The sequence below is a fragment of the Pigmentiphaga litoralis genome, assembly GCF_013408655.1.
Lineage (GTDB): Bacteria > Pseudomonadota > Gammaproteobacteria > Burkholderiales > Burkholderiaceae_B > Pigmentiphaga > Pigmentiphaga litoralis_A.
Window position 1 is genome coordinate 57,548 of the sequence record NZ_JACCBP010000004.1, and the last position, 43,567, is coordinate 101,114.

Here is a 43,567-nt window from a genome sequence, read left to right on the forward strand (position 1 = left end):
CTTTCGTTCATAATTTCACCTATGCCCGACATGACACCATCACGCACCGCGCGCGCCGCATGCCAGCCATCCTTTGGGTTAGCAGATGCACGCATTGTAGCCAGCGCCGCGCGCCTGGCCCCCAATACCCCTGACGCCACCCGTGCTGCTCCGGCCGCGCGCTGGCTGGTCCGGGGCGTGGTCGTTGCGGGGCTGACCGTGCTGGCCGCCTGCGGCCAGAAAGGCCCGCTGTTCATTCCCGATGACGCCGGCAAGCCCATTCCGCCGACCACGTCCGCCACCTATCCGAGCTCGTCGACCGCGACCCGCACCACGTCGCAGAACCGCGCCACCTTCCCTACCCTGCCCTGATTCCGCCATGACCGATACCCGAGTCCCTGCCGCGGGCGCGCAAGCGACCCCTGTCGGCAGCCCCTATTTCGCCTACCGCGACGGCGTGCTGCACGCCGAAAGCGTGTCGGTGGCCGACCTGGCGGAACGCCTGGGCACGCCGCTGTACATCTACTCGCGCGCGGCGCTGCATGCCGCCTACGGTGCCTATCGCGATGCGATCGGCAGCCACGACGTGCTGGTCTGCTACGGCATGAAGGCCAATTCGAACCTGGCCGTGCTGCGCGAATTCGCAAAGATGGGCGCGGGCTTCGATATCGTGTCGGCTGGCGAACTGCAACGCGTGCTGGCGGTGGGCGGCGACCCGTCCAAGGTCGTGTTTTCGGGGGTGGGCAAGCAGGCGTCGGAAATGCGCCTGGCGCTGGAAGTCGGCGTCAAGTGCTTCAACGTCGAGTCGATTCCCGAACTGCACCGGCTGTCGGCCGTGGCCGCATCGATGGGCAAACGCGCGCCGGTGTCGCTGCGGGTGAATCCCGACGTGGACCCCAAGACCCATCCGTACATTTCCACCGGGCTGAAAGAAAACAAGTTCGGCATTGCCATCGAGCAGGCGCTGGACGCCTACCGCAATGCCGCCAGCCTGCCGGGCATCAAGGTGGTAGGGCTGGATTGCCATATCGGGTCGCAGATCACCGAAGCGTCACCTTTCCTGGACGCCCTCGACAAGCTGCTGGACCTGCTGGACCTGCTGGCCGCGCATGACATCCACATCGACCACCTGGACCTGGGCGGTGGCCTGGGCATCCGGTATTCGGACGAGACCCTGCTGTCCCCCACGACCCTGCTGAACGCCGTGTTCGAACGCCTGCTGGCGCGCGGCTACGGCGACCGCCAGATCGTGCTGGAACCGGGCCGGTCGCTGGCCGGCAACGCGGGCATTCTGGTGACGCGCGTGGAATACCTCAAGCACACGGATTCCAAGCTGTTCCTGATCGTGGACGCGGCCATGAACGACCTGGTGCGCCCGACCCTGTACGACGCGTATCACGGCGTGCTGCCCGTTGTGCCGCGGACCGACGTGGTCACGCGCAATTACGACGTGGTCGGCCCGATCTGCGAAAGCGGCGACTGGCTGGCCCGCAACCGCGACCTGGCCGTGGCCGAAGGCGACCTGCTGGCGTTCGAGTCGGCTGGCGCCTATGGCATGGTGATGGCCAGCAACTACAACACGCGCCCGCGCGCCGCCGAAGTGATGGTGGATGGCGCCAACTTCCACGTGGTGCGGTCGCGGGAAACCGTGGCGCAGCTGCTGGCGCTGGAATCGACGCTGGGGTAAGGACCCCGGACGGCATCGCGGCGCCCGGGAAGGCGCCGCGAAGGTCGATCTGGCAGGGTCCGCGTGGAGTCCACGCATCGGCGCGGGGCCCCGCAAGTCCCAGGCTCCGGTCTGCTACCGCTTGCGCCCTTTCCACCACCGCTGCACGCGCCAGGCCATCAGCACCGCAAACACCGCGGTGTAGATGCCCACCGTGGCAAAGTCGTTCTTGCCGGCTTTCTGCCACCAGTAGTGCAGCAGCCCCAGCGTGACGATCAGGTAGATCAGCTTGTGCAGGGTCTGCCACTTGCGCCCCAGCCGGCGCATCCATCCCTTGGTCGACGTGACCGCCAGCGGGATCAGCAACAGAAACGCCGCAAAACCCACCGTAATGAACGGGCGCTTGATCACGTCCTGCACGATCGCGATCACGTTGAACCACTGGTCCCACCATACATAGGTGGTCAGGTGCAGGCACACGTAAAAGAACGCGAACAGCCCGCACATGCGCCGCACCTGCAGCAGCATGGGCTGCTTGATCCAGCTGCGCAGCGGCGAGATCAACAGGGTGATCAGCAAGGTCACCAGCGTCCAGGTGCCCGACGACCGGGTCAGGAATTCCACCGGATTGGCCGTCAGATCGTTGGTCACGCCCAGGTAGACCCATCGCGCCAAGGGGTACAGGAACGCGATGAACAGCAGGATCTTGAAGGTCCGCAGCGGGATGCCGAAGACCTTGGGCGTGGCGGCCGTGCGGGGGGCGCCTGCGGCAGCCGCCCCGCGGCGCGCGGTGGCGGGTGCTGCCGCGGCGGCGGTGGCTGCAGACGACGCTGCGGGGGATGGCGAGACGGGCGGCATGGCGTCGGCGCTCAGTAGTTCTTCTTCAGGTCCATGCCGGCGTACAGCGATGCGACCTGATCGGCGTAGCCATTGAACGGCAGCGTCTTGCGCTTGGGCGAAAACAGGCCGTCTTCACCAATTCGGCGTTCGGTGGCCTGGCTCCAGCGCGGATGCGGCACGTCGGGGTTCACGTTGGCGTAGAAACCGTATTCGGACGACGCCGCCTTGATCCAGCTCGTGACCGGCTGCTTTTCAACGAACCGGATCTTGACCAGCGACTTGCCGGACTTGAAGCCGTACTTCCAGGGCGCCACGATACGCACCGGCGCGCCGTTCTGGTTGGGCAGCGTTTCGCCATACACGCCAAAGGTGAGCAAGGCGAGCGGATGCATGGCTTCATCCATCCGCAAGGCTTCGACATAGGGCCATTCCAGCACGCGCGAACGCAGGCCGGGCATGGTTTCGGGCTGCGTCGCCGTGACGAATTCCACGAACTTGGCGTTGCCGGTCGGCTCGACCCGCTTGATCAGTTCGCTCAGCGAAAAGCCCACCCACGGAATCACCATGGACCAGCCTTCGACACAGCGCAGGCGATACACCCGTTCTTCCATCGGCGCCATCTTGCGCAGATCGTCCAGGCCGATGGTCATGGGCTTCTTGACCTCGCCTTCGATCGCGACCGTCCAGGGCTTGGTCTTGAAGCGGCCGGCGTTATCGGCCGGATCGCCCTTGTCGGTGCCGAATTCGTAGAAGTTGTTGTAGGTCGTGACGTCCTTGACCGGGGTCAGCTTGTCCATCACGACGAATTGCGGATTGCGGGTCGCGACCAGCTTTTCACCCGTGGTGGTCTGGGCAAAAGCCTGGCGATTGGTCCAGCCGGCCAGGCCCATGGCCGCGGCGGCGGCGCCGGCCTGCAGCATGAGACGGCGGCGATCCTGGTAGACGGACTGCGCGGTGATCTCGGAGGGAGCAATGTCCCCGGGTCTACGTATCAACATGGCAACTCCTGGCGATGGACGGGGCGTTCCCCGCCCAAGGTGAAGACTCAGAGTACCTGAGGCATGGGAGCTATTGTCGGGCGGCATCGCGCAGCCATGTATCAACTTTTTATAAACACGGGACAGCGGGGGGCACCGGGCCGTGCGGCGCCGGCGGGCTCGCCTTCTTGCCAGGCCCGCCGGCTTGCCGGGTCCTGCCTTCCGGTAGGGTCCTGCCTTCCCGGAAGCTCGTCTTCCTCGGCGGATCTTGCCGTCTTATGTCGCCAGCGCCGCCTTCACCGACTGCGCGAGCGGCGTGGTCGGGTGGCCGATCAACGCCGACAGCACGCGGCTGTCATCGAACAGGGCGCCCTGGGAAGCGGCAACGTCCCACGACGCTAGGACTGCGGCAAAGCCTTCGGGCACGCCGGCCTTGGTCAGGGCCGCGGCATAGTCGGCTTCCGGAATGCTCTGGTAGCCGATGGATTTGCCGGACTGCGACGAAATTTCCGCAGCCAGTTCGGCCAGCGTATAGGCGGTGTCACCGGCCAGTTCATAGGTCTTGCCTTCATGACCCTGCCCGGTCAGCACCGCCACGGCCGCGTCGGCGTAGTCCGCACGTGATGCCGACGCAATGCGCCCGTCGGCCGCGCTGCTGTATAGCGTGCCCAGCCCCAGCGCCGACCCGACCGCGCCCATGTAGTTCTCGGTGTACCAGCCATTGCGCAGGATCGTGTGGGTCAGGCCTGATGCCTGCAGTGCTTTTTCGGTGTCGACGTGTTCCGGGGCCAGGCTGAGTGTGGACGTGTCGGCGTGCAGCAGGCTGGTGTAGACGACGCGGCGCACACCGGCCTTTTTTGCGGCGTTGATCACGTTGGTGTGCTGCGCGACGCGTTGCCCGATTTCGCTGCTGGAAATTAGCAACAGGGTGTCGACGCCGGCCAGCGCGGCTTCCAGTGCGTCGGGCTGGGTGTAGTCGGCGGCCCGGGCTTCGACACCCAGGGTGCCTGCGCGATGCACGTCGCGCACCAGGGCAACGATCTCGTTGGCCGGAACGCGTTGCTTGAGTCGGTCGATAACAAGGCGGCCCAGTTCGCCGGTGGCGCCCGTAACGGCAATGGTCATGATGTGTCCTTGGCTGAAGTCGGTTGGGTTAGAGGCCCGACTATAGGCCGTTCACTTACGATTCGTAAGTACGCACGCAAAGGTAAGTGTAGAATGGCGTGGCCGGCAATGTGCCCTGCCCCTGCTGTGGTCCCCTGTCCTTGCTGTGGTCCCCTTGTCCTTGGAATCAAGCCTGTCATGACGTCGTCGACCCAACTTCCCGTGGAAAGTACGCCTGCCAGCCTGGCGGCCCCGCCTGCCCTGTCGCTGTCCGACAAGATGCAACGCGGCGACGTGATGGCGGCGGAGTGCCCGTCGCGTCAGGTGCTGCAGCACCTGACCAGCCGGTGGGGCGTGCTGGTGCTGATCACGCTGCTGCAGGGCACGCAGCGCTTCAGCCAGTTGCGGCGCAAGATAGGCGGGATCAACGAACGGATGCTGGCGCAGACGCTGCAATGGCTGGAAGCCGACGCGATGGTGCATCGGCGGTCGTTTAATACCGTTCCGCCCCATGTGGAGTACACGTTGACGCCCCTGGGGGCCGAGGCGGCGGAAAAGGTGCGCGACCTGGTGGACTGGCTGGAAACGCATATGCCGGACATTGCGGAGGCCGGTCAGGCCGGGCGGCCGTCGGGCGCGTCCGATAAGGCGGCTTGACCCCGGAACGCTGGAACGCAGTCTGGTCCGACGCCTGAAACGAAAAAACCCCGCCTGCCCAGGCGGGGTTTTTCGTTCTGGCCCGACGCAGTCCGGGACAGAGGGTGGCGGCCCTTACAGCTCGCCGTACGAATGCAGGCCCGACAGGAACATGTTCACGCCCAGGAACGCGAAGCCTGTGACCAACAGACCCACCAGCGCCCAGTACGCGGCGCCGTCGCCCCGCAGGCCTTTCATCATGCGCATATGGAGCCAGGCGGCGTAATTGAGCCAGACGATCAGCGCCCACGTTTCTTTGGGGTCCCACTGCCAGTAGGCGCCCCAGGCGTCGGCCGCCCACAGCGCGCCCAGGATGGTCGCCACGGTAAAGAAGGCAAAGCCGACGGCAATGGCCTTGTACATGATGTCGTCAAGGATCTCGAGCGCGGGCAGCCGTTCGGCAATCCGGCGGCGGCCCAGCAGGATGCCGCCCACGATCAGCGCCACCACCGCGGCATAGACCATCCAGTACGCCGGCATGCCGCTCTGGCGAAACACCATCGGTTCCAGGCCCAGCAGCACCCCCAGCAGGAACAGTGGCGACAGCTTGACCCACGACGTGGTCTGCCCATGCGACTTGACCAGGTAGGCGAACGCCACCATGGCCGCCAACGAGAACGTGCCATACCCAATGAAGTTGGCAGGCACATGCAGCTTCATCCACCAGCTTTGCAGGGCGGGCACCAGCGGCTGGATTTCCTGCGCGCCGCGATCAAACGTGTACCAGAGCAGGAAAGCCACGGCCGACGAGATCACCAGCAGCACAAAACCACCCAGGCTGCGGGTTTCGTATTTCTGTTCGTAGTACAGGTAGAACAGCGCCGTGATCAGCGAGAACAGCACGAACACTTCGTACAGGTTGCTGACCGGAATGTGGCCGATGTCGGGGCTGAGCAGATAGCTTTCGTGCCAGCGCACCAGCAGGCCGGTCAGGCCGGCAAACACGGCCGACCAGCTGAGCGCGGTGCCCAGCCAGGCGCCCGTGGCGCTGCGGCCGACCAGGCCGATCCAGTAACAGGCGGTGGCCAGCACAAACAGCGTGCACATCCACAAAATCGCCGATTGCGAGGACAGCAGGTATTTCAGGAAGAAGGCCTGATCGCCCCGCGCCAGGTCACCGCCATAGGCCATGACCGCCAGGCCGCCGCTGATCGTCACGGCGATCATCAGCGAGCGCAGGGGCCGCCACAACCAGCCCAGCCAGGCCAGCACGATCACGCCGCCGCCCAGGATCAGCTTGTCGTAATAGTTCATGATGCCGCCGGTGTGGCGGTACGCAAACACGGCGCCGGCCACCAGCAGCAACGCAAAGACCGCGTCCGTCCAGTCGACGCGGCGCGAACCGGCGTCGACCGGCGGCTTGCGCAGGGGGCCGTTGGCCGCGCGGGAAGAAGTCAGTTCCATCAGCTACCACCTTTGGTGTCATGCCCTTGCACGGTCGGGTTGCCGGCCGGTTGCCTGTCTTGCAGCACGTCGGCCAGATCCGCTTTGAGCACGTCATATTCCCGGTTGAAATCGAGGGTGCGGCGTTGCGAGGTCATCGCCATCCGCGTATCCGAACCCGCGCCGCCCGACGGGGCCGGCTTGATCCACAGCCACACCCGCCGTTCGCGAATGTAGAACATTGAAAACACGCCCAGCACCAGCAGCAGGCAGCCCAGGTAAACGGCCGTCTTGCCCGGCGTTCGGCTGACCTGGAACACACTGGCCTGCACGTGGTTGAAGCTGGACAGGCTGAGCAGCACCGGCGCGGGATACAGGAACATGTCCGACAGCGCCGCAACCGACATCTGCGTCCAGGCCGACGCCTGCTCGACTTCCGGACCGGTGCGGGGCAAGGGCGCCAGGCCCAGGCGTTCACGCGCCACATTGCGCAGTTCGGCCATCGCACCGCCCAGCAGTTTTACCACTACATCCGCCGCGCGTTGCTGTTCCGCAGCCGGCACGTTGCCTTCCAGGAAGCGCGCAATGGCCTGCAAGCCGCCCGTGGCAAAGGTGTCCAGCGCGCGCTGCGCGGATTCGCGCAGTTGCTGCGTCAGAGCTTCGCCGCCCGAGCCGGCGGCAAGGCGGTTGCTGTCGGCGAACCGGCGGGCGGCCAGTTCGCGGGCGGCCGGGTCCTGCAGTGCGGCGCGCAGGCCCAGGAATTCTGCCATGGTGGACTTGGCGTCGGCCGGGATCCGCACATAGCGGAATTCGTCTTCGGGATTGGCCCGCATGCCGTTCAGGAACACCGGTGTGCCTTCCACATCCACCGGCAGCATGTAGTTGTTGAACTCATAGGCCTGGCCGCTGGCGTCGCGCAGCTTGTATTGCACGCTGGGGCCGACGTTGCGAAAGTCCTTGTCGTGCCCGACCTTGGCCGCGCTGCCCGCCACCGACGCGACATGCTCGCGCAAGGCCTGCGGCGCCGGCGTGCCGACTTGCGACGCAAAGTTTTCGACGTTGATGGGACGAAAGCCGCTGAATTCGACGGTCAGGTCTTTCAGGTCCTGGGTGTTGGCCCCACCGCCCTGTGCGCTGGCGGGCACCAGCGAAGCCGTTCCGCCGACCTTGCCTTCGACCGGGAAGGCATAGTTGTCCGCCCCGCGCAGCGCGTGGCCGACCAGGCTGAGCGTACTGCCGCCATCATCGAAACTGGACTGATAGACCGTCACGCCCTTGTAGCGCAGCGGCTCGTTCACCTCGATCTTGGCCGGAAATTTGTCGCCGGTTTCGCCATCGGTGACTTCGACTTCGCTGGCGAACAGGCGCGGCATGCCGGTCGAGTAGTACTCGACAATGAATTTCTTGAGTTCGATCGTGAACGGCAGCGGCTGCACCATGGCCCCGTCGCCCACCAGCACGATCGCATTGCGGCTTTGCCCGCCTTCGGGGATCAGCACGTTGGCGCGAAAGCTGGGATTGTCGATGCTCAGGCGGCCGCTGGGCGGCACGTCGGCAATCGCCATGTTGTCGTGCAGCGGCGCCTTGCTGCCCAGCCACACCTGCAGGCGCACCGGCATTTCGCTGTCCAGCAGCCCGCCAATACAGATGATGACGATGGCGGCGTGCGCAAAGATATAGCCCAGCCGGTTGCCCGTGCCGGTCTTGGCCGCGATCAGGGTGGCATCGCCGTCCTGGCGCAGGCGCAGCTTGTAGCCGCGGCGTTTGAGCAGCGCGGCCGACGCTTCGACCGCCTCATCGACCGGCACCGCGCCATCGACATGGGCGCGGTGATGGAAGGAATTGAAGCTGGACTCGCGCATGTGTTCGCGATACGTGCGCATTTCCTTGATCATCTTGGGCGCATTGCGCACCAGGCACAGGCTGGTCGATACGACCAGAAAGCCCATGATCAACAGGAACCACCACGCGTTATAGACGTGATAGAGCGAGAACGTGTCGAACACCTGGTACCAGAAGGGCCCGAACTGGTTCACGTAATTGTTCGACGGCTGGTTCTGGACCAGCACGGTGCCGACCACGCTGGCCACACAGATGAAGGACAGCAGGCTGACCGCGAAGCGCATGGAGCCCAGCAGTTCCACGACGTCGTCCCGATAGCGGGCGGCTCCCGTGGTGCGTTGGACCGGTGTTGAAGCATTCATGGAATCGAAAACCTTGCCGTGGCGGCACGGATGGGCGGACACATCGCCCGCTGCGGCAGGGTCGCCGCGCTAGAACGATAACAGGCGAAGCCCGGGGGACGTGCGGATGGGCGGGCCTGGCGTGACAAGGGGCGGATCGCTCCGCCCCTTGTCAAAGACCGAGGGTCCGCCCGGCAGTTCCGGCCCGGATCAGCGCAGACCGGCGATGTAGTCGGCCACCGCCTTGATTTCGGCGTCGGACATGCGCGATGCCACGCCGGTCATGGCCACGTTGTTGTGACGGGCGCCACTGCGGAACGCCACCAGTTGCGCTTCGGTGTATTCGGCGAACTGGCCGGCGATGCGCGGATACTGCGCGGGCATGCCGGCGCCGTTGGCCGCGTGGCACGACGCGCAGGCCGGAATGTTCTTGGACGCCACGCCGCCGCGGTAGATGCGCTGGCCCAGTTCGACCGTGTCCTTGTTCTTGGCGGTGGCCGGCTTGAGCGTCTGGGCGCCGATGTAGGCCGACACGTTGCGCATGTCTTCATCGGTCAGGGGGGCCGCCATCGCGTTCATGACCGCGCTGGGCCGCTCGGGCGTCTTGGCGCCTTCCTTGACCTTGAAGTTCACCAGCTGCTTGTACAGGTAATCGGGGTGCTGCCCGGCCAGCTTGGGATTGGCCGCGCCGGCGCTGTTGCCGCCCGGACCGTGACAGCTCGCACAGGCCACGATGTTGCGGGCGGCGTCGCCGTTCGCGTAGAGCTGTTCGCCCTTGGCCGGATCGATCTTGGGACGGGCCGGCGCCGCGGCGGGCGCGTCGGCGGCAACGGACGGCGACAGGGCCGTGGCACCAAACATCAGACCGCTCGTGATGAGCATCAGGGACAGCACACGCTTCATGGAAAACCTCGACGACCTAAATTCCCGCGACCCAAAATCCCGCGAGTCGATACTCGCGAGTCAGATTCCTGAACTGCCGGGCCACTCCGCCGCCGGCGTGCAGCGACTCCGTGCCCGGTATTGCCTGTCTGTCGACTGTCTATTGACGGTCGATTGCCTGTAGTGCGCTGCTGCTGCCGCCGGATGTCTGGCATCCGGTCGTTGGCACAGATGTCTCACATCCGTTCTTGTAAACCGTTGCCTGGGGTGTGTTCAACCCTGATCCGACTTCCTGACCGGTTGATCCTTTCCCCCACGCAAACCTTTATTCGCCTTGCTCAATGCTTTTGCGTTCCCCGTTCCCGATAGTCGGCGCCATGACTTCGTCTTCAAAGACCAGATCTTCAGCCAGCGCTCAATCTTCAGGAAACCTCTTATTATAGCAAGGAGTCAGGACAGAGATCATCGAACCACGATAAAGGAACAACAACGATGGCGATCTACCAGCTTGGGGAAAACACCCCTTCCGTGCCCGAATCGGCCTATGTCGCCGATGAAGCGGTCCTGATCGGCAAGGTGGTGCTGGGCGAACACGCCAGCATCTGGCCGGGCGCCGTGCTGCGTGCCGACAACGACACGATCCGCATCGGCAACTCCAGCAACGTGCAGGAAGGTGCGGTGCTGCATACCGACCCCGGCCTGGAATTGACCATCGGCGACTTCGTGACCGTGGGCCACCAGGCCATGCTGCATGGCTGCACCATCGGCGACGGTTCGCTGGTGGGCATCCAGGCCGTGATCCTGAACCGCGCGGTGATCGGCAAGGACTGTCTGGTCGGCGCCGGCGCCATCGTGACCGAAGGCAAGACCTTTCCCGACCGGTCGCTGATCCTGGGCGCGCCCGCCAAGGTGGTGCGGGAACTGAGCGATGAAGACATCGCAAAGATCCGCACGGGCGTGCAGAGTTATGTCACGCGCCAGGAAACCTTTAAGAAGACGCTGAAACGCGTGGGGTGACAGGCTTTACAATGGGGGTCCTAGTCCTTCGGCGCTTTCTGCCCCCTACTGTGTCCATCCTTCATCGCGCCCACTTCACGACCTCCGCTGCCCGGCTGGATCAACTGCCGCCGCCCAGCGCCCCCGAGGTCTGCTTTGTCGGGCGCTCCAACTCGGGCAAGTCGTCGGCCATCAACGTCCTGACCCAGCAACGCCGCCTCGCGTTTTCCAGCAAGACGCCCGGCCGCACGCGGCTGATCAACATGTTCGGCATGCCCGACAAGCTCGAGCCCGAACGGGACATCGGCTACCTGGTCGACCTGCCCGGCTACGGCTACGCGTCCGTCGCGCGTGAAGACCGGTCGGCCTGGGCCCACGTGCTGGGCGGTTACCTGCGCGACCGGCCGTCCCTGGTCGGCATCGTGCTGCTGGTGGACATCCGCCGCGGCGTGACCGACCTGGATCGCAATCTGATCGAATGGATCGCCCCCTCGGGCAAGCCGGTCCTGGCGCTGCTGACCAAGGCCGACAAGTTCGCCTATGGCCAGCGCATCAAGATGCAGTTTGCGGTCAAGCAGGAACTGGCAGCCATCGGCATGCTGCACACCGTGCCCTTCTCTTCGACTCATCGTATCGGGCTGGAAGACGCGACCACGCACATCGAGAACTGGATCTCGCCGCAGGTCGCCGCCTGACCCCCGCTGCGCCCCTTGACGGAAAGCCATCATGAGCCAACACGCCGTATTTGCCGATTTTCCCGCCGGCCGTCCCCGCCGCCTGCGCCGCGACGACTTCACGCGCCGCCTGGTGCGCGAACACGCCCTGAGCGTCGACGACCTGATCTACCCGGTCTTCGTGGCCGAAGGCAATGGCTTGCGCCAGCCGGTGCCGTCCATGCCGGGGGTCGAACGCTATAGCCTGGATACGCTGCTGCCGGTGGCCGAGCAGTGCGTGGAACTGGGCATTCCGGTGCTGGCGCTGTTCCCGGTGATCGATGCGTCGCTCAAGACCCCGGACGGCGTCGAGGCCACCAATCCCGACGGGCTGATCCCCCGCGTGGTGGCGGAACTCAAGAAGCGCTTTCCCGACCTGGGCGTGATGACCGACGTGGCGCTGGATCCGTACACGAGCCACGGCCAGGACGGCGTGATCGATGACGAAGGCTACGTGATCAACGAGATCACGACCGAGATCCTGGTGCGCCAGGCCCTGGTGCAGGCGCGGTCCGGCGTGGACATCGTGGCGCCCAGCGACATGATGGACGGCCGCATCGGCGCCATCCGCCAGGCCCTGGAAGCCAATGACCTGATCCACACCAAGATCATGGCCTACTCCGCCAAGTACGCCAGCGCCTTCTACGGCCCGTTCCGCGACGCCGTGGGGTCCGCCACCAACCTGGGCAAGTCCAACAAGGCGGCCTACCAGATGGACGCCGGCAACATCGACGAAGCCCTGCGCGAAGTGGCGATGGACCTGCGCGAAGGCGCGGACATGGTCATGGTCAAGCCCGGCATGCCCTACCTGGACGTGCTGCGCCGCGTGAAGGACACCTTCCATGTGCCCACCTTCGTCTATCAGGTCAGCGGCGAATACGCGATGCTGAAGGCCGCCGCCGCCAACGGCTGGCTGGACCACGACAAGGTGATGATGGAATCGCTGCTGGCGTTCAAACGCGCTGGCGCGAACGGCATCCTGACCTACTTCGCCATCGACGCGGCGAAGCAACTGCGCCGCTCGTGAGCCCCGGCCTGCTCGCCGGCGCGGCCACGGCGCACGGCATGGACGTGCTATGGATCGCCGACCACGGCACCGCCCACGCGGCGCACAGCGGCGTCATCCCGTCGCTGAAAACGGCGCAGCAGGGCTTTCTGTGGATCGACACGACCGTGGAAAGCCTGGTGGCCGACCCGGAAGGCTGGCGATCGCACATTGAAGAAATGACTGGCGTGCGGCTGCACGACCTGCATCTGCAGGACGCCGCCAACCCGGCCCACCCTTCGTACTTCGACAACACCGCCAGCTACGAGATGGTGATCTTTCGCCGTCTGGCCACCAACGAATCGACCGAACCCAACGGCACCGCGATCGGCGAGCCCGGCAGCATTCCGCTGCTGACCAATCTGCAGACGCACCCGATTGCTTTCTTTGTGCTGCCGCGCGCGCTGATCACCGTGCGGCACGGCGACAGCACCAGTTGCACGCAGATGAAGCGTCGTTTGCACGAACTGCGTGACCCGGCGCCCACCCTGACGATCCACAACGATGGCAGCCGCGTGCTGGGCAGCGTCGGCACGCTGGCGCGCGCCCCCGCCGGCCCGGCCGAACTGATGCTGCGGCTGCTGAACGCAATGGTCGATCGGTATCTGGCCATGCGCCAGCCACTGACCAACCAGCTGGACCGGTGGCAGCGCGAACTGCTGAACCCGAGCGGCCGGTTCCGCAACTGGCTGGCCTTGCTGGACGCGCGGATCGTGCTGCGGCGGCTGGAAAACCTGTGCGAAGAACAGTACGACGCGATGGGCGAACTGCGCGACGCCGCCATGGACCGCAGTGATGACGCGGCGGGTTCGGGCGCTTTCGATGCGCGGCGCGACGCGCTGCTGGTGCGCATCAACGACGTCATGGAACACATTGGCCGCGTGCTGAATCACGCGCGGCGGATGGAGTCGTCCGTGGAAAACGCCGTGCAGCTGCACTTTTCAGCCACCGCCCACCGCACCAACGAAATCATGCGGATCCTGACCGTGGTGACGGTGCTGTTCATGCCGCTGACGCTCATCACCGGCATCTTCGGCATGAACGTGGACCAGATGCCGCTGGTGCATCACCCCGAGGCGTTCTGGTGGATCATGATCGGCATGCTGACGGTCGCGACCGGCCTGTGGATCTGGTTTTCGGCCCGACGCTTTCTGGAATCGCGGCCGTACCGGATCGCCGAGGCGCTGGCCCGCAAGGCGGGGCTGCGCAACGGGCGCGGGTCGCATTCGGGGGATAGCCGGATCTGACGGCGCGGTGCGTGGTCGCCTTCCGCGCTAGCGCCAGGCGCGGCCGACGGGCAGCCAGTATGTCTGGTCCGACGCGGCGGCATGCCTGGCGACCGAGACTCGTTGGGTTGCCAGGCTACCGAGATACGGCGCTGCTGGCCAGGACCTTGTCCAGCGCCCTGGCGAATCGCTCGGCATTCTGGAAGCCGATCACCCGCACATCACGAATGACCTCGCCGCCCGGGCGGAAGAACACGATGCCCGGCGGGCCAAACAAAGAAAAGCGCTTCAACAAGGCCTTGTCGTCCGCATTGTTGGCGGTCACATCCACCTGCACCATGCGGATGCCAGCCAGCCGCTGCACCACTTCCGGTTTCGGGAAGGTGAAGGCTTCCATTTCCTTGCACGACACGCACCAGTCCGCGTAGAAATCGAGCATGACCGGACGGTCGGATGCGGCGACGAGTGCGTCCAGTTCGGCCACGGTGCGGATCTGTTCGAAGTGTTCTGCGCCCTTCCGACTCACAGGCTTGATTGCGGGGGCGCCTGAGGTATTGCCGGCGATGCCGTCGACGAAGCTGCGTGGGCTGCTGTCGGTCACGCCAGCGCCGGGCGCGACGTCCATGCCGAGCTGGCCGCCAGTCGCGGCGCCTTGCCACGCGCTGGGGGACCCGCCTGGAGCGACGCTCATCGCCGGGGACTGGACCGCGGAACCGAGCACGGCCTGGGCGGATGACGCCGTGGCGGCGCCGGCACCCTGGCCTGAGCTGCCGGCCTGGCCGGCACCTGCACCGGCACTAGCACCTGCGCCTGTACCTGTACCACCGTCGAAGCCGCCACTGCCTGCAACGATACCTGGCCCTGCTCCAGCATCCCCGGCGTACTGCCCGCCCGCCAGATGCGCCAGAGGTGTCCACGGGTCGCGTCCGCCGCTCGCCACGCCCACCCACTGCAGCACGCCCAGCAGCGCGAACAGCACGCCCACGCCCTTGATCATGCGCCGCCCCACGCCGACCGGCGCCGGCAGCGCGTCAAAGGCGTGCAGCAAGGCCGCGGTCAGCACTGCCAGCACACCCCACCCTGCCATCTGCACCGGACCAGACAGGACCGGGGACAGCATCCACCAGGCCACGGCCAGCAGCAGCATGCCAAAGAAGCGTTTGACGCCATCCATCCAGGCACCCGCACGCGGCACCAGGGCGCCGGCCGATGCACCTGCCAGCAGCAGCGGCACGCCCATGCCCCACGCCAGCGCAAACAGCGCCAGGCCACCGAGCAGCACGTCCCGCGTCTGCGAGATGTACAGCAGGGCCCCGGCCAGTGGCGCGGCCACGCAGGGGCCGACGATCAGCGCCGAAATCGCGCCCATGGCCAGCGCACCCGTGGCCCGCCCGGCCGGCAGGCGCGCCATGCGGGCTGACAACCGGCTTTGCACGCCCACCGGCAACTGCAATGTAAAGACATCGAACATGGCCAGCGCCAGTACGGCCAGCAGCAACGCGAACGCCCCCAGCACCCATGGCCCCTGCAAGGCGGCGGCCAGGCTTTCGCCGCTCAGCCCCGCCGCCACGCCCACGGCGGTGTAGACGACCGACATGCCGGCCACATACACGGCGGCCAGGCCCAGGCCACGCAGCCGCGGCCGCGTACTGCGGACGTTGTCGCCCACCAGGATCGACGACAGAATCGGCACCATCGGCAGCACGCAGGGCGTCAGCGACAGCAGCACGCCGAGCACAAAGAACACCAGCACTGTCTGCAGCAGCCCCCCGCCGGCCAGCAGGTCGGCCAGGCCGACGTCGTCGCTGTGGATCATGCGGGTCAGCCGCGAGGCCAGCCCGTCGTCCACCGCATACCCGCCCGCGATCGCCGCCAGCTTGACGGTGTATTGCGTGGGGGGATAACACAGGCCGGCGTCGGCGCAGCCCTGGGCGGTGGCGACCAGCGTGAGCGGCTGGGCCGAACCTGCCGCGGAATTCGCACCAACGCCTGCACCTGCACTTGCACCGGCACCTGCCCCCACCGGCACCCGCACCGTCACGCTATCCCGGTACGTCTCGACATCCTTGTTGAACGTCAGGTCGAACTTGATCTTGCCCGGCGGAATCTGCGGCTCGCCCAGCACCGTGCCGGCCGGCTCCGTCTCGAACCGGAACTGCTCGCGGTACATGTAGTACCCCGGCGCAATGCCCCAGCGCAGCTCGATCAGATCGGGCGACGTCATCACCGCCGAAAAGGTAAACGCCTTTTCGGGCGGCAGGAATTCGGGGTCGGCAGCGCGCGCGGACGTCGATACAAACGCCACAATGGCCGCCAACAGCAGCACCCAGGCCAGCGCCAGCACCCGGCGGAATATGCTCGCCAGGAACCCGCGCGCCACAACACCCCCTCGCGCGCCGCACGGTGCGGCACAGTCAGCAGGGGCAGCGTCGGCAGCCACGGCGCCACGGTAATCGATAGGCAAAGCAGGCATCACGCTCGGGTTTCTTCCCGTATCCAGTCCAGGTAGGCCGGCAGGCCGTCCTGGGCAGGGACGACCAGGACTTCCGGCACGTCGTAAGGGTGCAGTTCGGTCAGCGCCGCGATCACCGCATCGCGGCGTCCGGCAATGGTCTTGATCCACATCGGCAATTCGGTGGCCTGCTCGACCAGGCCCTGCCACCGATAGACAGACCGCATGGGCGCGCCGACGTTCACGCACGCGGCCAGCTTCCGGTCGACCAGCGCGGTCGCGATCCGGTCGGCCGTCTCGGCGTCGGGGGCGTTGGTAATCACCAAAAGGACAGTATCGGTCAGCATTGGGGCACAAAAGGCGGGAATCGGTGGCCTCATCTTACCGCGTCGATCCCGGCCACCGGCAACGCGCGCCCCGCCCCACACCCGTGCCATGCATTAGCTCAGCTAATGCATCACCGAAAAATGATCGTTTGCGGCCTGCCGGACACGCGCCCTAGTATGCATTCGACCCAGACCTCTGCGTTCCGATCCCGCTGACCTCTTTTTTTCGACTCCGCATGCATCCCATCTTCTCGCACGTCCCCGCTTTCCGTTCCGGCCTGACCGCCGCCGCGCTGTGTGTCGCCGCCGTGTGCGCCATGCCCGCCGCCCATGCTCAGGACGTGTTTCCGTCCAAGCCGATCACCGTCGTCATCCCGTTCCCGCCGGGCGGCATCAATGACAACGTCGCGCGTCCGGCGCTCAAGAAGATGGGCGACCTGCTGAACGTGTCGTTCGTGGCCGAAAACCGCGCCGGCGCCAGCGGCACCATTGGCACCGGCGCCGTGGCGCGTGCCAAGCCCGATGGCTACACGCTGCTGCTGGGCGCGGCAAGCACCATGGCCGTGGTGCCGAACATGATGAAGACGGCGCCCTACGCGCCCATGAAAGACTTCGTGGCCGTGGGCGGCCTGGCCTCGGTGCCCAGCGTGCTGATCTCGGCCCGCAAGGACCTGTACCCCAACTACGCCGCCGTGCTGGCCGCGGCCAAGCAGACGCCAGACCGCCTGACCTTCGGGTCGGCCGGCGCAGGCACGTCCCACCACGTGCAGATGACCTTCCTGAACCAGCAAACCAATGTGTCCATGCTGCACGTCCCGTACAAGGGCAGCGGCCCGGCCATGGCCGACCTGCTGGGCGGACAGATCGACTTCCTGATGGATCCGCTGCCCACCACCCTGCCCCAGGTGCAGGGCGGCAAGGTGGTGCCGATCGCCATCACCAGCGCCAAGCGTTCGCCGTTGCTGCCCAACGTGCCGACCTTTGTCGAACTGGGCGTGAAGGACTTCGTGGTCACCACCTGGTTCGGTTTCTTTGCGCCGGCCGGCACGCCGCCCGAGATCGTGGCCAAGCTGTCGAGCACGCTGAAAGAAGCGCTGGCCGACCCGGAAGTGGTCAAGAACATGGAACAGCGTGGCCTGGATCCCATGTACAAACCATCGGCTGACATGGGCGATTATCTGGCCAAGGAAAATACCTTGTGGAAGCGCGTGATTGCAGAGACGAAAATGGCGCTTGAATAAGCCCTAATATCGTTGCTGCATGCGCCGTACCCTGCCTCCGCTGACCACCTTGCGACCGTTCGAATCCGCCGCCCGCCTTGGCTCGTTTTCCGCGGCGGCGGAAGAACTCGCGCTGACGCAAGGCGCGGTCAGCCTGCAGATCCGCAATCTGGAAGACTTTCTGGGCAGGAAACTGTTCGAACGCAAGGTGCGCAAGGTCGTGCTGACCGACGACGGCAGGGAGTACTACGACACCTGCCGCCGCGCGCTTGAAGAACTGGAACGGGTCACGCGGCGCATGCAGGGGCAGGACGGCCACACCATCGTGACCGTGTCTGCCCTGCCGACCATCGCCACCATGTGGCTCATGCCCAAGCTGTCCGATTTTTCGTCGACCTATCCGGATATCGAAGTGCGTGTCGTGACGTCGATCGCGCCGGTGGACCTGCGCGGCAGCGACGCCGACATCGCCCTGCGGGTCGGCCGTCTGCCCGGCAAGCACTATCCGCGCGGGCTGCCGGGCATCGACCTGGTCATGACGGAACATTGGGAAGGCGTGGTCGCCGACTATCTGTTCGACGACGTGCTGGTGCCCGTGATTTCGCGCAAGCTGCTGGATCAGGGCGCGCGTATCGAACAGCCGCGCGACGTGCTGAAGTATTCGTTGATCCACACGGCCAGCCGGCGCAATGCCTGGCGCGACTGGCTGCGTGCGCATGACGTGCCCGAAGAAAAGCATCGCAGCCCGGTCGAATACGGGCATTTCTTCATGGCGGCCAAGGCGGCGCTGGACTGCAAAGGCATCGCCATCATTCCGTACAAACTGTTCGAAACCTATCGCCACCGATCGAACGATCTGCTCGCGCCGCTGGCGCCCGACGTTCCGAGCGCCGGCGAGTACTACATGCTGACCCACGAATCGCGGATCGATTCGCCCGCCATCCGGATCCTGCGCAAATGGATCCTGTTGATGGCGGATGCGGAACGGCCGCTGACGACGTGACCCTTCATTCCTGAACCCGACTACGGCAAAACAGCCTTTAAAAAGGAGACATCCATGTCCACCCCCCGCACCTCGCTTCGCGTCGGTATCGCCGGCCTTGGCGCCGTTGGCCGCCAGCTCGCCACCGTGCTTGACGCCGGCATTCCCGGCCTGACCCTGGCCGCCATTGCCGTCCGCGACGAAGCCAAGGCCCGCGCCAGCGTCACGCTGACCGGCTCCCCCGTGTTTACCGACATTGCCAGCCTGGCGTCGCATTGCGACATCGTGGTCGAATGCGCCCCGGCCGCGCTGATGCGCGACATTGCCGTTCCAACGCTGACGGCCGGCAAGATCCTGGTTGCCCTCAGTTCCGGCGCCCTGCTGTCCAATATGGACCTGGTCGACCTGGCCCGCGAACACCAGGGCCAGATCATCGTCCCGACGGGCGCGCTGCTGGGCCTGGACGCCGTCAGCGCCGCCGCCGAAGGCGTGATCCACTCGGTCACCATGACGACCCGCAAGCCTGTCAAAGGCCTGCTGGGCGCGAAATACCTGGTCGACAACAACATCGACATCGCCGGCATTACCGAACCCATGCGCATCTTCAGCGGCACGCCGCGTGAAGCCGCCGTGGGCTTTGCCGCCAACCTGAACGTGGCAGTGGCGCTGTCCCTGGCGGGCATCGGCCCCGACCGCACCAAGCTCGAAGTCTGGGCCGACCCCAATGTGGAACGCAACATCCACCGCATTGAAGTCGATGCCGATTCGGCGTCGTTCTCGATGGAAATCCAGAACATCCCGACCGAAAACCCCAAGACCGGCCGGATCACCGCGCTGAGCGTGATCGCTGCCCTGCGCAAGCTGACCGCGCCGATGCGCGTGGGTACCTGACATGGCAATGGTTGACCCGGCCAATGCCGGTGCTGCAGCGACGAGGTCCGCTCCTGCCGGGGCCGCGCATGCAGGGCCTGCGTCGACGGCGTCTTCGGCAACGGGGCGCGCAGCCTCGGACGCTGCGCCCATCGACGTCGCCCTGTGCTGCGAACACCCCGAAGCCGCCAGCTGGCAGGCCATGCTGGCCGGCCTGCTGCCCGGGGTGCGCCTGCACGCCTGGCCCACGGCCTGCCCCGACGCACGCGCCGCCATCGTGTGGTCGCCCAGCCAGGCCTTTTTCGATGCGCACCCGCGCCTTGAAGTGGTGTTCAACATGGGCGCCGGGGTCGACGCGATCCTGAAGCTCAAGCTGCCGGCGGGCGCGCGCATCGTGCGGATCGAAGACGGCGGCATGGCCGTGCAGATGGCCGAATACGCCTGCCATGCGCTGTTCCGCCACGTGCGCGAATTCGACGTGTACGACGCGGAACGTGCCGCCGGCCATTGGGCGCCCCGCCCGGCCCGCATGCGGCAGGACTTTCCGGTGGGCGTGATGGGCCTGGGCGCATTGGGCAGTGTCGTTGCCCGCAGCGTGGCCGGCTTTGGCTACCCAGTGCTGGGCTACAGCCACTCGCAAAAGCAGATTGACGGCGTGACCTGCTACGCCGGCGACGCGCTGGACGACTTCCTGGCCGCCACCCGCGTGCTGATCTGCGTGTTGCCGCTCACACCGGCCACCCGCGGCATCTTGCGCCGCGAGACGTTGTCCAAGCTGCGCCCACAGGGCTATGTGATCAACATGGCGCGCGGCGCGCACCTGGTGGAAGACGACTTGCTGGCCCTGCTGGACGAAGGCGTGCTGGCCGGCGCCGCGCTGGATGTGATGCAGACGGAACCCTTGCCTGCCGGGCACCCGTTCTGGACGCATCCCAAGATCCGCTTCACGCCGCATGTTTCGGCGCAGACGATCGTGGCCGAGGCGATTGCGCAGATGGCGCCGCGCATCGCTGCGTGGCAGCGCGGAGAAGACGTGGGCGGGGTGGACGCAGCTCGGGGGTACTGACGCGGCCTGGCGAGGCGGCCTGATGAGGCGGCGCGGTGAAGCGGCGTGGTGAGGCAGCGTGATCGCACCCGGGCCCGGATCGTCGGGCGCGCGCTGCCGACGCAGCCCCTTGGGGCCTGGGCAGTCCACCACGCACAGACGAAAAAAAAGGCCGGGATCTCCCGGCCTTTCCATTTCGGCACTGCAAAAGTCGTGGCGCGATTACTCGACGTCGACGGCTTCCGTTTCTTCAGCGCGGTCAACCAGTTCCATGTAGGCCATCGGAGCGTTGTCGCCCTGACGGAAACCCATCTTCAGGATACGGGTGTAGCCGCCGTTGCGTTCCTTGAAACGCGGGCCGATTTCGGCAAACAGCTTCACGACCAGATCGCGGTCGCGCAGGCGGGCAAACGCCAGACGCTTGTTGGCCAGCGTGTCTTCCTTGGCGAGCGTGATCAGCGGCTCGACGACACGGCGCAATTCTTTCGCTTTGGGCAGCGTGGTTTTGATGGCTTCGTGGGTCAGCAACGACACGCACATGTTGCGGAACATGGCTTGGCGGTGGCTGCTGGTGCGGTTGAGCTTACGAAGACCGTGACGATGACGCATGGTAATTCCTTGTAGATGAATCTATGGTGCGGACGTTGCCGCAGGATCCAGCTCTTCTATCAGCTTGCTTGCGCGCGCTGCGGGCCGGGATAGTGCCCTGGTGGTTGCCTACCAGGGCGCGTAATTGTAGTACGCATCGGGCCTGGATGGGCGCTTAATTGCCCGCCCAGGCCCGATGTTGCAGAACTCAAACGTTGCCGGGCAAGACACCATGCGGGGCGGATCGCCCCTGCACTGTCTGGTCCGGCTGCGCCCGTTCCTGCCGACCGCCTTATGGGCGCTCGAGGCCCAGCGGGGGCCAGTTTTCCAGCTTCATGCCGAGCGTCAGACCGCGCGCTGCCAGCACTTCCTTGATTTCGTTGAGCGACTTGCGACCCAGGTTCGGGGTCTTGAGCAGCTCGTTTTCGGTACGCTGGATCAGGTCGCCGATGTAGTAGATGTTTTCGGCCTTCAGGCAGTTGGCAGAACGCACCGTCAGTTCCAGATCATCGACCGGGCGCAGCAGGATCGGATCGATCTGCGGCGTGCCACGGGCAGGCGCTTCGATCGTTTCGGTCGAACCTTCCAGCGCCGCGAACACCGACAACTGATCCATCAGGATACGGGCCGACTGGCGAACCGCTTCCTCGGGCGAAATCACGCCGTTGGTTTCGATGTCCAGCACCAGCTTGTCCAGGTCGGTACGCTGTTCCACACGGGCGCTTTCGACCGTGTAGCTCACGCGGCGGATCGGGCTGTACGACGCGTCGAGCACGATGCGGCCCACGGCGCGCGAGTGATCTTCGGCAAAGCCGCGCAGGTTGCCCGGCACGTAGCCACGGCCCTTCTCGACCTTCAGTTGCATCTCGAGGCGACCGTTGTCGGTCAGGTTCGCGATGACGTGATTCGGGTTGATGATTTCGACGTCATGCGACAGTTCGATATCGGCCGCGGTCACGACGCCTGGGCCTTGCTTGCGCAGGGTCAGCGCAACTTCATCGCGGTTGTGCAGCTTGAACACCACGCCCTTCAGGTTCAGCAGGATGTCGACCACGTCTTCACGGACGCCGTCGATCGCCGAGTATTCGTGCACGACACCGGTGATCTGCACTTCGGTCGGCGCATAACCGGCCATCGACGACAGCAGGATGCGGCGCAGCGCATTGCCCAGGGTATGACCATAGCCGCGTTCGAACGGCTCCATGATCACCTTGGCGTGATTCGGACCGACGCCTTCGACGTCGATATTGCGTGGCTTCAGAAATGCGGCATTCGCCATGAACGATTCCTTATCAATACCCTCGGCTCGTTACACCGATAAGGCTGGGGAAATACGCGTTAGCGTGGGCCCGAAAATGGGCGTGCAAGCAAGCTTGCGGATAGGCGTGCAAGCGAACTTGCGGGTCGTGCGGTAAGGCTTGTCAGGACTGAGGCCCCGTGCGGCAACAGGTGCCGGACGGAGCCTTTCAGAAAACCAAAAACCGCGCCACCAGGGCGCGGCTGTCTGGCACTGTCTCGAATTAACGCGAGTACAGTTCGACGACCATCGATTCGTTGATGTCGCGGGCGACGTCAGCGCGGTCAGGAACCTGCTTGAAGGTACCTTCAAGCTTGTTGGCGTCGACGCTGACCCACTGCGGCATGCCTTGCGAGGCGGCCAGGGTCAGGGCTTCTTGAATACGGGCTTGCTTCTTCGCCTTTTCGCGGACAACGACGACGTCGCCGGCCTTGATCTGGATCGACGGCACGTTGGCGGTCACACCGTTCAAAGCGAAAGCCTTGTGGCTGACCAACTGACGCGCTTCAGCGCGAGTCGAGCCAAAACCCATGCGGTACACCACGTTGTCAAAACGCGATTCCAGCAACTGGATCAGGTTTTCGCCGGTGTTGCCCTTGCGGCGGTCGGCTTCTTCGAAGTACTTGCGGAACTGCTTTTCCATGATGCCGTACATGCGCTTCAGCTTTTGCTTTTCACGCAGTTGCAGGCCGTAGTCCGAGGTACGCGAACCGGAGGTGCGACCATGTTGACCAGGCTTGCTTTCCAGCTTGCACTTGGAGTCCAGCGAACGGCGCGCGCTCTTCAGGAAGAGGTCGGTGCCTTCACGACGGGACAGCTTACATTTAGGGCCAATATAACGTGCCACGATATTCCTTTTCTCTGTCAGGCCAGGCGGCTTACATGCGCCAGGCGAGGAGTTTGCCTGTAATGGGTACGGTCGTTTTCACGAGCGCGGCAAACAGTGGTCTTGCATTCAGGCGATCTCGGCGACAAGGCCAAGGCGCCCCCAACAACTTGCGTACGGAGCTTGGCAGAGCCAGGCTTAGATACGACGACGCTTCGGCGGACGGCAGCCGTTGTGCGGCACTGGCGTGATGTCGGCGATGCTCGAGATCTTGATGCCCAGTGCGTTCAACGCGCGGACGGACGATTCGCGACCTGGGCCTGGACCCTTGATACGCACTTCGAGCGTCTTGATACCGTATTCCAGCGCAACGCGGCCGGCGGCTTCAGCAGCAACCTGCGCTGCAAACGGGGTCGATTTACGCGAGCCCTTGAAGCCAGCACCACCCGACGTCGCCCACGACAGAGCATTGCCCTGGCGATCGGTGATCGTGATGATGGTGTTGTTGAAGGACGCGTGGACGTGCGCGATACCGTCCGAAACGCTCTTCTTGATTTTCTTGCGAACACGCTGCGAAGCATTGTTGTTCGGTGATTTCGCCATTTTTCAATCCTTGACTGGGTGACAGCCGTCTCAGCTCCAGGTATGCCGTCTGCACGGCGACCCGGATCCGAAATTACTTTTTGAGCGATGCGGCTGCGCGACGCGGACCCTTGCGGGTACGAGCGTTGGTGCGAGTACGCTGACCGCGCACTGGCAGACCGCGCTTGTGACGCAGACCACGGTAAGAGCCGAGGTCGATCAGACGCTTGATCGACAGTTGGATCTCGCGACGCAGGTCACCTTCAACGGTGAATGCGTTCACGTGTTCACGAATCCGCTCGAGTTCAGCGTCGTTCAGATCCTTGACCTTCTTCGAGCCGAGCACGTTCGCCGATTCGCAGATCATGCGAGCGCGGGTACGGCCGATGCCGAAGATTGCCGTCAGACCGATTTCGGTGTGCTGATGCGGCGGAATGTTGATGCCAGCGATACGGGCCATAACGTTTCCTTGAATACCTAAACCGTAGGACGGAACCTGAGGTTCTTAGCCCTGACGTTGCTTGTGGCGCGGGTCGGTGCAGATGATCCGCACTACGCCCTTGCGCTTGATGACCTTGCAGTTACGGCAGATCCGTTTAACTGATGCCATTACTTTCATGATTGACTCCTAGTCTTTCTTCAGCGCACCGGCTGGTTCCCGCCCTTGAAGTTCGCCTTCTTGAGCAAGGAATCGTACTGGTGCGACATCACGTATGCCTGTACCTGGGCCATGAAATCCATGGTGACCACGACGATGATCAGCAAGGACGTTCCGCCAAAATAGAACGGGACGTTCCAACGCAAAACCAGAAACTCTGGCAGCAGGCACACCAACGTGATGTAGATGGCGCCAGAAAAGGTCAGGCGCATCAGGATCTTGTCGATATACCGCGCTGTCTGCTCACCGGGACGGATCCCTGGAACGAACGCGCCACTCTTCTTCAGGTTATCGGCGGTCTCGCGGCTGTTGAACACGAGGGCCGTATAAAAGAAGCAGAAGAACACGATCGCGATGGCATACAGCGAGATGTACAGAGGTTGTCCGGGAGACAGCGCGCCGGCCAGGTCTTTCAACCACCGCATGCCATCACCACTGGAGAACCAGCTGGCCACCGTTGCCGGAAACAGGATGATCGACGATGCAAAGATCGGCGGAATCACCCCAGCCATATTCAACTTCAGAGGCAGATGCGAGCTCTGGCCGCCGTACACACGATTGCCCACCTGACGCTTGGCGTAGTTGACGACGATCTTGCGTTGTCCGCGTTCCACGAACACCACAAAGGCCGTAACCAACACCACCAGGACGATGATGAACAGCGCGGACAGGACTGCCATGGCGCCCGTATTGACCAGCTCGAACAATCCGGCCAGCGCATGCGGGAGACCCGCGGCGATACCCGAGAAGATCAGGATGGAAATACCGTTGCCCAGACCACGTTCCGTGATCTGCTCACCCAACCACATCAGGAACATCGTTCCCGTGACCAACGAAATCATCGTCGTGACGCGAAAGACCATGCCCGGATCAATGACCAATCCAGCTTGCGACTCCAGGGCGACAGAGATACCTACCGCCTGAACCATCGCCAACGCCAACGTACCGTAGCGTGTGTACTGCGTGATCTTGCGTCGCCCGGCCTCGCCTTCTTTCTTGATCGCTTCCAACGACGGCACGATGACCGACATCAGCTGCATGATGATCGACGCCGAAATGTACGGCATGATCCCCAATGCAAAGATCGAGAAACGCGAAAGCGCACCGCCCGAGAACATATTGAACAGGCCCAGAATGCCGCCCGAGTTCTGATTGAACAGGGAAGACAACTGGACCGGATCAATCCCCGGAACGGGGATGTGTGTACCGATCCGGTACACCACCAGGGCGAGCAACAGGAAAACCAGCCGACGTTTCAGATCGCCGTACTTGCCTGGTTTACCCAGTGCGTTCGCATTAGCCAAAGCTTAGCCCTCGAGTGTCAGACCAACGAGCCGCCGGCGGCTTCGATCGCTGCCTTGGCGCCGACCGTTGCCGTCAGACCCTTGAGCGCAACCTTGCGGGAGAGCTCGCCGGACTTGATGACCTTGACGTACCGTACGGCCTGGCCAACCACGCCGGCCTGCTTGAGCGCTTGCAGGTCGATGTCATCGACAGGCAGGGCTTGCAGATCGGACAGGCGAACCTGCGCGTACAGATGTTGACCGAGCGAGGTGAAACCCCGCTTGGGCAGACGGCGGTACATAGGCATCTGACCGCCTTCGAAACCGACCTTGTGGAAGCCGCCCGAACGGGACTTCTGTCCCTTGTGGCCGCGACCTGCCGTCTTGCCGAGGCCGGAACCGATACCACGGCCGACCCGACGCTTGGCGTGCTTGCTGCCGATAGCCGGCTTGAGCGTATTCAATTGCATGCTAGACCTCTCAGGCTTCCGACACGGTGACCAGATAGGCCACCTTGCGGATCATCCCGCGGACTTCGGGCGTGTCTTGCAGGACGCGCGTGGTGTTGATGCCACGCAGTCCCAGGCCACGCACAGTAGCGCGGTGCGACTCGGGCGTCCCGATAGGGGAGCGCACGAGCGTCACTTTGACGTTCTTGGTGTCTGCCATGGTTTACCCCAGGATCTCTTCGACGGACTTGCCACGCTTGGCGGCGATATCCGACGGGGTCGAGCACAGGCCCAAACCGTTGAGCGTGGCGCGAACCAGGTTGTACGGGTTGGTCGAGCCGAGGCTCTTCGCAACCACGTTCCGCACGCCCAGGACGTCGAAAATCGCGCGCATCGGGCCGCCGGCGATAACGCCAGTACCTTCCGCAGCGGGCGACATCAACACCGTGGAGGCGCCGTGCTTGCCAACAACCGTATGGTGCAACGTACCGTTCTTGAGCGGCACCTTGATCATGCGGCGGCGGGCTTCTTCCATTGCTTTCTGGACAGCGACCGGCACTTCACGCGCCTTGCCCTTGCCCATGCCAACGCGTCCGTCCCCGTCGCCGACTACCGTCAGCGCCGCGAAACCGAGGATACGACCACCCTTCACGACCTTCGTCACGCGGTTGACCGCGATCATCTTTTCGCGAAGACCGTCGTCACGCTCTTCCGACGCGGAATTCTTGCCTTGCATCTTGGCCATGTAATCCTCGCTTAAAACTTCAGGCCGGCTTCACGCGCGGCATCGGCCAGGGCTTTGACGCGGCCGTGGTAACGGAAACCCGAGCGATCGAACGCCACGTTTTCGATACCAGCTGCCTTGGCCTTCTCGGCCACGCGTTTGCCTACCAGGGTTGCTGCGGCAACATTGCCACCCTTGCCGGAGTCGCCCGAAATCTGCTGGCGGACTTCCGGTTCGACGGTAGAGGCGCTGACCAGCACCGTATCGCCTTCGGGAGAGATAATGTTTGCGTAGATGTGCAGGTTCGTGCGGAACACCGACAGGCGATGCACACGCAACTCGGCGATCTTTTTGCGGGTTGGAACCGCACGACGCAAACGAGCTTGCTTTTTGTCCATGATTCGTCCTTGCCAGCGCTTTATTTCTTCTTGGTCTCTTTAATGACGACCTTTTCGCCGACATAACGTACGCCCTTGCCCTTGTAGGGTTCGGGTTCACGGTATGCGCGGATCTCGGCTGCCACCTGACCAACTCGTTGTTTGTCGGCGCCCTTCAAGACCACTTCGGTCTGCGTCGGGCATTCGACCTTCACACCAACCGGCATCGGGTGCACGATATCGTGCGAGTAACCCAATTGCAGTTTGATGGAGTCGCCTTGTGCCTGGGCACGGTAACCCACGCCAACCAGGCTCAGGCGACGTTCGAAACCCTTGCTGACGCCAGTGACCATGTTGGCCACCAGTGCGCGTACGGTTCCGGACATGGCCTTCGCTTCGCGCGAGTCATCGGCTGCGGCAAACGTCATCTTGTTCGAATCGAGGTCGATCTTGACCTGGCCGGTCAGCGCCTGGGTCAGCGAACCAAGAGGACCCTTGACGGTGATCTCTTGGTCATTGATGCTGGCCTCGACGCCTTTCGGCATTTCGACGGGGTATTTAGCAATACGTGACATATCGAACTCCTTAAGCCACGTAGCAGAGGACTTCGCCGCCCACGCCGGTGGCGCGTGCCTTGCGATCTGTCATCACGCCACGCGAGGTGGAGACGATGGCCACGCCCAGGCCGTTCAGGACCTGAGGAATGGCGTCATGGCCTTTGTAGATACGCAGGCCCGGCTTCGAGACGCGGTCGATGCGCTCGATAACGGGACGGCCTGCATAGTACTTCAGGGTAATTTCGAGTTCCGGCTTGCCACCGTTCGGGTTCACCTGGAAACCGTCGATGTAGCCCTCGTCCTTCAGCACAGCGGCAATGGCCGCCTTCAGCTTCGAGGAGGGCATCGTCACGGAAGCCTTGTCTACGCGTTGCGCATTACGGATGCGCGTCAGCATATCGGCGATCGGATCGCTCATGCTCATAAATGCTCTCCTACCAGCTTGCCTTGGTCATGCCCGGAACTTCACCGCGCATAGCCATCTCGCGCAGCTTGTTACGAGCAAGACCAAACTTGCGGAATGTGCCACGGGGGCGACCGGTCACCGCGCAGCGATTACGCTGGCGGGTGGGGTTGGCGTTACGGGGCAGCTGCTGAATCTTCAGGCGTGCCTGGTAACGTTCTTCGTCTGTCTTCGACGTATCGTCGATGATCGCTTGCAGGGCGGCACGCTTAGGGGCGTACTTTGCTGCCAGCTTTACGCGCTTTGCATCGCGATTGATGAGTGAGAGCTTAGCCACTACACACCCCTTAGTTACGGAACGGGAAGCGGAAGGCTGTGAGCAGCGCTTTTGCTTCGTCGTCAGTCTTTGCCGTGGTCGTGATGCTGATGTTCAGCCCACGAAGCGTGTCAATCTTGTCGTAGTCGATCTCTGGGAAGATGATCTGTTCTTTCACACCGACGTTGTAGTTACCGCGGCCGTCGAATGCACGACCCGAAATACCGCGGAAGTCCCGAACGCGGGGAAGAGCAACCGTCACCAGACGATCGAGGAATTCATACATGCGCTGACCGCGCAGGGTCACCATGCAACCGATCGGGTAATCCTCGCGGATCTTGAACCCGGCAATTGCCTTGCGCGACTTGGTGATGACCGGCTTCTGGCCGGCGATCTTGGTCAGATCGCCAACAGCGTGCTCGATGACCTTCTTGTCGGCGACCGCTTCCGAGACACCCATGTTCAGGGTGATCTTGGTGATGCGGGGCACCTGCATCGTGCTTTTGTATTCGAACTTCGCGAGCAGATCAGGAACGATCTTTTCACGGTAAAAGTCTTGGAGACGAGCCATTTCTATGTTCTCCGTTTACGCTTTCGAGCCAACGGACTCGCCGCTGGAACGGAAGACGCGCACGCTCTTGCCGTCGACTTCCTTGATCGCCACGCGGTCGGCTTTGCCGGTCGCAGCGTTGAAAATCGCCACATTCGAGATGTGGATAGGCATGGTCTTGTCCACGATGCCGCCCGGCTGGTTCTGCATCGGGTTCGGCTTCACGCTTTTCTTGACGACATTGATGCCTTCGACCAACACGTGGTTTTCGTCGACACGAGCCAGCACGACGCCGCGCTTGGTCTTGTCTTTACCAGTGAGAACGATGACTTCGTCGCCTGTACGGATCTTGTTCATCTTGACCCCTTACAGCACTTCGGGCGCCAGCGACACGATCTTCATGAACTTCTCGGTACGCAGTTCACGCGTAACGGGTCCGAAGATACGAGTACCGATGGGCTCGAGCTTGGCGTTGAGCAACACGGCGGCATTGCCGCCAAAACGGATAAGCGAACCGTCTTTACGACGAACGCCCTTGGCGGTGCGAACCACCACGGCGTTATAGATTTCGCCCTTTTTAACGCGCCCACGCGGAGCCGCATCCTTGACGCTGACTTTGATCACGTCGCCGATGCCGGCATAGCGGCGCTTGGAGCCGCCGAGCACCTTGATGCACATAACTGAGCGCGCACCGGTGTTGTCGGCCACATCCAACTTGGTCTGCATTTGAATCATGGTTTACCCTATTCCAACTTAACCCGAAGCATTCCGGGACCCCGTGCGCAACCTTGAAGGTAGCTACCAGATCCCACAACGCAGCCGATCAGTTTTGGTCCCGTAAGACTGCCGACTGATGCCGACCGCCCTGGGTTGAAATTCCTGATGCGAAGGTTTGCACCTACCGCTGCCTGCTTGTAGACCACCGGCACCGTCTGGACATGCTGTCATGGACGAAACCGCTGGGCTGAAGACCTGGCAGTAGACACTGGCCCCTGCTTTTCTGCCCTGATGTGTTCCCGCCTAGAGAGGCTGTGACGCCAGACCAGAAGGAAGCCAATGAATATAACGTGATCTGGCGGGCATGGCAATAGCTGGGGCGCGAATAGTTTGTGCGGCGGCAACAACATTGCGGTGAATCACGGATGAGTTTGCCGGAGCGGGGGTTCAACCGCAAAAACGATAGATGCCGAGAGGTCGTTCTGGCAGACTCTGCAGCGCGGTCTGAATGACCCGCCGCTGACGCTGACCGACTGACGGGACCGCTTTCCGATGTCTGTTCATGCGACGGTGCCCTGCCAGGGTGGAGACTTTGGCGCCGACTTCTACCAGGAGTACCGCAATGACTGACAGCAGCAACCCGAAGCCCATCATCGACCTGACCGAAGAGGATCTGGACAAGATCATCGGTGGCGCCGGCACGGGCGTAACCGCCCAGAGCATCCAGGGCATGGATCTCGAGACCGCGATGATGGCGGTTCAGTCGCAGCGCGCCACCCTGCTTGAAACCCAGCTCAAAGATCAGATCGCTGCGGTGCAGGGCAGGAACGATACGATCTCGCACTTGAACCAGGCGGTGGGAACGCTGAACTCGGCTGCCTCGTCGTTCCATTCGGGCGACAGCGACAGCACCCAACTGGGCGCACATCTGACCGGCGATGCCAAGACCGCGCTGATCAATAGCACGCTTACGTCGTTGAAAGATCACGGCGTGAATATCACGGAACAAGAAAAAGACGGGCTGACCAAGGGCGAAGTCGAGTCCCTGTTGTCGGGCACCAAATCCCAGCTGGATTCCATGAGCAATTCCCAGCAGATGGACATGCTCCGCCTGCAGTCCCTGTCGAACAAGCGCAACGAAGCCTTCGACCTGATGACCAACTTCGTCAAGAAGATGCAGGAAAGCCGCAGTTCGATCATCGGCAACATGCGCTGAAGCCCTCCGTCGGTTGCTTATCTGCACAACACTGCGTGCATGTAGGAAACCGGCAGCGAATCTGGCAAACTGCCCTGGCCGCGGTCGATCCGACCGCGGCAGAAGAAACGCGGGTAACGAGTTACCCGCGGTTTGCTGCTGTCTGCGGTTCAGACAGCATCCTCCCCTTCCTCCGCACCCTTCCTAGCAGACAGGCATGACCCAACGCGAATCGTTGTTCCGCGCCGCCGCGGCAAATGCCGTCATCGAAAACACGGCGTTCGACGATTCATTAAGGATCATGCGGCCGCGCCTGTGGGTCGCCGGCGCCGTGCTGGCGCTGCTGGTCGCGGGCGCCCTGGCGTGGAGCTTCTTCTTCACCATTCCCGTGGCCGTCTCGGGCCAGGGCATCCTGCTGGCGCCGGGCGGGGTCACGGACATTTTTTCCGAAGCCAATGGCCGTCTGCAGGCGATTACGGCCAAGCCGGGCGACGTGGTCAAGGTGGGTGACCTGATTGCGCGGGTCGAACAGCCGGAAGTCCGGCTCAAGCTGACGCTGGCGCAAGGCGAACTGCAGGACGCCGAAAAGCTGCGCCGCCAGGTGATCGACCTGCAGGGGCGCGATACCGGTGCGCGGGGCGGGTTCGAATCGGCGCGCCTGGTGTCGTTGAACGGGCGGATCGATGCGCTGCGCAAGCGGGAAGCCGTGCTGCGCGAACGGGCCGACGTGATGGGCGGCCTGGTCACCAAGGGCTTCGTGACCCGGGATCATGCGCTGTCGGCCAGCCAGGACCTGCTGACGCTGACCAGCCAGATCGCCGATGCCGAAGACGAACGCAACAAGATGCAGGCCGAGGCCGAAGTGCGGCGCAGCGCGGACCAGCGCGCGCTGCTCGAGGCCGACCAGAAGGTGACCAATGCGTCGCGCGGCGTGCAGGCGCTGCGGGAACAACTGACGCGCATGGACGCGGTGCTGTCGCCGTTTGCCGGCAAGGTCATCGCCACCAAGGCGAACGTGGGCCAGATCGTGCAGCCGGGCACCCCGATCCTGACCCTGGAACGCCAGGGCGCGGCGCGGGCCGGCGTGCCGATGGTGGTCGTGTACGTGACGGCAGCCGATGGCAAGAAGATCAAGGTGGGCATGCCGGCGGAAGTGTCGCCGTCCACCAGCCGGCGCGAAGAAGAAGGCTTCATGCGCGGCCGCGTGGTGCGCGTGGCCGATGTGCCGGCCAGCAGCGCGAGCATGGCGCGGGTGCTGCAGAACGACCGCCTGGTCGAGACCTTCATGAGCGGGCTGCGCACACCGTTCGAAGTGGAAGTGGAACTGGAAACCGAGCCGGGCGACCCGACCACCCCGGTGTGGTCGTCGCAGCGGGCGCGCGCCCTGAAGGTGGATAGCGGCACGCTGGCGGACATCCGTTTTACGGTGCGGAGCATGCCGCTGATTGCCGTTGCCATTCCTGCCCTGCAGGATCGTGGCCAGGCAGCGCAGCCTTGACCCGTGCCTTGGGGTCGGGGCTTTCCCGGCGGCGGCGCACCCCCACCGTCCTGCAGATGGAAGCGGCCGAATGCGGCGCCGCGGCCCTGGGCATCGTGCTGGCGCATTTCGGGCGCTGGGTCACGCTGGAAGAACTGCGGGTCGCGTGCAATGTGTCGCGCGACGGCAGTTCGGCCGCGGCGATCGTGCGCGCCGCGCGTCACCACGGCATGCAGGTGGCGGCCCAGCGGATGGAGCCGGCCCATTTGCGCACCAACCCCATGCCGGCCATCGTCCACTGGGGCATGAATCACTTTCTGGTGGTCGAAGGCGTCGGGCGCGGGGTGGTTTACCTGAATGATCCCGCGCAGGGCCCCCGCACCGTATCGAACGAGGAGTTCGACCGCAACTTCACGGGCATCGTGCTGACGCTGACGCCCGGGCCGGACTTTGTGCCGTCAGGCCACAAGCCATCGATCCGCCGCGCGCTGGAAAGCCGCATGCAGGGCACACGCGGCGCGCTGGCCTTTGTGCTGGCGCTGTCGGCCGTACTCATCGTGCCGGGTCTGCTGGTGCCAGTCTTTACGCAGGTCTTCGTGGACCAGGTGCTGGTCAATCGTTTCGACAGTTGGCTGGTGCCGTTGCTGGCCGGCATGGGCATCTGCGCGGTGGTGCATGGCCTGCTCGTCTGGCTGCAGCGCGACGCCATGCTGCGCTTCGAAACGCGGGTGGCGCTGCTGGGCGCGCTCCGTTTCGTGAATCACGTGGTGCGGCTGCCGATGGCCTACTTTGCGCAGCGGCACCCAGGCGACGTGTCGAGCCGGGTCATGCTCAACGACCGTATCGCCCAGCTGGCTGCGGGCGATATCGGCCTGGTGCTGTTCAACCTGATCACCGCGTCGGCCTACCTGGCGGCGATGACCTGGTATGCGCCGCGGCTGGCCGCCGTCGTGCTGCTGTTCGCCCTGGTGAGCCTGGGCATTCTGTCGCTGCTGTCGCGCGCGCTGGCCGATGACAACCGGCGGCTGCTGTCGGCCCTCACGATGCAGACCGGCTTTGCCAAGCAGGGGTTGCAGATGGTGGAAGGCTACAAGGCCAACGGCACCGAAGATCATTTGCGCGGCCGGCTGGTATCGATGAACGCCCGGGTGATGAACCTGCGGCAGGCGCTGGCGACCCGGCAGGTGCGCCTGACCGCCCTGCCCCGGCTGGTCGCGACGGCGGCCGGCGGCATCGTGCTGGTGCTGGGCGGCAATATGGTGGTGGCCGGTGACCTGACGATCGGCATGCTGGTGGCCTTCCAGGCGCTGATGGCCGGGTTCATGGCGCCGGTCGGCCAACTGGTGCAGCTGGGCAGCAAGATCCAGGATGGCCAGGCCTACCTGCAGATGGTGAACGACACGATGCAGCACCCGCTGGCGACCGAATTTACCGACCGGCCTGCGGGTGACGGCGGCAAGGCCCGGCCGGCCGGCAAGCTGGAAGTGCGCAACCTGTCATTTTCCTATTCGCCGGGCGTCGCACCGCTGCTGGACGGCATTTCGTTCACCCTGGCGCCCGGGCGGCGGCTGGGCATCGTGGGCGCATCGGGGTCTGGCAAATCGACGCTGGCATCCTTGCTGGCCGGCCTGCTGCAACCCAACCAGGGCGAGATCCTGATCGACGATCGCAATATCGCCGAGATGCCGCGCGCGGCCTTTCGCCAGGCATTGGCGTATGTCGACCAGCGGTCGGCCATCTTTCAGGGCACGGTCCGCGACAACATCAGCCTGTGGGACCCGAGCCTGCCCGATGACCGCCTGATTGCGGCCGCGCGCCTGGCCCTGATTCACGACACCATCCTGCAACGGCCTGGGGGCTACGGCGCCGCCGTGGCCGAGGGCGGCACCGACTTGTCTGGCGGGCAGCGCGCCCGGCTGGAACTGACACGCGCGCTGGTGCGCGACCCGCGCCTGCTGATCCTGGACGAGGCCACCGCGGCGCTGGACAGCGACACCGAAGCGATGCTGTTCCGCCACCTGCGCGGCATGGGCGCGACGCTGGTGGTGATCGCTCACCGACTGACCGCCGTGCGGGATTGCGACGAAGTGATCGTCCTGGAAAAAGGCCGCATCGTGCAGCAGGGCGACCCCGATGTTCTGATTGCCACGGATGGCCCTTTCCGCACCCTGATGACCGAGGTGGAAGCATGAGCGCCCGGCCCTTGCCCCCTGCGGACTCGCCGGACGAACCGGCGCCGCACGAAATCACGGCCGCCACCTTCGCATTGGATACGGTTGGCGACTGTTTTGTGGTCGCCACGGGCGAAGTGCGCATCTTTGCGGCATCGGCGGTCGACGCCATTGCCCGCCGTCCCATTGCCCGCATCGGCGCGGGCGGCCTGCTGTTCGGTGTGGGTACCAGCTTCTTCGGCGACGAAACCCTGATTGCCGTCCGGACCCGCGACACGCACGTGTTCCGCCTGCCTGGCCGTTCGTGGGCCGTGGCGCAACCGTCCGACGCCTTTGCCGACGGCCTGGACACCTGGATCGCCGCGGTAATTGCCGGGGTGGCACGGGTGATTGAACCCAAGCCGCGCGCCGACGTGGTGGTATCGCCCGAACAACCTTTTGCCGTCGCGCAGGCCGGTGCCGTGGTGGGCACCCACGGCCACAGCATGTGGGCGCGCGTACACGGCAGCAGCCGCCTGCTGGGCCTGGAAACGCTGCCGTCCGGCCTGGTGCCGCTGACGGCCAGCAGTTGGCTGGTGCTGGATGCCGACGCGCCGGTTGAAACCTTCAGCTGGCAGGACGGGCTGGCCGGCGATGACTGGCATGAACGGCTTGATGTCTTCCACGAAGCCATTGTCGAACTGTTGCCGCTGGTGCGGGGCCTGGGGGAAGCGGACGAGTTCAACCGCCTGACCGCCCGCCGCGCGGCCGAACGCCATGCCGAACACGACACCGCCGGCCGCTTTGCCGACGTGCTGGGCAACCCGCTGCCCCCCAGCGGGGTGGCCAGCACGGAACCGCTGCTGGACGTGATGCGCCGGATCGGCAAGACGCTGGATATGGCGATCGAAGCGCCCGTGCGCGCCCGGCAGGCCCAGGTCGACCGGCCGGCGACGGCGCAGGAGATTGCCCGGGCGTCCAAGATCCGCTTGCAGCCCGCGCGGCTCAAGGACGCGTGGTGGCGGGCCGATGGCGGCGCCTTCCTGGCGGAGCGCCTGACCGGTGAGCCGGTGGCGCTGCTGTTCCGGGGCGGTCACTACGATGAAGTCGACCGCCACGGCAGCATGCGCCGCGTGACCGCGGCCACCGCGGCCGAGCTGTCGCCGTCGGTCTGGACGCTGTTCAAGCCGCAGCGGCCCGGCAAGGCTTCTTTTGCCAACCTGTTCTTTGACAGTTTGAAAGGCAGCCGGGGCGATCTGCTGGGATTCTTTGCGACCATGCTGGTGGGCAGTCTGCTGGCCCAGGTGCTGCCCATGGCCACCGGATTCATTCTGGGCGTGCTGGCCCCGTCGGCCATGACGAGCCAGCTCGCCCAGGTGGGCGTCGCCATCGTCATGATCGGCGTGGTGGGCTACCTGCTGCAGGTGGGCGGCGAAATCGCCAAGCAACGGGTGCAGGCGCGCAGCAATGGCGAACTGTACCGCGTGGTCTGGGACCGCATTGCCAGTCTGCCGCTCAGCTACTTCCGCACGCAGGGCAGCGCCGAGCTGGTGGGGCGCGCCGGGTCGGCGATCTCGGTGCCGACGGGGGTGCAGATCTTCCTGTTCACCGCAGCGGGCAGCCTGGGCATGATGGTGTCCAGCCTGATCACCTTGCTGCTGAATCATCCCCTGATTGCGTTGGTGGCCTTGGGGCTGGTGATCGTGCAGGTGGGCATTGGCGCCTTGGCGGGCTATCTGCAGGCGCGGGCCTACCTGAATGGCGAACAGCTGGAAGGCCTGGCCGACAGCCTGTTCGTGCAGATGATCAACGGGCTGGTCAAGCTGCGGTCGGCGGGCGCCGAAGACCGCGCGGTCACGCGCTGGGGCGACCGCTTTGCCGCCATGCGCCGGCGCATGGTCAAGGCGCGGCGTGTGATGAACGCGTACGAGGCGGCCCTGACGGCGCTGTCCTTGCTATCCGCCGCGGTGCTGTTCGCCGTGGTCCATATGCTCAACCAGGGCGACGCCGCGAGCGCCCTGCCGGTCGCCAAGGTCGTCGCCACGCTGACGGCATTTGCCATCCTGCTGTCGGCGGTGGGCCAGCTGACGGCCGGATTCCTGTCGGTATGGATGCTGGCGCCCAGCTGGAAATATGCGTTGCCGCTGCTGGAAAAGCAGCCTGAACCCACCGCTGGACGCAGCGACCCCGGCGAACTGACGGGCGCGCTGGAGTTTTCCAATGTCCAGTTCCGTTATGGCAGCGACGGCACGGTGGTTTTTGGCGGCTTGAGCTTCAAGGCTGCGCCGGGCGAGATGATCGCCATCGTCGGCCCATCGGGCTGCGGCAAATCGACCCTGGTGCGGCTGGCGCTCGGGCTGGAAACGCCGTCATCCGGCGCGGTGTATGTCGATGGCCAGGACCTCCGGTCCATGCACCCCGCCGCCTACCGCACGCAAGTAGGCGTGGTGCTGCAGGACGGCACGCTGCCGCCAGGCACCTTGTTCGAGATCGTTCGGGGAACGTCAAACGCCACGGTGGACGACGTGTGGCGGGCGCTGGCACAGGCGGCCGTAGCCGAAGACGTTGCGGCCATGCCGATGGGGATCCACACGCTGCTGCACGACGCGACCCGCACGCTGTCGGGTGGACAGGTGCAGCGGCTGGCCCTGGCGCGTGCCTTTGTGCAGCAGCCGCCCATCCTGATCCTGGACGAAGCCACCAGCGCGCTGGACAACACCACCCAGGCGATCGCCATGCGGACCATACTTGGCCTGTCGTCGACCCGCATCGTGATTGCGCACCGCATCAGCACGATCCGGCAGGCCGATCGCATCCTCGTGCTGGACCAGGGCAAGATCGCCGAAGCAGGCAGCTACGACGAACTGATGGCGCTGGACGGCGCCTTCGCCAAGCTGGCCCAGGCGTAACCGGCGGAAGGCCGGAATACGGTCTTCTGCTGGCGCCTGTCGACACTCGCCGTCACGGCCGACAACGCCGACAAGGCTGACAAGGCTGGCGGCATCAACCTCCACGGAAGAAAAAAAACGCGGAAGCACTTCCTGCAGTTGCCTGCAGGCCGTACTTCCGCGTTCCTAGTGCTTGTTGACCAGCGGCTTGCGCCGCCCGGTCACCGCAGGATCAGACGATCCGTGCGGCTTCCAACAGGCGAACCACAGTCCATGCCTTGGTCTTCGAGATCGGACGTGTTTCCGAAATCTCGACCAGGTCACCGGTCTTGTACTGGTTCGTTTCGTCGTGTGCGTGGTACTTGTTCGAACGCACGATGATCTTGCCGTACAGCGGGTGCTTGACGCGCCGCTCGACCAGCACGGTCACGGTTTTGTTCATCTTGTCGCTCGTCACACGGCCCGTCAGAGCACGCTTCAGTTTTGCTTCGCTCATGATTACTTCCCGGCCTTTTCGCGCTGCACGGTCCGTACACGCGCGATGTCGCGCCGTACTTTGCGTAGCTGGCTGCTATTGGAAAGCTGCTGGGTAGCCATCTGCATACGCAGACTGAACTGGGCCCGGAGCAGACCTTCGAGCTCTTTCGTGAGCTCTGCTTCGTCTTTCGAACGGAATTCGCTTGCTTTCATTCCTATCCCCTTACGAGCCGATGTGGCGCGTAACGAAGGTGGTCGAGATCGGAAGCTTGGCGGCTGCCAGGCGGAAAGCCTCGCGCGCCAGTTCTTCGTTCACACCGTCCATCTCATAGAGCACTTTGCCCGGCTGGATCTCGGCAACCCAGTACTCAGGGTTACCTTTACCGTTACCCATCCGAACTTCAGCAGGTTTCTGCGAAATTGGCTTGTCTGGGAAAATCCGGATCCAGATCCGGCCGCCGCGCTTGATGTGACGCGAGATCGCGCGGCGAGCCGCTTCGATCTGACGCGCCGTCAAGCGACCGCGGCCCGTGGCCTTGAGACCGAATTCGCCGAACGACACGTTAGCGCCGCGCGTGGCCAATCCGGTATTACGGCCCTTTTGTTCCTTGCGGTATTTTCTGCGTGAAGGCTGCAGCATCTTTATTCTCCGTCTTTGGCAGGCGCGGCAGGCGCGGCTGCATCAGCCGGCTTGCGCGGCGCGCGCTTGGCAGCAGCGCCAGCGTCCGGTGCGGCAGCAGCAACTGCTCCGTCACCTTCAGGCTTGCGGCCACCGCGACCACGCGGGGCGCCAGGACGATTGCCCGGACGCTCGTTGCGGTCATTGCGGGGACCACGACGCGGCTTGCGCTCATCGTCCTTGCTCGCTTCCGGCACGGCATTCTGTTCGGCTGTACCAAGGGTATCGCCCTTGTACACCCAAACCTTGATGCCGATCAGGCCGTAGGTCGTGCCGGCTTCCGAAGTGCCGTAGTCGATGTTCGCGCGCAGGGTGTGCAACGGCACACGGCCTTCGCGATACCACTCGGTACGGGCGATTTCGATGCCGTTCAGACGACCGGCGCTCATGATCTTGATGCCCTGGGCACCCAGACGCATCGCATTCTGCATGGCGCGTTTCATCGCGCGGCGGAACATGATGCGCTTTTCGAGCTGTTGCGAGATCGAGTCGGCGATCAGTTGAGCGTCGATTTCCGGCTTGCGGATTTCTTCGATGTTGACGTGCACAGGCACGCCCATCAGACGCTGCAGATCGGCCTTCAGGATTTCGATGTCCTCGCCCTTCTTGCCGATCACCACGCCCGGACGAGCCGAGTAGATGGTGACGCGGGCATTCTTGGCAGGACGCTCGATGATCACGCGACCGACGGAAGCGCCTTTCAGCTTCTTCTTCAGGTATTCGCGAACCTTGATGTCTTCCGCGAGCATGACGGCGTAGTTGCTGCCGTTGGCGAACCAACGGGAGGACCAATTACGGCTGACCGCGAGTCGGAACCCGGTTGGATGAATCTTCTGTCCCATCGTGGCTCCTTAGTTGCCGACCGTGACCACGATGTGGCAGGTCTGCTTCTCGATCTTGACGCCGCGGCCCTTCGCACGAGCGTCGAAACGCTTGAGCGAAGTACCCTTGTCGACGATGATGGTCTTGACCTTCAGTTCGTCAATGTCGGCGCCGTCATTGTGCTCGGCATTCGCGATAGCGGATTCGACCACTTTCTTGATGATGCCGGCGGACTTCTTGGGCGTGAACGTCAGGATGTTGATGGCCTGAGCGACCGACTTGCCGCGGACCATGTCCGCAACCAGTCGAGCCTTCTGGGCCGAGACGCGGACGCCGCGCAGTTTTGCTGTGGTTTCCATAGCCCCGATTACCTCTTGGCCTTTTTGTCCGCAGCGTGGCCCTTGAACGTACGGGTCAGCGCGAACTCACCGAGCTTGTGACCAACCATGTTCTCGTTGACGTACACGGGAACGTGCTGACGGCCATTGTGCACAGCGATCGTGAGCCCGATGAAATCGGGCAGGATCGTGGAACGGCGCGACCAGGTCTTGATTGGGCGTTTGTCTTTTCCGGCCGTGGCGGTCTCGACCTTCTTGAGAAGGTGAAGATCGACAAACGGTCCTTTCTTGATAGAACGTGACATGCTTGCCTCGCTTACTTCTTCTTGCGCCGCTGGACGATCATATTGCTCGTCCGCTTATTGCGGCGGGTCTTGAAACCCTTGGACGGAGTGCCCCAGGGGCTGACCGGTTCGCGTGCTTCGCCGGTGCGACCTTCACCACCACCGTGGGGATGATCGACAGGGTTCATTGCAACGCCACGAACGGTAGGACGAATACCACGCCAACGCGTTGCACCGGCTTTGCCGATCTGGCGCAGGCCATGCTCTTCGTTGGAAACTTCGCCGATGGTAGCGCGGCACTCGATGTGCACCTTCCGGACTTCGCCGGAGCGCAGGCGAACCTGAGCGTAGGTACCTTCACGAGCCAGCAGCACTGCCGAAGCACCGGCCGAACGCACCATCTGTGCGCCCTTGCCAGGCAGCATCTCGACGCAGTGAATCGTCGAACCGACTGGAATATTGCGGATAGGCAGGGTGTTGCCGGCGCGGATAGGCGCTTCGACACCCGACAACAGCGTTGCACCGACTTCCAGACCGCGTGGCGCAATGATGTAGCGACGCTCGCCGTCGGCGTAGCAGATCAGAGCGATGTGCGCCGTGCGGTTAGGATCGTATTCAATACGCTCGACCTTGGCCGGAATCCCGTCCTTGGTCCGCTTGAAGTCGATGAGACGATAGTGTTGCTTGTGACCACCGCCGCGATGACGCGTGGTGATGTGGCCGTTGTTGTTACGACCGGCGTTCTGGATCTGTTTTTCCAGAAGCGCGTCAAGCGGGCGGCCCTTGAACAGGTGGGGATGAACCACCTTGACCATGCCGCGACGGCCGGCGGAAGTCGGCTTTAGCTTAACGAGGGGCATTTACTTCACCTCCTGCGCAAAGTCGATTTCCTGACCTGGCTTCAACGACACGTACGCCTTTCTTTCGTTCCGGCGACGACCCATGAAACGGCCAAAGCGCTTGACTTTGCCCTTGGTATTGAGCACCTGCACGGACTCGACCTGCACCTTGAAGAGCAGTTCGACGGCAGCCTTGATTTCTGGCTTGGTGGCATCTTGGATGACACGGAAAGCCACTTGCTCGTTCTTGTCGGCAATGAACGTGCTCTTTTCGGAGACGATCGGGGCCAACAGGACTTGCATCAGACGTTCATTCTTGCTCATCCCAGCATCTCCTCGAGCTGAGCGATCGCTGGCTTGGTGATCAACACTTTGTTGTAGTGGATCAGCGACAGCGGATCGGCGTAACGGGACTCGACCACGGCGACGTGCGGCAGATTGCGCGTGGCCAGGTAGAGGTTTTCGTCAACCGTATCGGTAATGATCAGCACCGACGTCAGACCGAGCGTCTTGAGCTTGTCAGCGGCCAACTTGGTCTTGGGCGACTCGAGCACAAACGCATCGACGATGGCGATACGATCTTCGCGGGCCAACTGGGAGAGGATCGAGCGCATACCGGCGCGATACATCTTCTTGTTGACCTTCTGGCTGAAGTTTTCGTCAGGCGAGTTCGGGAAAATCCGACCACCACCACGCCACAGCGGCGACGACGACATACCGGCACGAGCGCGGCCCGTACCCTTCTGGCGCCACGGCTTCTTGGTCGTGTGCTTGACTTGCTCGCGGTCCTTCTGGGCGCGGTTACCGCTGCGGGCGTTGGCCTGATAGGCCACGACCACCTGGTGAACCAGCGCTTCGTTGAATTCGCGGCCGAAAATGGTATCGGGGGCGTTCACGGTTGCGGACGACTGGCCCTGATCATTCAGAAGCTTGAGTTCCATTATCAGGCTCCTTTGATCGCGGGACGCACGACGACATTCGCGTTGGCGTGGCCGGGGACGGCGCCACGGACCAGCAGCAGACCGCGTTCAGCGTCCACACGAATGACTTCGAGGTTTTGCACAGTGCGTTGCACGTCACCAAGGTGACCTGCCATCTTCTTGCCTGGGAACACGCGACCCGGATCCTGCGCCATACCGATGGAGCCAGCCGAGTTGTGCGAAACCGAGTTACCGTGCGACGCACGGTTCGACGAGAAGTGGTGACGCTTGATCGCGCCCGAGAAGCCCTTACCGATCGTGGTACCGGTCACGTCGACTTTCTGGCCAACGGTGAACACGGACTCGACAGCGACAACGGCGCCTGGAGCGAATTCGGCTGCTTTAGCCGGATCAAGACGGAATTCTTTGAGCACGCTGCCTGCTTCGACACCCGCTTTCGCGAAGTGACCGGTAAGCGGGCTGGTGACGCGCGATGCACGGCGCGTACCAAACGTGACCTGGACGGCTGCGTAGCCGTCGGCTTGCGGGGACTTGACCTGGGTCACACGGTTGTTCGACACGTCCAGTACCGTCACAGGGATGGATTCACCATCGTCCGTGAAGATACGGGTCATGCCAACCTTGCGACCCACCAAGCCTAGCCGGAATGCGGCTGGCGTGGAGGTCGTCGATTGGGTCGACATCGTTTTCTCCGTTCCCGACTGCGATTGGCCGGGGCTAAAAATGGCATTACGCCAGAATGTGGTAGGTAGTGCGGTCGTGCAGCAAACAAAGGTGATTGCCAGCGCGACTCTTGCCAGTGACGCGTCAACCTGAAGTTCAAGCTGAGCAAATAAGAACCAGCAGTGCCGTCAAGAACGGGTCACAGCCCGATACTGCATTGACTGGGCGAAAAATTACTGGCAAGCCGGCAAGTATAGCGCGCACCCCGCGCGTTATACAAGGGCGGGGTGCAAATACGAGACGATTAGTTCAGAGCGATTTCGACGTCGACACCTGCGGGCAGGTCCAGGCGCATCAGCGCGTCAACCGTCTTGTCCGTGGGATCCACGATGTCCATCAGGCGTTGATGGGTGCGGATCTCGAACTGATCGCGCGACGTCTTGTTGACGTGCGGCGAACGCAGCAGATCGTACCGGCGGATACGGGTCGGCAGCGGCACGGGGCCACGGACGACTGCGCCGGTCCGCTTCGCGGTTTCAACGATTTCAGCGGCCGACTGGTCGATGAGCTTGTAGTCGAAAGCCTTGAGGCGGATGCGAATCTTTTGCTTTTTCATGGGACATTCCTAAAGAGCGAGGGTGGAAGACGCCAGAGGCACCTTCCGAAGCGTTGGGGTGGAAAGCGCCGAAGCGCCTTCCGGACGTAAGTACCGAGTCTTACTTCAGGATCGTGGCAACGACACCGGCGCCGACGGTACGACCGCCTTCACGGATGGCGAAGCGCAGACCTTCTTCCATGGCGATGGGAGCCAGCAGCTTGACCGTGATCGACACGTTGTCGCCTGGCAGAACCATTTCCTTGTCTTCCGGCAGCTCGATCGAGCCCGTCACGTCAGTCGTACG

52 protein-coding genes and 1 pseudogene (1 of these 53 only partly in view) are annotated in these 43,567 nt (G+C 63.8%); 15 read left to right on the top strand and 38 right to left on the bottom strand.

Annotated features, from left to right (window positions below; genetic code table 11):
* Positions 1-11: the 5' portion of an iron donor protein CyaY gene (cyaY, locus tag HD883_RS27045; RefSeq protein WP_179590922.1), read on the bottom strand. Its footprint begins 325 nt before the window's first position; only the first 11 of its 336 coding nucleotides appear in the window; its start codon is at positions 9-11; the stop codon falls past the left edge of the window.
* A 19-nt stretch (positions 12-30) separates the two neighbouring features.
* Between cyaY and lptM the strand changes: the two genes are divergently transcribed.
* Together lptM and lysA are read left to right on the top strand one after the other, a co-directional pair.
* On the top strand, positions 31-351 hold the full coding sequence (gene lptM, locus HD883_RS27050) for an LPS translocon maturation chaperone LptM (protein ID WP_179590920.1): 321 nt from the start codon (positions 31-33) through the stop codon (positions 349-351).
* A 7-nt stretch (positions 352-358) separates the two neighbouring features.
* The gene (gene lysA / locus HD883_RS27055) at positions 359-1,666 is read left to right on the top strand and encodes a diaminopimelate decarboxylase (RefSeq protein ID WP_179590918.1); all 1,308 of its coding nucleotides are present in this window, start codon (positions 359-361) and stop codon (positions 1,664-1,666) included.
* Positions 1,667-1,780: 114 nt separating this feature from the next.
* Here the strand turns inward: lysA and HD883_RS27060 are convergent, their stop codons facing one another.
* The 3 genes from HD883_RS27060 to HD883_RS27070 form a co-directional block, all read right to left on the bottom strand.
* Positions 1,781-2,503, bottom strand: a complete 723-nt coding sequence (locus HD883_RS27060) for a sulfite oxidase heme-binding subunit YedZ (protein WP_179590916.1) — start codon at positions 2,501-2,503, stop codon at positions 1,781-1,783.
* 11 nt (positions 2,504-2,514) lie between these two features.
* The gene (msrP, locus tag HD883_RS27065) at positions 2,515-3,483 is read right to left on the bottom strand and encodes a protein-methionine-sulfoxide reductase catalytic subunit MsrP (RefSeq protein ID WP_179590914.1); all 969 of its coding nucleotides are present in this window, start codon (positions 3,481-3,483) and stop codon (positions 2,515-2,517) included.
* 255 nt (positions 3,484-3,738) lie between these two features.
* A complete protein-coding gene (locus HD883_RS27070) occupies positions 3,739-4,587 on the bottom strand; it encodes an SDR family oxidoreductase (RefSeq protein WP_179590912.1) in 849 nt (282 codons plus the stop codon).
* Between the two features lie 177 nt (positions 4,588-4,764).
* On the opposite strand from HD883_RS27070, the gene HD883_RS27075 reads away from it, so the two are divergent.
* The gene (locus HD883_RS27075) at positions 4,765-5,223 is read left to right on the top strand and encodes a winged helix-turn-helix transcriptional regulator (protein WP_179590910.1); all 459 of its coding nucleotides are present in this window, start codon (positions 4,765-4,767) and stop codon (positions 5,221-5,223) included.
* Between the two features lie 114 nt (positions 5,224-5,337).
* Here HD883_RS27075 and ccsB read toward each other — a convergent pair whose 3' ends face one another.
* From ccsB to HD883_RS27090, 3 genes are all read right to left on the bottom strand, one after another.
* Positions 5,338-6,666: a c-type cytochrome biogenesis protein CcsB gene (gene ccsB, locus HD883_RS27080; RefSeq protein ID WP_179590908.1), complete on the bottom strand. Its 1,329-nt coding sequence runs from the start codon at positions 6,664-6,666 to the stop codon at positions 5,338-5,340.
* On the bottom strand, positions 6,666-8,849 hold the full coding sequence (locus HD883_RS27085) for a cytochrome c biogenesis protein ResB (protein ID WP_373563496.1): 2,184 nt from the start codon (positions 8,847-8,849) through the stop codon (positions 6,666-6,668). Before HD883_RS27085 ends, ccsB begins: the two co-directional genes overlap by 1 nt.
* 189 nt (positions 8,850-9,038) lie before the next feature.
* The gene (locus HD883_RS27090) at positions 9,039-9,731 is read right to left on the bottom strand and encodes a c-type cytochrome (RefSeq protein ID WP_179590906.1); all 693 of its coding nucleotides are present in this window, start codon (positions 9,729-9,731) and stop codon (positions 9,039-9,041) included.
* 471 nt (positions 9,732-10,202) lie between these two features.
* Between HD883_RS27090 and HD883_RS27095 the strand changes: the two genes are divergently transcribed.
* From HD883_RS27095 to HD883_RS27110, 4 genes are read left to right on the top strand one after another with little or no spacing between them, the layout of a single operon-like run.
* A complete protein-coding gene (locus tag HD883_RS27095; protein ID WP_179590904.1) occupies positions 10,203-10,727 on the top strand; it encodes a gamma carbonic anhydrase family protein in 525 nt (174 codons plus the stop codon).
* 50 nt (positions 10,728-10,777) lie between these two features.
* Entirely contained in the window at positions 10,778-11,401 is a 624-nt protein-coding gene (yihA, locus tag HD883_RS27100; RefSeq protein WP_179590902.1) for a ribosome biogenesis GTP-binding protein YihA/YsxC, read from the top strand.
* Positions 11,402-11,432: 31 nt separating this feature from the next.
* Positions 11,433-12,446 (top strand): porphobilinogen synthase, encoded by a 1,014-nt coding sequence (gene hemB / locus HD883_RS27105; protein ID WP_179590900.1) that lies wholly within the window; start codon positions 11,433-11,435, stop codon positions 12,444-12,446.
* A complete protein-coding gene (locus HD883_RS27110; protein WP_179590898.1) occupies positions 12,443-13,711 on the top strand; it encodes a magnesium transporter CorA family protein in 1,269 nt (422 codons plus the stop codon). Before hemB ends, HD883_RS27110 begins: the two co-directional genes overlap by 4 nt.
* Positions 13,712-13,826: 115 nt before the next feature.
* On the opposite strand, the gene dsbD is transcribed toward HD883_RS27110, so the two are convergent.
* Positions 13,827-16,163: a protein-disulfide reductase DsbD gene (dsbD, locus tag HD883_RS27115; protein ID WP_179590896.1), complete on the bottom strand. Its 2,337-nt coding sequence runs from the start codon at positions 16,161-16,163 to the stop codon at positions 13,827-13,829.
* A complete protein-coding gene (gene cutA, locus HD883_RS27120) occupies positions 16,163-16,489 on the bottom strand; it encodes a divalent-cation tolerance protein CutA (RefSeq protein ID WP_179590894.1) in 327 nt (108 codons plus the stop codon). The genes dsbD and cutA overlap by 1 nt, the downstream gene beginning before the upstream one ends.
* Before the next feature lie 215 nt (positions 16,490-16,704).
* On the opposite strand from cutA, the gene HD883_RS27125 reads away from it, so the two are divergent.
* The 4 genes from HD883_RS27125 to HD883_RS27140 all read left to right on the top strand — a co-directional run bounded on the left by HD883_RS27125 (position 16,705) and on the right by HD883_RS27140 (position 20,606).
* Entirely contained in the window at positions 16,705-17,709 is a 1,005-nt protein-coding gene (locus tag HD883_RS27125; RefSeq protein ID WP_179590892.1) for a Bug family tripartite tricarboxylate transporter substrate binding protein, read from the top strand.
* A 19-nt stretch (positions 17,710-17,728) separates the two neighbouring features.
* Positions 17,729-18,691: a LysR substrate-binding domain-containing protein gene (locus tag HD883_RS27130; protein WP_179590890.1), complete on the top strand. Its 963-nt coding sequence runs from the start codon at positions 17,729-17,731 to the stop codon at positions 18,689-18,691.
* A 54-nt stretch (positions 18,692-18,745) separates the two neighbouring features.
* Positions 18,746-19,561, top strand: a complete 816-nt coding sequence (locus tag HD883_RS27135) for an aspartate dehydrogenase (RefSeq protein WP_179590889.1) — start codon at positions 18,746-18,748, stop codon at positions 19,559-19,561.
* Positions 19,562-19,691: 130 nt separating this feature from the next.
* Positions 19,692-20,606 carry a 2-hydroxyacid dehydrogenase gene (locus HD883_RS27140; protein WP_373563497.1) on the top strand — a complete coding sequence of 305 codons (915 nt, stop codon included), beginning with the start codon at positions 19,692-19,694 and terminating at the stop codon, positions 20,604-20,606.
* 201 nt (positions 20,607-20,807) lie between these two features.
* Here the strand turns inward: HD883_RS27140 and rplQ are convergent, their stop codons facing one another.
* The 17 genes from rplQ to rplN all read right to left on the bottom strand — a co-directional run bounded on the left by rplQ (position 20,808) and on the right by rplN (position 29,930).
* Positions 20,808-21,194 (bottom strand): 50S ribosomal protein L17, encoded by a 387-nt coding sequence (gene rplQ / locus HD883_RS27145; protein ID WP_179590887.1) that lies wholly within the window; start codon positions 21,192-21,194, stop codon positions 20,808-20,810.
* 271 nt (positions 21,195-21,465) lie between these two features.
* Complete coding sequence (locus HD883_RS27150; protein WP_179590885.1) at positions 21,466-22,452, bottom strand: DNA-directed RNA polymerase subunit alpha; 987 nt, start codon at positions 22,450-22,452, stop codon at positions 21,466-21,468.
* A gap of 241 nt (positions 22,453-22,693) precedes the next feature.
* Positions 22,694-23,317: a 30S ribosomal protein S4 gene (gene rpsD, locus HD883_RS27155; RefSeq protein ID WP_179590883.1), complete on the bottom strand. Its 624-nt coding sequence runs from the start codon at positions 23,315-23,317 to the stop codon at positions 22,694-22,696.
* A 177-nt stretch (positions 23,318-23,494) separates the two neighbouring features.
* Positions 23,495-23,899: a 30S ribosomal protein S11 gene (gene rpsK / locus HD883_RS27160; protein WP_179590882.1), complete on the bottom strand. Its 405-nt coding sequence runs from the start codon at positions 23,897-23,899 to the stop codon at positions 23,495-23,497.
* Positions 23,900-23,972: 73 nt separating this feature from the next.
* Entirely contained in the window at positions 23,973-24,338 is a 366-nt protein-coding gene (rpsM, locus tag HD883_RS27165; protein WP_179590881.1) for a 30S ribosomal protein S13, read from the bottom strand.
* Between the two features lie 45 nt (positions 24,339-24,383).
* Entirely contained in the window at positions 24,384-24,497 is a 114-nt protein-coding gene (rpmJ, locus tag HD883_RS27170; protein WP_179590879.1) for a 50S ribosomal protein L36, read from the bottom strand.
* Between the two features lie 20 nt (positions 24,498-24,517).
* Positions 24,518-25,840, bottom strand: coding sequence for a preprotein translocase subunit SecY (gene secY / locus HD883_RS27175; RefSeq protein WP_179590877.1), 1,323 nt, complete (start codon positions 25,838-25,840; stop codon positions 24,518-24,520).
* Positions 25,841-25,857: 17 nt separating this feature from the next.
* Positions 25,858-26,289, bottom strand: a complete 432-nt coding sequence (gene rplO, locus HD883_RS27180) for a 50S ribosomal protein L15 (RefSeq protein ID WP_179590875.1) — start codon at positions 26,287-26,289, stop codon at positions 25,858-25,860.
* A gap of 10 nt (positions 26,290-26,299) precedes the next feature.
* A complete protein-coding gene (gene rpmD, locus HD883_RS27185; RefSeq protein WP_179590873.1) occupies positions 26,300-26,488 on the bottom strand; it encodes a 50S ribosomal protein L30 in 189 nt (62 codons plus the stop codon).
* A gap of 3 nt (positions 26,489-26,491) precedes the next feature.
* Positions 26,492-27,013, bottom strand: a complete 522-nt coding sequence (gene rpsE, locus HD883_RS27190; protein WP_179590871.1) for a 30S ribosomal protein S5 — start codon at positions 27,011-27,013, stop codon at positions 26,492-26,494.
* An 11-nt stretch (positions 27,014-27,024) separates the two neighbouring features.
* Positions 27,025-27,390 carry a 50S ribosomal protein L18 gene (rplR, locus tag HD883_RS27195; protein ID WP_179590869.1) on the bottom strand — a complete coding sequence of 122 codons (366 nt, stop codon included), beginning with the start codon at positions 27,388-27,390 and terminating at the stop codon, positions 27,025-27,027.
* Positions 27,391-27,410: 20 nt separating this feature from the next.
* Positions 27,411-27,944 carry a 50S ribosomal protein L6 gene (gene rplF, locus HD883_RS27200; protein WP_179590867.1) on the bottom strand — a complete coding sequence of 178 codons (534 nt, stop codon included), beginning with the start codon at positions 27,942-27,944 and terminating at the stop codon, positions 27,411-27,413.
* 10 nt (positions 27,945-27,954) lie between these two features.
* Positions 27,955-28,350, bottom strand: a complete 396-nt coding sequence (gene rpsH, locus HD883_RS27205; protein WP_179590865.1) for a 30S ribosomal protein S8 — start codon at positions 28,348-28,350, stop codon at positions 27,955-27,957.
* A gap of 10 nt (positions 28,351-28,360) precedes the next feature.
* Positions 28,361-28,666, bottom strand: coding sequence for a 30S ribosomal protein S14 (gene rpsN, locus HD883_RS27210; protein ID WP_179590863.1), 306 nt, complete (start codon positions 28,664-28,666; stop codon positions 28,361-28,363).
* 10 nt (positions 28,667-28,676) lie between these two features.
* The gene (gene rplE, locus HD883_RS27215) at positions 28,677-29,216 is read right to left on the bottom strand and encodes a 50S ribosomal protein L5 (protein WP_179590861.1); all 540 of its coding nucleotides are present in this window, start codon (positions 29,214-29,216) and stop codon (positions 28,677-28,679) included.
* A 15-nt stretch (positions 29,217-29,231) separates the two neighbouring features.
* Complete coding sequence (gene rplX / locus HD883_RS27220; RefSeq protein ID WP_179590859.1) at positions 29,232-29,552, bottom strand: 50S ribosomal protein L24; 321 nt, start codon at positions 29,550-29,552, stop codon at positions 29,232-29,234.
* 9 nt (positions 29,553-29,561) lie between these two features.
* On the bottom strand, positions 29,562-29,930 hold the full coding sequence (gene rplN, locus HD883_RS27225) for a 50S ribosomal protein L14 (RefSeq protein WP_179590857.1): 369 nt from the start codon (positions 29,928-29,930) through the stop codon (positions 29,562-29,564).
* 604 nt (positions 29,931-30,534) lie between these two features.
* Between rplN and HD883_RS27230 the strand changes: the two genes are divergently transcribed.
* The 4 genes from HD883_RS27230 (at position 30,535) to HD883_RS27245 (ending at position 37,643) form a co-directional block, all read left to right on the top strand.
* Positions 30,535-31,128, top strand: coding sequence for a hypothetical protein (locus tag HD883_RS27230; protein ID WP_257022732.1), 594 nt, complete (start codon positions 30,535-30,537; stop codon positions 31,126-31,128).
* 196 nt (positions 31,129-31,324) lie between these two features.
* Positions 31,325-32,605 (top strand): NHLP bacteriocin system secretion protein, encoded by a 1,281-nt coding sequence (locus HD883_RS27235; protein WP_179590855.1) that lies wholly within the window; start codon positions 31,325-31,327, stop codon positions 32,603-32,605.
* Entirely contained in the window at positions 32,602-34,776 is a 2,175-nt protein-coding gene (locus tag HD883_RS27240; protein ID WP_179590853.1) for a cysteine peptidase family C39 domain-containing protein, read from the top strand. The genes HD883_RS27235 and HD883_RS27240 overlap by 4 nt, the downstream gene beginning before the upstream one ends.
* Positions 34,773-37,643, top strand: a complete 2,871-nt coding sequence (locus tag HD883_RS27245) for an ATP-binding cassette domain-containing protein (RefSeq protein ID WP_179590852.1) — start codon at positions 34,773-34,775, stop codon at positions 37,641-37,643. The genes HD883_RS27240 and HD883_RS27245 overlap by 4 nt, the downstream gene beginning before the upstream one ends.
* A 211-nt stretch (positions 37,644-37,854) precedes the next feature.
* Here the strand turns inward: HD883_RS27245 and rpsQ are convergent, their stop codons facing one another.
* The 12 genes and pseudogenes from rpsQ to tuf all read right to left on the bottom strand — a co-directional run.
* Entirely contained in the window at positions 37,855-38,118 is a 264-nt protein-coding gene (gene rpsQ, locus HD883_RS27250) for a 30S ribosomal protein S17 (RefSeq protein ID WP_179590849.1), read from the bottom strand.
* Positions 38,119-38,120: 2 nt separating this feature from the next.
* On the bottom strand, positions 38,121-38,312 hold the full coding sequence (gene rpmC, locus HD883_RS27255; protein WP_179590847.1) for a 50S ribosomal protein L29: 192 nt from the start codon (positions 38,310-38,312) through the stop codon (positions 38,121-38,123).
* 10 nt (positions 38,313-38,322) lie between these two features.
* Positions 38,323-38,739 carry a 50S ribosomal protein L16 gene (rplP, locus tag HD883_RS27260; protein ID WP_179590845.1) on the bottom strand — a complete coding sequence of 139 codons (417 nt, stop codon included), beginning with the start codon at positions 38,737-38,739 and terminating at the stop codon, positions 38,323-38,325.
* A gap of 2 nt (positions 38,740-38,741) precedes the next feature.
* Complete coding sequence (rpsC, locus tag HD883_RS27265) at positions 38,742-39,620, bottom strand: 30S ribosomal protein S3 (protein ID WP_179590843.1); 879 nt, start codon at positions 39,618-39,620, stop codon at positions 38,742-38,744.
* Between the two features lie 9 nt (positions 39,621-39,629).
* Positions 39,630-39,959: a 50S ribosomal protein L22 gene (gene rplV / locus HD883_RS27270; protein WP_179590841.1), complete on the bottom strand. Its 330-nt coding sequence runs from the start codon at positions 39,957-39,959 to the stop codon at positions 39,630-39,632.
* An 8-nt stretch (positions 39,960-39,967) separates the two neighbouring features.
* On the bottom strand, positions 39,968-40,243 hold the full coding sequence (rpsS, locus tag HD883_RS27275) for a 30S ribosomal protein S19 (RefSeq protein WP_179590839.1): 276 nt from the start codon (positions 40,241-40,243) through the stop codon (positions 39,968-39,970).
* Positions 40,244-40,254: 11 nt separating this feature from the next.
* The gene (rplB, locus tag HD883_RS27280) at positions 40,255-41,082 is read right to left on the bottom strand and encodes a 50S ribosomal protein L2 (protein WP_179590837.1); all 828 of its coding nucleotides are present in this window, start codon (positions 41,080-41,082) and stop codon (positions 40,255-40,257) included.
* Positions 41,083-41,385 (bottom strand): 50S ribosomal protein L23, encoded by a 303-nt coding sequence (gene rplW / locus HD883_RS27285; protein ID WP_179590835.1) that lies wholly within the window; start codon positions 41,383-41,385, stop codon positions 41,083-41,085.
* Complete coding sequence (rplD, locus tag HD883_RS27290) at positions 41,382-42,002, bottom strand: 50S ribosomal protein L4 (protein ID WP_179590833.1); 621 nt, start codon at positions 42,000-42,002, stop codon at positions 41,382-41,384. The genes rplW and rplD overlap by 4 nt, the downstream gene beginning before the upstream one ends.
* Positions 42,003-42,004: 2 nt before the next feature.
* The gene (gene rplC / locus HD883_RS27295; RefSeq protein WP_179590831.1) at positions 42,005-42,685 is read right to left on the bottom strand and encodes a 50S ribosomal protein L3; all 681 of its coding nucleotides are present in this window, start codon (positions 42,683-42,685) and stop codon (positions 42,005-42,007) included.
* Between the two features lie 284 nt (positions 42,686-42,969).
* Positions 42,970-43,281: a 30S ribosomal protein S10 gene (gene rpsJ / locus HD883_RS27300; RefSeq protein WP_179590829.1), complete on the bottom strand. Its 312-nt coding sequence runs from the start codon at positions 43,279-43,281 to the stop codon at positions 42,970-42,972.
* A 100-nt stretch (positions 43,282-43,381) separates the two neighbouring features.
* Positions 43,382-43,567, bottom strand: a pseudogene (tuf, locus tag HD883_RS27305) (elongation factor Tu); the annotation flags it as partial.

Bases quoted from the DNA above. Each gene is read 5' to 3' on its own strand.
- rplQ (WP_179590887.1), bottom strand. From the start codon at position 21,194: ATGCGTCATCGTCACGGTCTTCGTAAGCTCAACCGCACCAGCAGCCAC.
- rpsE (WP_179590871.1), bottom strand. From the start codon at position 27,013: ATGGCCAAGATGCAAGGCAAGAATTCCGCGTCGGAAGAGCGTGACGAC.
- rplB (WP_179590837.1), bottom strand. From the start codon at position 41,082: ATGCCCCTCGTTAAGCTAAAGCCGACTTCCGCCGGCCGTCGCGGCATG.
- rpsQ (WP_179590849.1), bottom strand. From the start codon at position 38,118: ATGAGCGAAGCAAAACTGAAGCGTGCTCTGACGGGCCGTGTGACGAGC.
- ccsB (WP_179590908.1), bottom strand. From the start codon at position 6,666: ATGGAACTGACTTCTTCCCGCGCGGCCAACGGCCCCCTGCGCAAGCCG.
- rpmC (WP_179590847.1), bottom strand. From the start codon at position 38,312: ATGAAAGCAAGCGAATTCCGTTCGAAAGACGAAGCAGAGCTCACGAAA.
- HD883_RS27235 (WP_179590855.1), top strand. From the start codon at position 31,325: ATGACCCAACGCGAATCGTTGTTCCGCGCCGCCGCGGCAAATGCCGTC.
- HD883_RS27135 (WP_179590889.1), top strand. From the start codon at position 18,746: ATGTCCACCCCCCGCACCTCGCTTCGCGTCGGTATCGCCGGCCTTGGC.
- rpmD (WP_179590873.1), bottom strand. From the start codon at position 26,488: ATGGCAGACACCAAGAACGTCAAAGTGACGCTCGTGCGCTCCCCTATC.
- rplC (WP_179590831.1), bottom strand. From the start codon at position 42,685: ATGTCGACCCAATCGACGACCTCCACGCCAGCCGCATTCCGGCTAGGC.
- cutA (WP_179590894.1), bottom strand. From the start codon at position 16,489: ATGCTGACCGATACTGTCCTTTTGGTGATTACCAACGCCCCCGACGCC.
- HD883_RS27070 (WP_179590912.1), bottom strand. From the start codon at position 4,587: ATGACCATTGCCGTTACGGGCGCCACCGGCGAACTGGGCCGCCTTGTT.
- rplN (WP_179590857.1), bottom strand. From the start codon at position 29,930: ATGATTCAAATGCAGACCAAGTTGGATGTGGCCGACAACACCGGTGCG.
- lptM (WP_179590920.1), top strand. From the start codon at position 31: ATGACACCATCACGCACCGCGCGCGCCGCATGCCAGCCATCCTTTGGG.
- rpsJ (WP_179590829.1), bottom strand. From the start codon at position 43,281: ATGAAAAAGCAAAAGATTCGCATCCGCCTCAAGGCTTTCGACTACAAG.
- rpsM (WP_179590881.1), bottom strand. From the start codon at position 24,338: ATGGCCCGTATCGCTGGCATCAACATTCCGCCGCATCAGCACACCGAA.
- dsbD (WP_179590896.1), bottom strand. From the start codon at position 16,163: ATGCCTGCTTTGCCTATCGATTACCGTGGCGCCGTGGCTGCCGACGCT.
- rplR (WP_179590869.1), bottom strand. From the start codon at position 27,390: ATGGACAAAAAGCAAGCTCGTTTGCGTCGTGCGGTTCCAACCCGCAAA.
- hemB (WP_179590900.1), top strand. From the start codon at position 11,433: ATGAGCCAACACGCCGTATTTGCCGATTTTCCCGCCGGCCGTCCCCGC.
- HD883_RS27130 (WP_179590890.1), top strand. From the start codon at position 17,729: ATGCGCCGTACCCTGCCTCCGCTGACCACCTTGCGACCGTTCGAATCC.
- HD883_RS27075 (WP_179590910.1), top strand. From the start codon at position 4,765: ATGACGTCGTCGACCCAACTTCCCGTGGAAAGTACGCCTGCCAGCCTG.
- HD883_RS27125 (WP_179590892.1), top strand. From the start codon at position 16,705: ATGCATCCCATCTTCTCGCACGTCCCCGCTTTCCGTTCCGGCCTGACC.
- rpsC (WP_179590843.1), bottom strand. From the start codon at position 39,620: ATGGGACAGAAGATTCATCCAACCGGGTTCCGACTCGCGGTCAGCCGT.
- rplF (WP_179590867.1), bottom strand. From the start codon at position 27,944: ATGTCACGTATTGCTAAATACCCCGTCGAAATGCCGAAAGGCGTCGAG.
- rpsK (WP_179590882.1), bottom strand. From the start codon at position 23,899: ATGGCGAAATCACCGAACAACAATGCTTCGCAGCGTGTTCGCAAGAAA.
- HD883_RS27230 (WP_257022732.1), top strand. From the start codon at position 30,535: ATGACTGACAGCAGCAACCCGAAGCCCATCATCGACCTGACCGAAGAG.
- HD883_RS27245 (WP_179590852.1), top strand. From the start codon at position 34,773: ATGAGCGCCCGGCCCTTGCCCCCTGCGGACTCGCCGGACGAACCGGCG.
- HD883_RS27150 (WP_179590885.1), bottom strand. From the start codon at position 22,452: ATGGCGAATGCCGCATTTCTGAAGCCACGCAATATCGACGTCGAAGGC.
- rplD (WP_179590833.1), bottom strand. From the start codon at position 42,002: ATGGAACTCAAGCTTCTGAATGATCAGGGCCAGTCGTCCGCAACCGTG.
- HD883_RS27060 (WP_179590916.1), bottom strand. From the start codon at position 2,503: ATGCCGCCCGTCTCGCCATCCCCCGCAGCGTCGTCTGCAGCCACCGCC.
- rplO (WP_179590875.1), bottom strand. From the start codon at position 26,289: ATGCAATTGAATACGCTCAAGCCGGCTATCGGCAGCAAGCACGCCAAG.
- msrP (WP_179590914.1), bottom strand. From the start codon at position 3,483: ATGTTGATACGTAGACCCGGGGACATTGCTCCCTCCGAGATCACCGCG.
- HD883_RS27095 (WP_179590904.1), top strand. From the start codon at position 10,203: ATGGCGATCTACCAGCTTGGGGAAAACACCCCTTCCGTGCCCGAATCG.
- rplE (WP_179590861.1), bottom strand. From the start codon at position 29,216: ATGGCTCGTCTCCAAGACTTTTACCGTGAAAAGATCGTTCCTGATCTG.
- rpsS (WP_179590839.1), bottom strand. From the start codon at position 40,243: ATGTCACGTTCTATCAAGAAAGGACCGTTTGTCGATCTTCACCTTCTC.
- lysA (WP_179590918.1), top strand. From the start codon at position 359: ATGACCGATACCCGAGTCCCTGCCGCGGGCGCGCAAGCGACCCCTGTC.
- rpsH (WP_179590865.1), bottom strand. From the start codon at position 28,350: ATGAGCATGAGCGATCCGATCGCCGATATGCTGACGCGCATCCGTAAT.
- rplX (WP_179590859.1), bottom strand. From the start codon at position 29,552: ATGAACAAGATCCGTACAGGCGACGAAGTCATCGTTCTCACTGGTAAA.
- rplW (WP_179590835.1), bottom strand. From the start codon at position 41,385: ATGAGCAAGAATGAACGTCTGATGCAAGTCCTGTTGGCCCCGATCGTC.
- rpmJ (WP_179590879.1), bottom strand. From the start codon at position 24,497: ATGAAAGTAATGGCATCAGTTAAACGGATCTGCCGTAACTGCAAGGTC.
- HD883_RS27085 (WP_373563496.1), bottom strand. From the start codon at position 8,849: ATGAATGCTTCAACACCGGTCCAACGCACCACGGGAGCCGCCCGCTAT.
- HD883_RS27090 (WP_179590906.1), bottom strand. From the start codon at position 9,731: ATGAAGCGTGTGCTGTCCCTGATGCTCATCACGAGCGGTCTGATGTTT.
- rplV (WP_179590841.1), bottom strand. From the start codon at position 39,959: ATGGAAACCACAGCAAAACTGCGCGGCGTCCGCGTCTCGGCCCAGAAG.
- rplP (WP_179590845.1), bottom strand. From the start codon at position 38,739: ATGCTGCAGCCTTCACGCAGAAAATACCGCAAGGAACAAAAGGGCCGT.